The organism is Priestia sp. LL-8, assembly GCF_036227845.1.
GTDB lineage: Bacteria > Bacillota > Bacilli > Bacillales > Bacillaceae_H > Priestia > Priestia zanthoxyli.
The window spans coordinates 3,626,572-3,683,120 of record NZ_JAZAQH010000001.1 but is presented as its reverse complement, the minus strand read 5'-3'; the positions used below and the strand labels follow the sequence as shown (position 1 = coordinate 3,683,120).

Below are 56,549 nucleotides of genomic sequence, written 5' to 3'. Positions count from 1 at the left end.
GCCTTACGGTGTGCTAGTAAGCGTATTAAAGAACCACTGGGAGTTGCCGCCTCTTTCTTTATTTGTGACGTTCTTAACACAGTATCGTGTAAGCTCGCATATTACGATCGAAACGCAGGGAAAGGGAAGCTTTCGTCCGTTTGATCGGCCGCTGCGTAGCAGAGAACGAATTCAATCCTACCAGCAGCTTCTTCAAACATATTATACGTTTGCGTCACACCGTAAAAGGCGAGTGGATATGCTTTCGCAGCCTCTTCCAGTTGTTGAGCACGGCTGGGGGAGATTATCTTCTTTTTATGGAGGTAAACAGCTTTCTGTTATTATTCCGGTTTGCAACGAAGAACAAACACTCAAACAAGTGATTGCAGAAGCAAGAAAACTTGAACCGTTAGAAATTATTGTTGTGATTAACGGCTCTAAGGATCAGTCGGAGAAGTATGCCAAAGAACAGGGTGTTAAAACTATTGTTTACGATGAGCGGTTAGGGCATGATTGCGGAAGAGCTGCAGGAGCACTTGCAGCAACGGGAGATATTCTTCTCTTCATAGACGGGGACTTTGTTCTTTCAGCTCAGGAGTTGTATCCGTTTGCTGCAGCGGTAGCGAGCGGTGTCGATGTAGCTTTAAACATATGTGAAGATGAAGAAAAGCTCACGCATGTGGTCCAGGGGTGGAAGTACGTGTTGAACGAGACAATAGGAAGAAAAGATTTATTAATGAGCTCCATGACAGCTGTTCCTCATGCCATAAGCAGAGAGTGCCTCGAGAAAATTGAGCCCGAATCTCTTGCTGTACCGCCTTTTGCCCAAGTAAAAGCCATAGTAGGGGGTTTTCATGTGCAGGCCGTTCACCATGTTGATGTAAATAAATTTAACCGATTTCGATATTCTGAACACTTATCATTAAAGAGCCATTCTGCTACGGCAGAACTCATTATTCAGGATCATATTTTTGCATTTCTATCGTATCTTCAGCGTGACTGAGCAGGAAGCATGGTCTTATTTTAAAAAAAAATGTTTAAAATGAGGTAAAGAAATTTGCTGATATCTTGTTTTTCTGTTCTAACCTCTTGAATTTGTTCACAGTTGTAACTAAAATTGTTACATGTGCAGACAAAAGTAAAAAAGGAGGAAAAGAAATGAAAAGCTATCAGCTTGGAACGTTTTTACTTCGTCTTATGTTAGGACTAACGTTTTTTATTCATGGACTTGGCAAATTTCAAAGCGGTATTGATAATACGGTCGGTTTTTTCCACAGCATGGGGATTCCCGCGTTTTTCGCTTACGCGGTTGCTGTTATTGAATTCGTAGGAGGAGCTGCTATGATTCTTGGGTTTCAAACGCGCTTAATAGGTGTTCTGTTTGCGATCGTGATGATTGGCGCTATTTTTACAGCGAAAAGCGGTGCTGGTTTTACAGGCGGCTATGAGCTTGAGATTGCCCTTTTTGTCGTTTCGCTTCATATGATTCTAGCAGGAAGCGGCGCGTACGCGTTAGACAACCGATTACAAAAACCAGAAGAACATTATTCTTAAAAAGGTAGGCGCTATGCGCCTACCCTTTTTTGTAAAATATATCCTTCTATCGATTCATTTTTACTAAAATATACAGCTATCATTTTTAAGAAAATTCGTATATATGGTACTATTTGGTCATAGATGACTACATAGTCATTCTATTTGAACGATACGGGGAGGTTTTAACATGAAAACCGAAAGAGAAAACGGAATTGTCCGTCAAGTGAATACAATTCAATCAAAAGAAGAGCGCTTTAATCCTTTTTCATGGTATGAAGAGATGAGAAACAGCGCGCCTGTGCAATGGGACGAAGAAAGGCAGGTATGGGATGTTTTTCACTATGACGGGGTCAAAGAAGTGCTAGAACAAAAGAATATTTTTTCTTCTGATCGAAGACCTCCACAAAACCAAAGACAAACTGCTCTAGGAACGAGCCTAATTAATATTGATCCGCCTAAGCATGCTGAAATGAGAGCGCTTGTTAATAAAGCTTTTACGCCTAAAGCAATGAAAGCATGGGAGCCTAAAATTGCGCGTATTACACACGAATTATTACAAGAAGTTGAGCATCTTGAAGATATTGATATAGTCGAGCATCTTTCCTATCCGCTTCCGGTTATGGTAATTGCCGATATTTTAGGCGTGCCGATAGAAGATCAGCGTCAGTTTAAAGATTGGTCGGATATTATCGTAGCGGGTCCGTCGAATAATGAACGCGAAACGCTCGAAAAATTGCAGCAAGATAAAATGAAAGCAAATGATGAGCTCGAAACTTATTTTTATAAAATCATTGAAGAAAAACGCACGCATCCAGGGGCTGATATTATCTCCGTGCTTCTTCAGGCAAAAGAAGAAGGGAAGCAGCTAACGGATGAAGAAATCGTCGGGTTTTCCATTTTGCTGCTGATTGCAGGCAACGAAACAACCACGAACTTAATTTCAAATACGATTTATTGTTTAATGGAAGATAAAGCTTCTTTTGAACGACTCAAACGAGAAAAAGAACTTTTACCTTCTGCGATTGAAGAAGTTCTTCGCTATCGTTCACCCGTTCAGGCTCTTCACCGAATCGTAAAAGAAGATGTGGTTCTTGCAGGGAAGAAATTAAAAGCGGGCGAACACGTCGTTCCATGGATGGGATCCGCGCACCGAGATGCCCAGTACTTTGAAGACCCGGATGTATTTCAAATCGATCGAAAGCCAAATATCCATATGGCATTTGGAAGAGGGATTCATTTTTGCTTAGGAGCACCGCTTGCTCGAATAGAAGCAAAAGTTATGCTGGCTGAACTGATTGACCGCTATCCGCATATGGACTGGAGCCCGGCATTTGAGTTAAAGCCGATTGAAAGCACATTTGTGTATGGGTTAAAAGAATTATTGATTCGAAAACATGTATAAAAAAAGCACGCTTTGCGTGCTTTTTACTCTTTTTCTGCCTGAATTCTCGCTTCAGCAATTTTATCGGTATGATTATATCCCCATTGAAACATCAGCTCGATAATAGGGATGAGAGTTTCTCCAAAAGGCGTTAAATAATATTCTACTTTAGGCGGAACTTGTTTATAGACTTCGCGGTGGATAATTCCGTCGCGCTCGAGTTCGCGAAGCTGCAGCGTGAGCATTCGCTGCGTTACGCCAGGAATGAGTCTGCGCAGTTCATTAAAGCGCCGGCGTTCCTTGGATAATTGATATAAAATGACGCTTTTCCATTTGCCTCCGACTACATCAACGGCTGCTTCCACAGGGCAAGAATAGCCGTGAGGCTCCCATTTTGTTAAGTCGTATTTCATAGTGATTACTCCTTTTATCAGTGAGTTCAGCTGCATTTGTGCTGTTTATACTATAGCACGTCTTATTTGATAAAAACATGGAAATGATTCATGGGATTATTGACGGAAAATTAAAAAAGTAATGGAAATAATTATGAGTTTGTTGTATGATGAAACTATGAAAATAACTTTTCTATTAAAAAGCGAAATATTTTGAAAGCGCTTTATTTATAAAGGACGACAGGGGAAAGGGCGGAGGAACGATGAAAAGATTTATCAAAGTAGAAAAAAGAAATCATGTGGCGGTTATACGAATGAATCAGTCGATGCTTAATCGTTTGAACAGCGAAGTTATGTATGAGCTGCAAGAAACGATGAATGAGTTGCAGCACGATTCGTCGGTTGGATCTATTGTATTCATGGGAGAGTACTATAAAATGAACGGAGATCATAGAACAACCTCTTTCCTACGAGAAGAAACAGGAAGGCTTTATCAGCCGATTCATGCAGTAGCAGCTCGAGCGATTTTTCAGCGTATTTCATGCAGTGCCAAACAAACGATTGCGCTTCTTACAAACTTTACGTTTGGCGGAGGGTATGAGTTAGCTTTAGCATGCGACGTACGAATTGCGGAAGAACCTGTGCAGCTCAAGTTAACAAACGGTATGACTGTTAGTGCGCAAGAAGCATGCAACATGGGAAAAGTGCAGCACGTTGTGCAAAAAGGGAAAGGATTAGAATATTCACTTGCGCTCAATGCATTAGAAAAGGAAGCTTAAAAAGCGCTTTCACTTTATTTCCTATAAAGTGAAAGCGTTTTTATTTTATTTCATTGACAAAATGGTATTGAAAATTCTGAAAAAAGGAGTAGAATGATAACAAATCTACTTATTTTAAATAAGCAAAGGAGCTGGTATCAATGCCATTCATTTTTAAAGAAGCGGTAGTCGGATTGTTTACAGCGGCAGCAGCAGGTTTACTGGCGTTTCAAGGAGTAGAAGTGGTGACAGCCATCATTCATATGCTAACTTTTTGGAAACAGTAATAGCTAATAAGTAGAGGAACAACTTATAAAGATAAGGGGCTTGAGAGTTTCTCAGCCCTTTTTGTTGTGGAGCTCATTATTTTTCAGTATACTAACGGTGGAAATTAAGACATAATATGGTTACATAGCAGGGATTTACGAACTTAGTAGGGAAGTATGTAGACTCTGAAAAAATAAACAATGATCGCTTTTACCCGGTAACAAGTCTTGTTATCGGGTAACGTGTGTAAGGGGTGTGGATAAGTGAAAGATAAAAATTTAACAGAAGAACAGCAGCGAGTTGATTGGGTAGTAGAAGAAATCAGCCAAAAAGCTGAAAAGATAGGCAAAAGCGTAGGAAACGTAAAAGGTGAAATTGTCGATTTGCGAAGCACGTTTTGGGACGATGTTACGGTTAATATGGATGAGCCAGATGACGTAATCGAGACATTTACGAGCATTAAGCAGCAGGCAGAACTTTTAGCTGAACGTGAAATTACCCATAGACAAGCGTATGATCAATTAAAAACATTAAAAAAACTAACGCAATCCCCTTATTTTGGGCGTTTTGATTTTATAGAAAATGGTGAAAAAGAAGCGGAAGCTATTTATGTAGGCGTCGGCTCCTTAATGGATCAAAAAGATGAAGAGTTTTTAATTTATGATTGGCGTGCGCCGATTTCGAGTCTTTATTATGATTATTCACCAGGAAAGGCGCAGTACGAAACGCCAGGTGAAGCGATTAAAGGCGAGATGAAGCTAAAGCGTCAGTTTATTATTGAAAATAGCGTAATTAAAAGTATGTTTGATACAGGAATTACCATTCGAGACGAGCTGCTTCAAGAAGTGCTCGGGCACAATGCAAGTAGTCAAATGAAAAGTATTGTAGCGACTATTCAAAAAGAACAAAACCAAATTATTCGAAATGAAAAAAATAAAGTGCTGATTGTTCAAGGGGTAGCAGGGAGTGGTAAAACGTCGGCGGCTCTTCAGCGTGTGGCTTATCTTCTCTATCATCACCGAAAGCAGCTGACTGCAGAAAACATGATGCTGTTTTCACCAAATCCGCTTTTTAACAGCTACGTTTCAACCGTTCTTCCGGAGCTTGGAGAAGACAACATGAAACAAACAACGTTTCAGCAATATGCTGATGGACGGTTAGGAAACGAGTTTGAAGTGGAGGATTTGTTCGTTCAAATCGAATATTTGCTAACGGAGAAAGATGCCGCAACAAAAAAACAAAAAATGCAGGAAATCCGCTACAAAGCAAGCCGTGAATTTAAAAAGCAGGTAGATGCGTATATCGAAGAGCTGTCTACTAAAGACATCATTTTTAAAAACATTAAGTTTCGCGGCGAAATCGTGTTATCTGCTCGGCGTCTGCTGTCTTATTTCTACTCGCTTGATACGGGAATTTCCATCGCTAACAGAATGCAGCTTGTAGCCGAGTGGGCGCTTAAACTCATTAATCAGCTTGAAAAACTTGAGCGTAAAAAAGATTGGGTTCAAGAAGAAATTCAGCTTTTAGAAAAAGAAGATTATGTAGAGGCCTATCAGCACCTGCAGAAAAAGGAAGGCTATACGGAAAGCTCATTTGATGATTTCGATCGGGAACAAGCGTATTTAGCCAAAGCCGTTGTAGCTAAGAAAATAAAATTTATTAAGCAGGCCATCAAGCAGCTTAAATTTATCGACATTCGCCGTATCTATATGCAGCTGTTTGAAAGAAATCATCTTTTTTCACACGTAGAAGGGTGGGAAGACACTGCTAAAAACACGGTACAAAGAGTCATAAACATGAAGCTGTCTTATGAAGACGTAACGCCTTATTTATATATCCAAGATCAAATTGAAGGGCGCAAAGCTAACCCTGTCATTCGCTATTTGTTTATTGATGAAGCACAAGATTATTCACCGTTTCAGCTAGCATTTTTAAAAGAGCTGTTTCCGCATGCCAGGATGACGCTGCTTGGAGACTTGAATCAAGCGATCTATGCGCACGCCTTGAACGCACCGACCATTCTTTCAAGCGAGCTGTATGAAGAGAAAGAAGCAGAAACGCTGACTCTTACAAGAAGCTATCGCTCAACACGTCAAATTGTCGAGTTTTCAAGGGATATGGTCGCAAACGGCCATTTAATCGATCCGTTTAATCGAAACGGAGCGAAGCCGACCGTGACGGCTGCAGGTGACGTCAAAGAGCTGCATGAGGCAATCATAAACAAAATTAATGAATTGAAGCAGCGCAACTATAAAACGATTGCTATTATTGCTAAAACAGCTGAGGAAAGTCGTCAAGCATTCCAAGCTTTGCCTGAAGCGATGGCTGCAAGACTGCTGACAAAAGAAACAAGTTCATTTGAAAAAGGCATGCTTGTCCTGCCAGCTTACTTAGCAAAAGGAATTGAATTTGATGCTGTCATCATTTATAATGCGTCGAGTGAATGTTACCAAGATGAATATGAGCGGAATTTATTTTATACAGCATGCACAAGAGCGATGCATGAGCTCCACCTGTTCTCACTTGGTGAAATTAGCCCGTTTATATCAAATAAAGAAACTTATGAATACCACGGTAAATAAACAAAGAACGGTCAGTGTCTTGAGTGTCTGAAATAGTAGTACGAAAAATCGAGGGTGAAATCGCAAAGGTTTTACCCTCGATTTTTTATTTTTATGGATGGATTCAGTTTATTTACATTGCTTAAATAAAATTTGTTTGGTTAAAGTCCAACTACCCTAAAGCGAATCAGCAGGACAGTGAAAGGAGGAGTTTTATATCCAATATTTACGAATAAATGTATTACTCATCTTTATAATAAGTTTATTTTTCTCGGGTATTGTTCTTTTTTCTTATAAGTTATTTGCTGCGGGACTGTTGCCTATCATAGGCTTGCTTTTTATCTATGCTTTAACCTTTAAATATCGTTCAACGGTTTCTCTGTTTCTATTCTTTTTAGTAGGGACATATATGTTTCAAATAGGAAGCAATTATTTCATTGAGTGGGATCTATCTAAAAAGATGAAAATTATTGTAAACAGAGTTTTACTTCTGTTTATTATAGGTGGACTATTGCTTTCAGTTTTGTTGTCCAAGCAAAGAGTATTTCTTTTTGCATCATTGCCAGACTGGCAGAAACGTGTAGTGATGCCACAGCATTCAATTCAGCTAACGTACTTTTTAATGTTTGGTCTGATTGGTTCGGCTACGATTTTTGTACCTTTACTATTCGCTGAAGATATAAGCTATACAAAATCATTCGTCATATACGGTATAGTATTCTCAATTATAAATGCAATTTTAGAAGAGGTGCTTTGGAGAGGAATTATGTTATCTCATTTAAAAAGCAGTCTATCGACTTTTTACGCTGTTTTTATTACGAGTATTGGATTCGGTCTTTTGCACATATCAATAGGAATTCCTGTAATCATGAGTTTACTTTTTTCTTTTGGGGGATTTTTCTACGCATTTGTCGTTTTAAAGACGAAAAGCATATATCCAGCCGTAGTTTTTCATTTTATTATTAATTTAGGTATGGTCTTTAACGGATGGATATTTTAGCATCTTTCACAAAGAAGAGATTAAGACATGATGGAATCAATCCACTCCAAAGACAAACAAATAGAGTACATGAGCTGGACTGCTTGTTCCACCATCACAATAAAAAAATCCGAACAATTCATCGTCCGGATCTCCTTTACTTAAAATATGTTTGTCTCATTTTTTTTATGAGTTACTTCCTGTGTAATTACGATTATGTTACCTGAACTGCTTACAGTAGGCTGCCTTCTTTTTATTGACTTTCAAAATGCAGTAAGTACTTCACTAAATAAAGGCCTGAGTTTGTTTTTTCTTGAAGAGGAATGGTCAGGCATGTGACGTAATAATATCCTTTTGGAATGTCATAGCTTAAAGTTTCAGATAGGATGCTTTTGATTTCAATCCCATCGCTTTCGACGTGAAAAGGAAGGCGAGTGGTCTTTTCAGCCTTTGATGCGTCTGGAGTTTCGTTTACCCACACTTCAATAATGGCTTTTGTGTTCGACACGGCTTCAAATGAAATAGCTTTATCGTCTGCGACATATCCTTTTTGAATATCTTCATCACTCCAGTCGTGATGGGGCTTTGGCTGTCCTTTTTGAAATAGCGTAAACTGATGATATGACATTGTTAGCTCTTGTTCTTTCCATTTTGTTTTCATGATTTCACCTCTTCAAAGTAAAGCTTGTTCAGCTATTATTGCACGATAAATTGTACGCGTGTACCATCTGGGTACTGTTCTAACTGATTTCCAACCCATGAGCCGGCTCCGCGGTTATCAGAAGGTGAAATATAGCGAATATCAGCTCCTGCTCCGCCTTCTTCGCACATAGCCATTGGCCATTCATCACGGTCATAGCCTGTTTTTGTTGGGTATCCTTTTAGCGATTCTTCTCGGTTTGCTTCAGCACCATCGCGATCAATTGTGCAAACGGAAGAGTGACCAGCAGCAATTGCGTCGCGAATATGATCGCCGGTTTCAGGATATCGGTCCAGTGGAAAATAAAGCGTTGCATCATAGTTTGCTTCGGCTTCCGTTTTTTCAGGAGCTAAAAACGCCGCATGTCCTATAAACCCTAAAACGCATGCAATGATAATGAATAGACTTGCCATTAATTTTTTCCCGTATGTACTCATCTCAAACCTCCAGTGTAGTCGTTTTTACAGCTTAACTATACTCTCAGATTGCTAAGTTTAGATTACAGGACAATAAATACGGTGTAAACAAGTATTAACAATTATGTAAAAATGATCATTTTGTCTTATCTGTAAGATTCAAAAGGCCTCAGAATATTCTAGGAGTTATACTTTGCGGTGTGTACCTTACTTACGATTCAGATTAAATGGAGTGTGAAGTGTCTAATTGTATGTCTATGGGTCCTAGGTGAAAAAAAGAGTCAACTTCCTTTACTTGACATCATACCCTAATAGGTATAAAGTTGTGTATACATTTACTTCTTGCGTAAGCTTAAAAGCAACAAACGCAATCATGCATGAGCGGAGGTAGTAGTATGATGGAATATGATAAGCAAGTTAAAAATCGTTTGAAACGTATTGAAGGTCAGTTAAAAGGCGTCTTAAATATGATGGAACAAGGAAAAGACTGCCGTGACATTGTGACACAGCTCTCAGCAGCCAGAAGCGCAATTGATCGCACGATGGGTGTTATTGTCAGCACAAACCTTGAACAATGCGTAAGAGAAAGCATTGAAAAAGGCGAGAATACGGAAAATTTAGTAAAAGAAGCAGTAGAGTTGTTAGTAAAAAGCAGATGAGACATTCGTTTCATCTGCTTTTTGTTTTTTCTGTACGCTGCTTAAAAGGATAAAAAGCGCTGTTCCTAAACACAATACGGATAGGAACAGCGGTTTTTTAGGTTTATCTCGTTTTAAGAACAGGAAAGATATATGGAGAGAAAGGAGGAGGTCAAGGTGAATGATGACAAAAAGTCACCAACATATAATCATACGGAAATTCATCATAAAATTGAGGCTTCTCCAAAAGCGCCGGGAATCAAAGCTGCTTTTCGCTTTAACCACGCTTCTTCTCCGTGGGTAAGAGGAATCAGCTCAGGCTTGTCTTCAAGTTTGCCGATTTTAATAGGCATTTTGTTTGGTCATTTGCAGTACGGCCTCATTGCAAGCATTGGCGGGTTTACATATTTGTATACAAAAGATGAGCCTTACGCGCAGCGTGCCGTTAAGTTATTTTTAGCTTTGCTTGGCATTACGCTGTGCTTTACACTCGGCTCGTTATTTGCTGACGTGGAGTGGATGAAAACTATTTTATTTGGTGTGATTGGAGCCGTATCGGTTTATATCTTCGGAGCTTTAAAAATTCCGGGACCTTCAGCCATGTTTTTTGTTCTTTCATTTGCCGTGAGTACAAGCATTCCAGCTCCGAATTTACAGGCAGTTTTTTTGCATGCAGGCCTCGTTTTTTTAGGAGGAGCACTATCTTGGTGTATTAGCATGAGCGGCTGGCTTATTAATCCACGCGGGCCTGAAACTGCCGCTGTGGCGAAAGCTTATAGGCAGATAGCTTCATTTGTTGGATCACTTGGCACGGAATCGTTTCACGCTGAGCAGCACAAAACGGTTGTAGAGCTTCGGGCAGCGGAAACAGCGATGAAGCAAGCGAAAATTAATCGAAAAAAATCATCGTTTTCTCACCGGCTGTTTTTATTAAACCAAAAAGCTGAAGGGCTGTTTATTTTTGTGATGGCCGCTGCGAATGATTTTAATCCGGCTGTTTCGAAAAAAGCACAAGCGGTAATTGAAACGTTCGCATCCGAAATGGCCACGTTAAAAAAACATAAAAAAATTCGAGACGTGCGAGAAGAAATTGAAGAGCTGTCCATCAAAGAAGAGCTGCGAACATTATTACTAGATGTAAACGACGTTCTTCAAATGAAGGAATTGAAAGAAACGGAGTATATTCAATTTTCACAAGGCAGCGTAAAAGCACGGTTAAAAGCTGCTTTTCACAAACGTTCGTATGTACTTAAAAACGCTTTGCGCTACGGAATTATTATGATTATCGCCGCAGCTGTTGCCTACACGACAGACATTCCAAGGTCTTACTGGATTCCTCTCACGTGTGCAGGAGTGATGCTTGGGGCAACCGTTCGTGCAACGGTTCAGCGAGGTATTCAACGCTCTGTCGGAACCATTTTAGGTATTTTAATTGGAACCGGGATTCTCATGCTTGAACCAACGGGAATCGTCATTGCGCTCATTGTCTTTGTGCTTCAGTCAACGATTGAAATTGTGATTGTTAAAAACTACGCGCTCGGTACGCTTTTTATCACACCGAATGCTCTTTTAATTGCTGAAAGCGGTCATCCGGACAAAGCGATTAGCTACTTTACGTCCGCTCGAGTGATTGATATTGTTATTGGTTCTGTTATTGGAGTGGTCGGTACGGTATTAGTTTTTAAACGAGCTTCTTCGCTTCGTCTGCCGTATTTGCTTGGAGATGTCATTCGAAAAGAAGGACAATTTTTAGAAATGCTAAGCACCGAACAAGATGAAGAAAGAATTAAACAAGAAAGAAATAAGCTTCAAGGAGAACTTGTTAATCTTCGGGCGCTTTATGATAATGTGATTGGAGAATATTCTAAAACGGCCGTCAAACTTGAAGGACTGTGGCCGGCAGTTGTCGCTACGCAGCAGTTAGGTTATATGCTTCTTGCGTCGTATGAAGGATATGAGCTGTCAGAAACAGAAAAGCGAGAGCTTCAGGAAACATTTGCTCAGCTAGCCGCAGCAGCAGAGCAAAAGCGAGCGCCAAAGCTTTCAAGTGTTCCGACCTTGAAACGCTACCCCATTATTCAAGGGGAAATAACTGCTCTATATGAAAGTCTGCAGGTAGAAATATAAAAAGCACGGAACCAATGGGCTCCGTGCTTTTGTTTTTACATATCCACAACTTCACTTACTGTTTTATTTACATCGTCACGCGTCATTTTTTCTTTTCCTTTCATTAAGGCGTTTAACGTTCCATCGGCAAGCGCTAACGGAATTTTGCAGAAATGAAGAATCGGAAGCGATTTGACGTCTTCTAAATATTTCTTTCCTAGTGACAGATTGCGGCGAGCATAGGCAAACATATCTTCTCTGCTCCAGTTGTTAGGGAAGAAGCTGACTCCACGCTCTGAATCTTCCGAGGTATTGCGCAGAATATTTACAGACTGCAAGCCGCGTCCAAATGCAATGGCTAATTCTTTGTCTGTCTCCGTGCCGTCATACCATTTCCAAATGTCGTTAAGCATCACGCCTACTAGACCAGCTACGTAGAACGTATAGTCGTCTAAATCCGCTTCATTTTGAATATGCCAGTCTTTTTCTACCCAATCGGCCATCCCTTTGGCCATAATAGAAGTTGCATCTAATACTTGATCTGCAACTCCAGTCGGACAAAGCGCAATCCAATTGCCGAGCTGAAGCGTTACGTCAGGTAAATCAGCTTGATAAGGACCTACTAATGCCATGTACTCGTCTTCGTTAAAAGACTTTTTTAACAGGTCACTAATGGCGTAAAGCAAGCGGCTTTTTACACCCGCTTCTAGCTCAGGGTGATCTTCAATTTCATCAATTGCCCTCATACATAAGTAAGCAGATCCTACTGCATCTTGCAATTCTGCCGGCAAGTGGCTAATTGGAATAAAAAATGTTCGGCTTGTCTCTTTTAACATCACCATTGCGTTGTCGCGTAATTTGTTGGGTACACTCATTGATAACTAGCTCCTTTTTACATATCCACATGTCAAATTAGTTTAAGTTTTCATCTTATATACTATAGTAACAAAAAATGAGCATTTAATGGAGTTTAAAGATTACTTATTAACGATATTGTCATTATTTTGTAGTATTTAAACAGAGATACTTGTATCATGCACAAGTTTACACTACGATAATACTCGTTCATTCTTCGTTTTACAGACATAAAAAGATTATTTTTAAGAAAATTGCCGTCATGCTAATGGATGAGATGAACTTTTAAGAAAACCCTCAACAGTCGGGTATACATAATACATAGGAGAACACAGAGGTGAAGGTATGAAAATTTTAATTGTAGAAGACGATAGCAAAATATATGAATTGGTGAAACAAAAATTCGAACAGTGGTCATTTGAAGTGGCTGGAGTAGAAGATTTTCAAAAGGTAATGGAAGTATTTATTGCAGAAAGCCCAGAATTGGTCATTTTAGACGTGAATTTACCTGTATATGACGGGTTTTACTGGTGTCAGCAAATACGTACAGTTTCAAAAACTCCTATCGTATTTCTTTCGTCTCGTGAACATCCAATGGACATTGTTATGGCAATGAATGTTGGGGCGGATGACTATATCCAAAAGCCGTTTAACTTGGATGTTCTTATTGCTAAAGTGCAGGCACTTCTGCGCAGAACGTATTCGTATGGAGACACAATTTCAGACGTTATCGAGTGGAACGGAGCGGTGCTAGACTTAAAAAAAGGAAGTTTACATTATAACGATCAAGAAGTTCATTTAACGAAAAATGAATTTTTTATTTTACGGCTTCTTTTGGAAGAGCGAGGCAAGATAGTATCGCGAGAAGAGCTTATGCGAAGATTATGGGAAGATGAGAAATTTGTAAGCGACAATACGCTTTCAGTCAACATCACACGCATTCGTACCAAGCTGGAAGAAATCGGGCTGAATGATCAAATTGTGACCAAAAAAGGTCAAGGATATCTGGTGAATTAAAATGTGGAAAAATTTTTTAAGAGAAAGGCTAAGCTGGATTCTATTCGTTCTTCTATGGCTGAGTGTAATCGATGCTCTGCTGCTTCTCGAGTATGATATTGAGGTATCGTCTACTTCGTTTTGGTACTTAAATCTTTTAACGCTGTGTATGCTAATTCTGTTTCTTTTATGGAGAGGAGTAAAAGAAAGAAGATTTATAAAAAGATTAAGTTTAATGCTGCAGAATGACGCGTACGATTTACAAGAAATGCATTCATATGTTCGAACGAAAGCAGATGAAGACATGCTGAGTCTGCTGCAGCGTATAGATCGTGTCTATCGCAGACAAACTCACGCTCTTCACGTACAGCAGCGAGAACAGCAGGAATATATAACGACGTGGGTTCATGAAATCAAAACGCCGCTTACTGCTATGAAGCTGCTTATTAACGCTCGTCGTACAGAGCTTTATAAATGGCCTTGGCTGAAGGATATTGAAGATGAATGGATGAAAATTGATGGGTTAGTAGATCAGAATTTATATGCCGCACGCCTGCGTCACTTAGAAAAAGATTACCAGGTACAGACAGTGTCGCTAAGTGAACTTGTTTTTCCGAACGTTGCGTATTTCTCGAAATGGTGCATTGAGAAAAGACTGCAGATTGATGAAAAGAATCTAGATACGATAGTGCACACTGATCCAAAGTGGATGCAGTTTGTTGTGAGGCAAGTGTTATCCAATGCAATTAAATATAGCCCTCTAGAAGGAAAGCTTTCTTTTTTTAGTGAAGAAACCCCAAAGTATGTGAAGTTATTTATCGTCGACCAAGGGGAAGGTATTCCCTCACAAGACCTTCCACGCGTATTTAAAAAAGGATTTACAGGAAATGTCGGAAGAAAATCGAAAGGAGCTACGGGGCTAGGGCTGTATTTTTCAAAAAAAATTACAGATGCTCTTGGCCATCGAATAGAGGTACATTCACTTTTACACGAAGGAACTACGGTGATTTTAACTTTCTACAAACCGAATTCTTTTGATAACCTTTCAAAAATGTAAGGTTGCAAGCTGAGATTGTCATCTGCTTCAAACGAATCTTTCCTTGTTACAAAGTAAGATAGAGCTATACACAAGGAGGGAATGCATATGAAACGAAAGTGGATTAGCCTCTTAGCTCTGATTCTTATGGTAGGAGCATGTATAGGAGGAGTAAAGATTTATCAAAGCGCCGCAACGGAGCATCAATACGGGATGATACCAAAAGAAGCAAAAAAAGTGGATGACTATGGACGAGTTCAATATACCATTTCAGTGATAAATGAAAAAGGACAAACAACGTTTCAAACCTTTACAACGATTAAACAGTTAAAAGAAGGAACGGTTATTGACCTTTTTGTTCGAGGTAACGAAGTTCGGAAATATGACATTTTAACAAAAGATGAGCTGCCGCAGCGGGTCAAAAGCGTGTGGCCTATAAAAGAACGAAAGGAGGAAGAAAAGTGAGTATTGTTCTTGAAGGGAAAAATGTAACCAAAACGTTTGGATCAAGAGGAAACGTATACGAAGCGCTACAAGGAATTGATTTTACAATCGAAGAAGGAGAGTTTGTCGGTATTATGGGACCGTCTGGAGCTGGAAAAACGACGCTGATGAACATTCTTTCAACGATTGACCGTCCCACCGATGGCGAGGTATGGATTCAAGGAGAAAACGTAGCGCTCATGAAAGATAAGAAGCTGTCTGCTTTCAGGCGCAATCATTTAGGATTTATTTTTCAAGATTATAATTTACTGGATACGTTAACGGTAAAAGAAAATATTCTTCTGCCGCTTACGGTTACAAAAATGTCCAAGCAAGAGATGGAAGCGAAGCTGAAAGCTACCGCAACGCGACTAGGCATCTATGAGCTGGCAGATAAGTACCCGTATGAGATTTCTGGCGGACAAAAACAGCGCGTTGCAGCAGCGAGAGCAATGATTACGAACCCAGCCGTTATTTTTGCCGATGAACCTACCGGAGCTCTTGATTCAAAAGCTGCTTCAAGCCTGCTTGAAAAGATGTCGCAATTAAACCAAGAAGACCGTGCCACGATTATTATGGTGACGCATGATCCGCTGGCTTCAAGCTACTGCAGCCGCGTACTGTTTATTAAAGATGGACAAATTTACACGGAGCTGTTTAAAGGAGAACAAACGAGACAAGCATTTTTTAAACGAATTATGAACATCCAAGGCGCATTAGGCGGTGAAGGCTATGACCGTATTTGATCTTGTTAAAAAGAATATGCGTAAAAATATTAGCCGGTACAGCCTTTATTTCTTTTCAATGATCTTTAGTATTATTGTGTACTATGTGTTTGCTACGCTTCAGTATGATCAATCCATTTCAAAAGTTATTGGAGAAGAGATGAGGCTTCAGGGTATTTTTAATGCTTCAAATTATGTTCTGCTTACCTTTATTGTTGTCTTTATTTGGTACACAAACTCATTTTTTATCAGACAGCGTAAGAGAGAGCTTGGGCTGTATCATTTAGTCGGTATCGAAAAGCGTACGATTGGGAAAATGATTTTCTATGAGAATATGCTGCTTGGGATTTTTTCTTTAGTGGTCGGTATTCTATTAGGTACGGTGTTTTCAAGGCTGTTTGTGCTGTTTTTACTAAAGCTTATGGGACTGTCGCTTTCTATTACGCTCACATTTTCTCTTCAAGCGGTTTTAAAAACAGCCGTAGTGTTTTTAATTGTTACCATTTTTATATCGTTTCAAGGCTATTTTATTATGTACCGCTATACGCTATTAGATCTGTTTCAAGCAGAAAGCAAAAGTGAACGCGTAAATAAAATGAGTTCAAAGAAATCAATTGCAGTAGGAGGACTGGGTATCTTACTCGTTGGCTACGGGTACTACCTTTCGTCAGGGAACATTGTGACGCCTAAGTTTTTTCTAATTGTAGCAGTTGTGCTGTTCTCGGTTATTTTCGGTACATTTTTACTTTTTAAAGCCACAATTGAGTGGCTGATGGGACTTTACCGAGAGCATGCAAGCGGATATTATTCGTTTGCCAATATGCTAAGCGTTTCTACGATGAGGTATCGAATTAAAGCAAATGCACGAGTGTTAACATTAATTACGATCTTGTCGGCTACTACACTTGTAGCAGTTGGTGTGACGTATTCCTCGTACTATAACACAAAAGCCGACGCCAGAAGCATGCAGCCTTATGACTATACGCTGCACAGCAAAAACGCAGCGCAAGACTTTATAGATGTACTGGATGAGCTAGATATCCAATCAAATCAGTATGTGTATCATATCGTCAAGCACTCCGCTGATTTATCAGACTTTCGATTTATTACATCCGGTTATTACGGAGATGGTGAGCGAATCAGCTTTTTAGATGAAGAAGAAGTGCGGAAAAATGGCGTTTCGGTTCCTGAGTTAAGCGCAAATGAAACCGTTATTTTTGATTCGATGGCAAAAGGGAAAGTGTTTAAACCTAGTACAGGTAAAACCGCAGCTGTGCCGCTGAAGGAATCAGAACAGCTTGCTTTAAAAGTCATTAAATCAGAACCTTCGCTTATTCTTGATTCTGAGAGTGCCGGCTATCAGTTTGTAGTCAATCACGACACGTTTATCAAACTTTCAAAGTCTGGACAAAAGCAAGCGGTGTACGTATTTAATACAGGTGATGGAAACAAACAAAGTGAACTTACTAAGAACTATCATCAGATCGCAAAAAAAGCTGGGGAAAGCCGTACTTCATACTATGATGTGTTTCAGACAGGCTTAATGAGTAAAGGATTGTTTATTTTTATTGGAGGATTTTTAGGGCTCGTCTTTTTGATGGCAACGGGCAGTATTATTTACTTTAAACAAATCTCAGAAGCCGAACAAGAGCGCAAAAGATTTGAAGTACTGCGTAAGCTTGGGTTTTCAGTGTCTCAAATGATGAGCGCCGTTCGAAAACAGCAGCTGTTTACGTTTGGTTTGCCTTTAGTAATTGGCATATTGCATAGTCTATTTGCGCTGAAGGTTATTATGAATCTAACTGGTGAAAGTCTAATAGTCCCTGTTTTAATAGCGGATGCAGTATACGGGGTTATTTATTTCATTTTCTACTGGCTGACAATGAATTACTACCGAATGGTAATAAAGCGACTGTAAAAAAAAGACTGTTTCGATAAATGAAACAGTCTTTTTTTGTTTGGAAAATAAAAGGTATGGAGTAGCGAAAATCTGAATATAAAAAAGGGTATATAAAAACTAGAGAGTTGTATAGGAGGGGAAAAATGTGAAAGCAGATGCTGTGTTTGAAGGGGGAGGCGTTCGAGGAATTGCATTCACGGGTGCGATTGAAGCAATGGAAGAAAGCAATGTAGAATGGCAGCGTCTAGCAGGTACGTCGGCCGGAGCACTGATTGCGGCTCTTTTGGCAAGCGGCTATAAAAGTGGCGAAATTCGCAGGGAGCTTCAAAACATGGACTATGCTAAGTTTCGCGGAAAAACGATCATTAACCGAATTCCCCTGATTGGGAACTTAATAGAACTGATGGTTCATTTAGGTTTTTATAAAAATGATTATTTGGAAAAGTGGGTGTACGGTCTGCTGCGTGAAAAAGGAATCGAAACGTTTGCGGATTTGCCGGCAGATAAGCTGAAAATTATTGCCTCAGACATTTCCAACGGACAGATGCTTGTGCTGCCTGACGACTTGCCTCGCTACGGAATGCAGCCGAGCGATATGAAGATTTCACAAGCTGTGATGATGAGCGCGTCCATTCCTTTTTTCTTTCGTCCTGTCATTTGGAAATCCAAAGGTTTCAAGAGGTCATACATTGTCGATGGAGCGCTTTTAAGCAATTTTCCGATTTGGCTGTTTGATACGGAGCATCCGCGTTTCCCGACGTTTGGTTTTCGATTTGTAAAAGAAGAAATTGATACAGCTGCTATTATTCCGACGCCGGTCCATTTATTTAAAAGTATGTTTACAACGATGCTGCAAGCTCACGACTTGCGGTATTTGAACGCGGAGACAAAAGAACGAACGGTGCAAATTCCAACGGGTGTAATTACGGCAACGGATTTTGCCTTAAAGGAAGAAGAAATCGAGTTTTTATATGAATCTGGTTATATATCAGCAAAGCGCTTTTTAGAAAAGTGGGATTTTGAACAGCATAAAATGAATCGAACCGAACGTCCGCTCACGCGAAGAAAGCTCCCGTAACAGGAGCTTTTCTACGGCTGTTTTAAAATGTTGACTTCCACAGCCTCGCCTTTTGCCGGAACGGAATATTGAACGCTTTTGTCTTTTTTGAGCCATGCTTTAACGAGCTGTCCTTTTTTGTATGTTTGATTATCCGGAATTTTTACATAGATAGGCTGTACATCGCTAGAACCAAGTATTTCTTTTGTTGTATAGTCAAGCGCGGTATCTCGCGGAATGACGTTTGCAATAAGAATTTCATTCTGTTTCACTTCTAAAATGCGCCCTTGAACCAAATAGCCGGCCGGCTTTTTTGACTGCTCGGCGTTATCCGAACAGCCGCTTAAACAAATAAAAAAGAGAAGAAAAAGTGCAGTTGATTGAACGGTAAACTTCATAAAATCTCCTTTCCGTTTCAACATGACTACCATTATAGCGCGTTTGACCATTTCTTTTCCAGTTTTCGGAGAAAGTAAGAGGTAATCATTGACGTTATTTCAGCGCGCGTGATATGTTTTAACTCATAAACGCTATATTACTAGAAGCTATGCTTAGTACGGGAGGTCCTTGTATGGATGTTACCTTTTTAACCAATGTGATTCGACATATATTAGAACGAGATAATTTTGTCATAGATTTTGAAGAATCAGACGAACAAAATATTCATTTTTGGCATCGAGACGAGCCGTTTCGCCTTTTTATTTCAGAACAAAATGAGAACTATTTAGTATGGACCGTGTTTGAAAATGAAAAAGAACAGTGGAGCGGCAAGACATTTCTTCAAGAAGTGACGAATACGTGTAAAGACTGCAGTGAGCCAATCGCGCACTGGATTTATAAAGACGGAGGCAAAGAAGGGTATTGCGATCGTTGTCTTCAAACGTTTGGAAATGCGTATTTTACCAATGCTGATGATATCAAGCAAAACCTTCATTTAATTGACGGTTCCATTTGTTTTATTACCGATGAAACCGGGAGCGACTGGTGGATTGCATATGAAGGATTCAAACGAGTAATTGCAAGACTAGAAGAAAACCCCGATCAGAAAGTTGAAATGTACAAGCCTGAATATCCCGTCTTTAAATGGGAAATACATTTTCTAGAGGAAAACAATTCTGCTAGCTTTAAGTTCAAAGATGACTTTGCATCTGGAATTGTACCGAAGGGAAGAATACTCTAACATCCTTGTTATAAGGGTGTTTTTTCTTATAATGGGAAGTTTTTTTGAAAAAATTAATTAATTTAGGTTAAAAAGAAGGAATTAAAGGGTAAAGAGTAGAAGATATATCACTATAGGAAGAATGGGGGAAATAATTATGACAACTACAACAAATTTAACACTGGGGTACAAAATGTACACGATTGACTTTAGCCGTCCGACGCAGTCTAACGAGGCACTGCTTGATTTCTTTAAAGATGTGCAGCACAGACAGGGAAATAACGCAGAAAGCTTTTCTAAAACATTAAATGAAATTGAAGAAATCAAAACAAAATATGTAGATCATGAAATTGTCCTGCTGGCTAAATCGCTTGAACAGCAAATAAGCCGCTCAAATGCAGAAAAACTTGAGGTCTGATAATCACCAGAAATGGTCGATTTATCAGACCTTTTTTATTTCTATCGACGTAGCTCTATGCGGAAGTTGCCTTCCCTTGCGGGCTGCCAACTTCCGCATAGGTGAACCTTTTGGGGAGAATTCAAGAGGGCAGGGAATCTGGTAGTATAGGTTTTTGGTCGAGGATAAAGTTCTGTACGTGTCTCAGGACGTTTGATTTTATCAAAAGTTGTAAATGAATAGACTATCAAGTCGTTGGAGGCGTTATATGGTTGGAATTTGCAGCTGGAAGTGTGCAGTGAGTGGAATAAGTATTGCGAGTGTCTACAGTAAGCAGCCGTCGTGGCAGCGGGAGTGTTATTTGGTGACACCTGGTAAAGTTTATTATGAGTCGTGCTACCAAGGGTACGGAGAGTTTGCGGGAATGGATATTTTTTGTTTGATGAGAGAAAGCGGAGCGGAGAAAGAAGACAGTGAAGGGGTAGCGGCTTTTAAGCCTAAGATTGTGCTGGCGAAGTATTACAGCGGACAGCGTTATGAAGAACTGCCGGAATCAGAGTCGTGTCCGTACGGAGGCTATTTTTTTGAAGGGTGGAAGGAAGGGTAGCGAATATACATAAAAGCTGTAGAGATATCTCTACAGCTTGTTATTAACGTCTTGTTTCATCGACAGATTGTTCTAAGTCACTTACTTCTTGCGTAATTGTATTTAATTCTTCTTGCACCGCTTCAGCTTCAAGAACAGGATCTTGAACGATTTCTGTCGTTTCAAGCTCTTCTGCTGCAGCCGTTTCTGCAAGCGGCTCCTCTTTAGCAGTGCGCAGAGATTTCACTTTGTTGACAACTTGCGAAGACTGTTCGGAGACTTTTTGTGAAAGACGAGCCGTGCGCTGTTTGAGATCTTGGCCTTTTGCATATACCGTTTCTTTCACTTGACCTGTTTTAGCAAGTGCTTGATTCGCTCCGTCTTGAATAGAAGCACGCAGCTCTTTTCCTGACTTTGGCGCTACTAGTAAAGCTGTTGTTACACCCACTACGCTACCTACTAACGTGCCGACTAATAACTCTTTGCTTCCACCTTTTGTTTCTTTACCCACTGTTTCTTTTACGTTTTCTTTTGTCATGACATTTCCTCCTTTTATAATATGTAATATGAAGGGTTTACCATTTTGTTGAATACTTCCTGCAAAACGCAAATGATTCGCTAAAAAAATCTGCAAGTGCCGTCGGACGCTCGTACAGGCTGGTGAAATTTGATTGTATATAGTATTCAACCACCTGACAGAAAAACCTTCTTTTCTGCTATAAAAACAGAAAAAAACTTATCTATAAAATCCGACACAAGAAAACGACAACATTCGTTCTTTGGTAGCATTTTCACTTGAAATTTTATATCATAGAGGGCAAGGGGAATACGTTCTCTTTTTTTAAATGCTGGAGGGATTGAAGAAATGGCTGAATCGAAGTACAGAACGATTTTAGAAGCAAAATCTGGAGAGTTAGAAGCATTAAAAGACAAAGCAATCAAAGACAGCTGGCAGCCGATTTATCATATTCATCCACAGTACGGGCTGATGAATGATCCAAACGGATTGATTCAATTAAACGGTGAATATCACGTGTTTTATCAGTGGTATCCGTACGGTGCGATGCATGGAATGAAGCACTGGGCTCATGTGAAATCTACGGATTTAGTAACGTGGGAACGTCTTCCGGTTGCGTTAACGCCAACGGAAGAATATGAATCGCACGGCGCATACTCAGGCGGCGCGATCGAAAAAGATGGTCAAGGGCTGCTGTTTTATACGGGGAATGTAAAATACGAAGACGGCTCACGTTCTGCTAATCAGTGTATCGCGATGCTAAACAGGGATGGAAGTGTAGAGAAATACACGCATAATCCAGCGGTACGAGGCGTTCCTGATGGGTATACAGGACATGTGCGCGATCCGAAAGTATGGAAAGAAAATGATACATATTATATGCTGCTAGGCGCTCAGCGTGAAAACGAAACGGGCGCATTAATTGTGTATGAATCAAGCGATGCGCTTCAGTGGTCATTTAAAGGCGAAGTTAAAACATCGCTTCCTGACTTTGGCTATATGTGGGAGTGCCCGGATTACTTTAAACTGGACGGAAAAGATGTGTTTGTCTTTTCACCGCAAGGAATCAAAGCGGAGGGCCACGATTTTCATAATATTTATAATGTGATTTACGCGGTGGGAACATTTGATGTGGAAAGTTTAACGTTTGAAATGGAGTATTACCGTGAAATTGATAAAGGGTTTGACTTTTATGCACCGCAAACGTTCCAAGATGAAAGTGGACGTCGCTTGCTGTTTGCATGGATTGGAAATCCGGACGTGGACTATCCGTCAGACGAATACGGATGGGCTCATGCCTTAACGCTTCCTCGTGAGCTTTCGCTTGAAGGAAATGAACTCGTTCAAAAGCCTGTAGAGGAGTTAAATAAGCTTCGAGATCAAGCGGTTCATTTTAGAGGAACGCTAAAAAATGAAGAAGTGATCATTGATGAAGCAACAAACAATGCATATGAAATCAATATGACGTTCCGCGAGATAGGAGCCAAACAGTTTGGTTTAGAGCTGTTTAATAGTAAAGAAGAAGAGCTTCGCCTCGTGTTTGATACAGAAAAGAAAGAAGTGCGACTCGACCGCTCTTCATTCCACCATCAATATGCAACGGAATACGGTGTGGTTCGCTCTGAAAAATGGACAGCGTCAAATGAAGTCGATGTTCGCGTATTTGTAGACAAAAGCATCGTCGAAATTTATATAAACGGCGGCAAAATTGTCTTCACTTCCCGCGTTTTCCCGAAAAAAGATTCCAAATCAGCTGTAAATGTATTTGCAGAAGGATCTGTGGACTACCGCATTGATTATTACGGTATGTCGCGTGGCATTTCGTAATTGAGAAAAGAAGCTGGGACAAAAGTGTTTTAGCCCAAGTGAAAAACGAACTACTAATTAACATGTTTGATTAGTGGTTCGTTTTTTTTATGATGGTGAATATAGTTTTATCTGTTTCGTTCCTTCTAGCAGTTGATTGGAGGGCAAGGCGAAGACTCCTGCGGGACAAGCGGAAGAGGTGAGACCCCGCAGGAGCCAAGCGACGAGGAGGCTCAGCAGCCGCCCGCGGAAAGCGAAGCCTTGTACGGAAATCAACTGCGGTGTAACAAGCGGTTCAGCTCATGTATCTCATTTGTTCGTCTTTAGGTTAGGGTCATTTCGTTATGTTTTAACCTTTTTTTGAGCTCTATAAAAATAAAATACAAATACATGAAGCAACTAAATGAGGAATAGCTGCAATAATAAAACGTTTCATCCATTCTGTATCCTCTCGCTGCCGGACCGGGGTAAAGTAAGGTCCTCTCGTTTCAAATCGAAATGCGTCCAGTAAGGTTACGAGTGCAATTGCCGTAAGTAATATGCCAAGAGGGCCTGAAATATAGTAAATATACTGCCAGTTGCCTGCTGTAATAGAAATGATAATCACAATAATTAAAGATATAATGCCAGATATTAATCCTGTTTTCAAACTCAAAATCTCCTTACATCCAGTTTTTGCTTATCTATTTTACCATAACCGAATGAAGGTTTGTATATACGGCTCGGGGCGGATATTTACTTCTTAATTAACCTTCTATGTAAGTATCTTCTCGTATAAAATGAGTTTCCTAGCAAAAGCAGTGTCCCTAGAATCCAGCCGGCTGCAGGGGAATAAGGAAAGATATTTTTTATGCGTCAATCTGAGCGTTTCTTTCCTGTTTATCACGCAGTTGCATCACCATACTCACAAATCCAACGCTTACGATGATGATTGCCGCCGTTAAAAAAGTCGTCTGAGCACCTGCAAGCTTTACGACCATGCCTCCAAGAAGAGGAGCAGTAAGTAAAACGGCACTCGTTAAGGTGTTAATGAATCCGTACACTTTTCCGAGGTGTTCCTTGTCGCTATATGCTTGAACGATATAGTTAAACAGCAGTAAATTAAGCCCAACTCCGGCCCCTCCAATAGGTGCAGCAATCAAAATAAAATAGCGTGACATAACGGCTGGGTTAAAGCAGCTAATGAAAAATAAAGCCCCTCCAAATAGAAGCAGTCCAAGTGATAAAAGCCTAAATGGATGATGAATGTGTTTTTTTCGATTAAGATACACTCCTGTTGCTAGCGCTCCTATCCCGATTCCAGAAAGCAGCCAGCCGAGCATTTCCGGGTTATGAGGGAGCACATCTCGAAGAAAGATGCTAATTTGAGCGTCAACAAGCATGACGACAAAGTATGAAACGTGAAACAAAACAACGACACGTAAAAGAATCGGGTGCTGAAAAACGAGTTTCCAGCCGTTTGAGTACGATTCTTTCGCTTGATGGGAAGAACGAGCAGCTTGCCCTTGAATATTTTCACCTGCTTTTTTAAGTGAAAACATCACGCCGATAGAAATCATACAAGCTGCGGCGTTAACTAAAATACATACTTTAGGCGTTGTAAACGTCAGCGCGGCGGCTCCGAGAAACGGTCCCACAACTTTGGCAATTTGAAACATAATGTTTTGTAAAGTAGAGGCCTGCAGCAGCTGGTCTTCTTTGACCACTTCTCGAACGTAAGCGAGCTGTGCGGGCACTTTCATAACAGAACTCATCGAGCGCAGCGTCAGCACCCCTAGTGCCAAAAGCGGTTCATTTGTGAAAAATAACAGACATGTGAACAGAAGACGGACTAGTTCAGACAGAAACATCAGCTGTACTTTATCGTAGCGGTCTGCTAAATTTCCTGCTGCTTGACTTAGCAGGATGCTAGGCAAAGCGTACGCAACAGGAATAAGCGTAACCCATAGGGAATTTGCGTGCCACACGTATGTAAAAAGCGTCATCACCGCAAACATATCAAATAAATCTCCGAAGCTTGCCGCAGTGCTTGAAATAAATAATTTTTTATAAGAAGAATTAGCAAACAGCTTTTCTTTTTTCAATACCTTCATTCCTTTATGTGTTGTTCGTAAAAAATAATCGCCTCTTCAATAAATTGAAGGACTTCGCTGTCAATAGGATAGAGATTAAGTGAACTGGATGCCTCAGGAGATTTGCGAACATCCCAAAAGGCTTTCTCTAAATCGGTATGAGGGCCAAATAGCTCACTTGATAAAAGCAGTATATCCGCCGCAATTAGCTGGCCATCTTCAGACTGAGGTGAACGCTGATGCTTTAAGCACAGCTGAATTCGTTTAATGATGCTAATCCATTTATCAGCACTCTCATTCTCCAGTTTAGGCATATCACGCTGCAGAATCTCACTTTCTTCTATTGAAAGCGAAAGCAGATCAGTCCAGCTGCTTTGTGTAGTAGGCTGATTGTGAACTAAAGGAAGGAGCTGCTTCCAGTTTAATTCACCTTCTATTTTTATACTGTTGCGAAGAGTGTAGGTGTGTTCTAAAGCTCGCTGAATCTCTGAAGCTTTTTGCTGAAGTTTTTGCTGATGAATCGCTAGAAGTTCATCAATACTCACTTGATGAAGAATAAGTTCAATATCTCGCAAAGGAACGGCTAAGTTTTTTAAAAGAGTAATTTTCTCTAGTGTGACTAGGTCTGTTTCTGAGTAGGACCGCTTTCCATTTTCGGCTTTTGACGATGGATGAAGCAAGCCGATTTGATCGTAGTAACGAAGCGTACGCACCGTAAGCCCTAATTTTTTAGCGGCTTGCCCCGTAGAAAAATAAATCATGTATAATCCCTCCAAAAAAATGCTTGCAGGTAACGTTACGTCACCTTTTACACTGAATATATGTAAAAGGGAGGTGAAGTAAATTGAAACAAAAAAATCAAGGATTATGGACAATAAAATCATTTGTAATTATGCTGGTCGTCACGTTTGTTGGTGTGCCTATCTTAATTGAAGGCATATTGCAGGATGCTTTACATTCCCTGTTTAAAAATGATCTTTATGCTGGAACAGCTACTGGGTTTGTTATGACAGCTGTGTTTTTATCAGCTCTGTATGGGCTGATGGTTCAGGCTGGTGATAGAAAAATTGGTTTTCAATCGTTTTCAAAACGGCACTGGCCGCCCATTCTTTTTTGGCTTTTTGTGCTGATCTTAGGAAGTGTGGCAATTGTTGTGCTGATGGAATGGTTTGGTATGACGTATGAAAATAAAAAAACAGCCAGTTTACAGCATGACCTTTCGCTGTTTTCATTTATACTTGCTTTTGTTTCAGCTGCTGTAATCTCCCCTTTTTATGAAGAGATTATCTACCGAGGATTTTTTTATACATGGCTGAAACGTAAAGGAGGAATTGTGTTTGGATTAGTGGGAAGTTCGTTTATCTTTATGCTAGTGCATATTCCAACGTACAATACCTTGCCCGTTAACTTTTTATCAGGTCTCGTGTTTGCATGGGTGTACGAAAAAACAAAGTCGCTGCTTCCGAGTATGATCATTCATGCTTGTTTTAATGGAATCGCCGTTATTTTAACAGCGGCAGCTTAATGTAGTTTCGATAACGAGTAAGCTATGATTTATCTTACCATATTATGTCTACTGAAGAAGCGAATTACAAAAAATAAGCAGAAAATGAACCAAAAAACGGCTAGAAGCACTGCCTGTTCCTAGCCGTTTTTTGTATATGCACGCACACTTGAGGCTTGTCTTAAAGTGGACGTTAAGGTGTATGATAATAGTGATTATAAACAGCAATAAAAAGGAGAGGGTATCGATGCAATATCGAAAGCTTGGAGAAACAGGTCTGGAAGTATCAAATTTATGTCTAGGTACTATGGCGTTTGGACGATGGATTGACGAAAAAGCGTCGGCAGCTATTTTACATAGCGCCATTGACAACGGAATTAACTTCATTGATACAGCCAACTATTACGGAAAAGGGCAGGATGAAGAGTTTAGATATGGCACAGGGGAATCTGAAGACATAATTGGACGTGCGTTAAAAGGAAAAAGAGATGATGTGGTGCTTGCGACAAAAGTCGGAATTGCCGTAGGAAAAGGCAAAAACGATGAAGGTCTTTCGCGCAGTCATATTATGAGAGAAGTGGATAATCAGCTGCGACGACTGCAGACGGACTACATTGATCTTTATCAAGTTCATCTTTTTGATCCGAATACACCTATGGAAGAAACGCTTCGCACGCTAGATGATTTAGTTCGGCAAGGAAAGGTCCGTTATATTGGCTGTTCCAATTATGCCGCATGGCAAATTGCAAAGTCTCATCATATTAGTGACAACATGAACCTTGAAAAATTTATTTCTGTTCAGCCTCAGTACAATCTTCTCTCTCGTGAAATTGAACAAGAGCTCCTGCCGTTTAGTCAATCTGAAGGTGTAGGCGTCATGGTATACAGTCCGTTAGCGCGCGGCATGCTTTCAGGAAAATATAAAACACCAAATGACGTGCCGCCAGAAAGCCGCGCTGCGCATGGTGAAAAGCTGTTGCGAAACTACTTTACCGACCGAAACTTTCAGCTGGTGGAGCAGTATCGCAAGTTAGCAGAACAAAATGAAGTAAGCTTGTCTCAGTTTGCTCTTGCGTGGGTGCTAAATCAGCCCGCTGTAACATCAAGCATTATCGGAGCTAGTAAATTGCATCACGTAACAGATGCGGTTGAAATCAGCGATTGGACCTGGTCAGAAGAGCTGTTGAATACCGTAAATTCACTGTATTAATAAAAAGTCCGCAGGTGCACCTGCGGATTTTTGTGTTTAAATTTTAATTTCTTTTTGCATTATTTTTGCTTCCAGCGAGTCGTACAAAGCGAGCTTATAGTTAATTTGTTCAAGGTATTTAAACGTTTTGGCCATTTCTTCTTCTACCGCCTCTTTATGATGAAGCATCATGTTTTTTCGTTCTTTAATCGTACTTTCGCCTTGTTTATAGAGCTCTACATAGCGCTTGATTTCTGCAAGCGGCATGCCCGTTGAGCGAAGAGCTAAGATAAAACGGATCCATTCAACATTTGTATCATTATAGAGGCGCTTTCCGTTTTCATCACGTTCTATAAAAGGTAGGATTCCTTCTTTTTCATAGTAGCGTAAAGTTGGTGCGGAAAGCCCGGTTTTTTTATTCATTTCTTTCATGCTATAAGACAAGATTGTTCACTCCCACTTGTGAATCGTAAAGCTTACTTTAAGATATATGATAATCGATAGTTGAACGTCTTATCAAATTCTTTTTCGGTTGTTAAAAAATATGGAACTTTTATACAGTTTGTCCGTAATAACAAGTAGACAATAAGAAACTTACTGTAATAGGTTAAGTAAAGGGGATAGAGTAATGAAAAAAGTAAAATGGATTAGTTTTATACTGCTGCTAATTTCAAGCGGAGTGTTTTTTATCAATCATCAGTACGCCATTTTACTAGCGGCTTGGACCGTTTACGGAATGGCTTTATCAATCCTGGTTTATTTCTTTTCATACGGCATGAGTGATTCAAATCAGGAATAAAAACCGTATACGCGTTTCTTATTGTCTTCAAAATAAAAGCAGAAAATGAAAGGATGGAAGAAATGGGAGAACTTTTTTGGATGATTTTGTTCGGAGCGTGTATTTGGGTACCAATAATTTGGAATAAAATTGCGATTGGCAAGCGCATCGCACACGAAGAAAAGAAAGCCGGACGTGATTTAACAGGGGAAATCAATCCGTTTACCGGAGGAAGAATGTAAATAGGCGTAAAAAAGAGGCTGTGACAAAAGTATTTTCGTTGAATGAAGATCCGAATGATGAATCGAGATTCTTAATGCAGAATCAACGTCGTTCGGTTTTTTTATTAGTATGGTGAACGTAGGTGTCATGTATCATGTATATAGTAGCTTCTAGCTGTTGATTGGAGGGCAAGGCGAAGACTCCTGCGGGAAAAGCGGAACAGGTGAGACCCCGCAGGAGCGTAAGCAACGAGGAGGCTCACCGACCGCCCGCGGAAAGCGAAGCCTTGCACGGAAATCAACAGCGGTGTAACAAGCAGTCCAGCTTATTTATCCCATTTGTTCATCTTTAGGTTAGAGTAATTTTGTTATGTCTCAGCCTCTTTAATTAATAAAGAAAACAATAGTTTAATTTTGTAATCAATAGTATAATTAACCATATTTATTTTAGACAGAAAGGCTGATGAAAAAGTGTCAACATTCTTTTTAGCCGGCATGGTACTTGTGCTGGTGATGATTATTTTTTCGCGTACGCTGTGGGTGCCCAGGGGAATGGTAGAACGTCTCAGCAAGAAAAAGTGGTTTCAAAACCACTGGCTGAGCGGAGGCTATTTGTTTGGCATTAATGCTTTATATTTTGGTACTACGATATTTTTACTCTATCTTCTTATGTTTACAGATATCCCTTATTTACATCTTGTTCTTATGTTTTTAGCGACGATTGTAAGTATTTTCACGTGGAGCGCTTTTAGTACAGCATGGACAGGGTCATTTAAAAACCGTCTTAAAATGGCTTTAACAGGAAGCAGCTTTTATTTAATATTGGCATTGATTATGGTGATCCAGTGGCTAAGCGTTAAGCCTCTGTATCCCAATGAAGATACGTTTATGCGAGCTTTAGGATGGATGCTTGGCTTTTTCGTTTCAGCCGTTGCTTTTAGTATATGTTTTATCTTCACTGCGTTTCTTGGAAAACGTTCAGCACGTGTGTAAGGATATCATCCGTTTATTAACGTTCTTTTCTAGTTAACTACTATTGACGAAAGCAGGGGTAAACGTGATTCGAGAAATTTTAGCTTCCGATGCAGCCGCTTTTTTAGCGTTAAATAAAGAGCTTGATCGAGAAACAGCGTATATGCTGTACGAGGAAAATGAGCGTGCGACTACGCTTGAACAGCAGAAAAAAATGATTACAGCTTTTTTAAAGATGCCGAACTCGACCATTTTAGTGGCGGAACAAGACGGCCAGCTTGTCGGACATTTATCTGTGATTGGCGGAAGTGTTAACAGAAAAAAACACAGCGCATACTTAGCTATTGGCGTGCTTCAATCTTATGGAAACCGGGGCATCGGCACTTCGTTGTTTAAGAAAATGGAGAGATGGGCAGAGCAGAGCGGCATTAAACGAGTAGAGCTAACGGTTATCACACACAATGAACCGGCCATTTCGCTGTATAAAAAGATGGGTTTTGAAATAGAAGGGAAAAAAGTATGTTCACTCGTTGTAGATGAAAAATCAGTCGATGAATATTATATGGGGAAGGTTTTTGAAAAAACGTGCTTAAAGGAGAAATGAAAATGGAAACGACGGTTGTTCAGTTAAATGAATGGGTGGTAAAGCTTCCTAAAAAGCTTGAAGTATTATCTGAAGCAGCGGCGTCAAACCGTCCCGCGCCTAAGAAGTGGTCACCAAAAGAAATTGTGGGGCACTTATGTGACTCAGCCATTCACAATTTACAGCGCTTTATCAACGTGCAGCATGAAAAAAAACCCTTTGTCCTGACGCCTTACAAACAAGATGAATGGGTAGAGCTGCAGCATTATCAAGCTACGCCTATGGAAGAAATAGTTGCCCTATGGCGCAGTTTAAATAAGCAAATTGCTTCCGTTCTTTCGCATATACCAACAGAAAAGCATATGTATCAATTCGAATTAAAAGATGGAAAGTTCGTTTCGCTTGAATGGTTGGCTAAAGATTATATCGCTCATTTAGAGCATCATATCAAGCAAATCGATGCTCAAATGCCGCTAGGAGGCAAAGAGGATGAAAAAAGAACATAAAAAAGAAGAATCTCAGGTGAAAGTCGATTTGAGAGCAGGCCGCGCCTATGGTGATCATGAATACATAGGATCTTCGAAAAAGGGCGTGCTTCTTGCTTTGTTACCAGTTCTGATCATTGCCGGAGGTATACTGTTTCTGATGGTAAAATGATAAAAGCCGCATTATAGCGGCTTTTTTTCATAGAGGTGCTGGGTTTTGCTTTCTTCGGGATTGTTGCGGCTTTCTAGAGTGGAAAAGCCTGCGTGTTCTGCGACTATTTTAGCTGCGGAAGGAAGCGTTTCGACTCTTTCCCAAGATTCTGGATTCCACAGCTTTGATCGCTTGAATGCTTTGCTGCAGTGGAGAAAGCATTCTTGTACTTCGACGCCGATAGCGAGCAGCGGAGCTTTATTGTGAACCGCCATTGTTTCAAGAAGCGCTTTTTCTTTTACAATGCAAGCTTTGCCATTAATCCGCAGCGTTTCTTCTATGCCTGGAATCAAAAAAAGCAGTCCTATTTGAGGATTAGATAAAATATTTTCCAATGAATCTACTTTTTGATTGCCGCGCCTCTCTGGAATCAACAGCCTTTTCTCATCGACGACTTGTACAAAACCAGGGTGATCACCCCGCGGAGAGCTGTCGCAAATTCCTTTATAATCAGCTGTAGCAATGATAACAAAAGGGGAATGTTTAATAAATTCCCGGCAGTGTCGATCTAAATAAGGAATTATTTTTTGATGCGCCAATTTGTTAGGCGTGCCGACTATACGGCGAAGCTCTTCTTTCGTTTTTACTTGTTCTTTAAAGTGACTGTTTTTCATTCCTCTTTTCACTCCTACTGTATGCGTATACTGAAAATACCATTTTTATATATGAAATACTATATTTTTATATTAAAAAACAGAAAAATCAGTATATTCAAATGAAGTAGAAGTGTTATAACGCTAGCTTCGGTCTTTTTTTAAATTTTTGATTGCGTTATCAAATATGTCATTAACCGTTCTCATATGTTCGCTGACAAGATGATTCGAGTCTTTTTCTCGCTGGCGCATGTCTTTTAACAAATCATCCATATCATCTAGCAAACTTTGAAAATACTCATCTTTTTGTTCTTCTTTCATTGTGGAATCGTCCATTTCATCAAGCTTATCGAGCTTATCTTCAATTTTTTTGAAGTATTCATCTCTCAAGAGTCTCACCTCATTTATAAAGTAGCTTTCTGCTTATTGTATGCAAAATGTTTGTTTGCATGAGTAAGAAGTAGAAAGGGTATAAAGAAAAAAGAGTCTAAAAAGCTCATTTGCATCTTAGTAGGTTACTTTTTAGTTCCCATATTACTTTAAAGTGCGTACTTTTTTTTCGTGTTTGTATGCTTCATAATAAATTTTGTCAGGGAATAATAAGACATTTAATAAATTGATTATACGAATCAAATTCTAAAATAGAGGTATAAAAATTTCAGGAGGTTTTATGAATATGAGAGAGATACTGCAAGGAAAACTAGGTTTTGGAACGGCACCACTGGGCAATATGTATCGTAATATTCCAGAAGAAGAGGCCATCGCGACGGTCGATGCTGCTTGGGAAAGCGGCATCCGTTACTTTGACGCAGCTCCTCTTTACGGAGCTGGCTTAGCCGAGATGCGCCTTGGTGAAGCCCTGTCAAAAAGAAAGCGCGATGAGTATGTGCTAAGTACGAAAGTAGGTCGCGTTATTTCAGATGAACTAGAAGACACATCTTCACGTGATATGGGAGAAAAAGGCGGGCTTTTTGAATTTGGCCGTAAAAATAAAATTATCAATGACTACAGCGCAGATGCAACTCTTCGTTCGATCGAGCAAAGTTTAAACCGTTTGAAAACAGATCGCTTGGACTTTGTGTATATTCATGATGTCGCGCAAGATTTTTATGGAGATGAGTGGGTAGGACAATTTGAGTCTGCTCGAACGGGCGCATTTCGTGTGCTTACACGCTTGCGTGAAGAAGGAGTTATTAAAGGATGGGGACTTGGAGTAAACCGAGTAGAACCAATTGAAATCATGCTGGAGCTGGAAGAAGCAAAGCCGGATGTCTCGTTGCTAGCTGGCCGTTACACGCTGTTAGATCATGAACGTGCGCTGCAGCGAGTGATGCCCGAAGCCGTAAAGCATAATATGGACATTGTTGTCGGCGGACCGTACAGCTCAGGCGTTCTTGCTGGAGGTACACACTTTGAATATCAAAAAGCATCTCCAGACATTATGGCAAAAGTAGAAAAAATCAAAGCAATTGCAGATCGTCATCAGATCAGCATTAAGGCTGCTGCTGTCCAGTTTTCACTGGCTAATCCAGCGGTTGCTGCTGTTATTCCCGGCGCTAGTCGTCCGGAGCGTATTGCAGAAGACAAAGCTGCATTAAACACCGTCATTCCGGCAGCCTTCTGGGAAGAAATGCGTGAACAGAAGCTTGTAGCGGCTCACGCACCGCTGCCAATAAACATTAAATGAAGGTAGAACGGTAAATAGTAAGTAGAAAAAGAGGCTGAGGCAAAAGTATTTTAGACGAAGTGAAAAACGAACCATTGATCAAAATTTTTGATTAGTGGTTCGTTTTTTTTGTTAGGGTGAACGTAGGTTTCACCTGTTTAGATCCTTCTAGCAGGTGATTGGAGGGCAAGACGAAGACTCCTGCGGGAAAAGCGGAACAGGTGAGACCCGGGAGGAGCGGAGGTGACGAGGATTCTCATCGGCCGCCTGTGGAAAGCGAAGTCTTGCACGGAAATCAACTGTGGTGTCACAAGCGGTTCAGCTCATGTATGCCATTTGTGCGTCTTTAGATTGGATTCATCTCGTTATGTCTCAGCCTCTTTTTTTGTTTTGAGATAGGGGTTTGTAATATATTTAGTAAGAAATGGTTAAATACGAACAATTTATATGAATAATATTAAAATATTCGCTTTTTGTATTGAATAAACATTTTGTATTTGATACATTTAGAAAGTGAAAAATATTGCTCGTATATGCTTGGAAATATGGTCTAAGTGTCTCTACCTAGTTCCCATTCAAAGAACTGGACTACGAGTTAAAGTATAAAAATGTTCGGTTTATCCAGACACAAGCTTTATTTCATGCTTAATTTTTTATACTTTGACTCTAAAAAACGTAGACGTTCTAACATGCTCTAGTTTTTTTCTTTTGTCCGATTATCGAGTGTATGAAACAGCAAAATGAAATGGAGTGAAAGTATTAATCTATGAAAAACAAGATGTTAAAAACAGGGGCTTTATTTACTATTGGTATGGTTTTACTGCTATCTATACTTGCCGGGTGTAATTCAGCTTCAAAAAAAGAAGCAGGAGATAAACAGAAGCAGAAGCCTATTATTGTTCAAGGGCCGATGCCGATAGAAGCGCAGAAATTCGCTAAAAAATTAGAAAATGTAAAAGAAGAAAAGTCAGGGAATTTTGTTTTTTACAAAGGAACTGTCGATAATTATCCAGTCATCGTGGTTAAAACGGGAAAAGGAATGGAAAACACGGCAGCTGCTACAGCGATAGCTATAGAAAAATACCATCCTAGAGCAATTATCAATCAAGGAACATCAGGTGGACATGATGAAAACCTGAACGTGTTTGATATTGTATTAGGGAAGCGAACAACGAACATAGGCTCCTTAAAAACAGGCGATAAAAAAGAAGGCGAAGGAATGGATCCTGCTGCGTGGAAGCCGATGGATTTGATGGCTTCTGAAGGAAGCGCTGGAGAAGATCCTGATGCTGAAAAAGCTCGTTATTATGAAGGAGACAAAAAGTTACTTGCGGCTGCAAATGCAGTAAAAGATACATATAAAAAAGGTAAAGTGGTCGAAGGAACGATAGGATCAGCGGACACGTGGAATAACGAAGTGGATCGGATTAAGTGGTTTCATACTAAGTACGGGACGTCTGTAGAAGAAATGGAAGGCGCAGCGGCAGCACAAATTGCAGGAAGCTATGACGTTCCATTCTTAGGTATCAGAGTGCTGTCTAACAATAAAGTAAACGGTGGAAAATATAATCCAAACACAGCAGCTGCTTGCCAAGACTATGTTTATGAAGTAATTAAACATTATATCAGCACAAACGCTAAGTAAATCTTTCTTTAAAAAAGCATCAAAGCTTTTGTTTCTCTAACAAAAGGCTTTGATGCTTTTTTCGTCATGTCTATAGGGATTTACTGTATTTACGCTATCAAAATTTTTAAAATAAATGGATTGGTAAATTTAAAGTTTATATAACTCTTCATACTTTTGCGTCAAATAATTAATTAACGGCTGAGCATCAATTCTATCTATAGAAAGATCAGTTAATATCTCTTTTGGCGTCTTTAGTTTTCCATGCTGGTGGATATGATGTTTTTGCCAGTCTGCTATAAGGGATAGATTTTGACTCGAAATGATTTCATCAAAGTCAGGATGGTCTTTAATTACGGCTTCTCTTAGCTGAGCTGCATAAATAAATCCTAGATTGTAGGAAGGGAAGTAGCCAAACGCTCCTCCGTACCAGTGGCCGTCCTGCAATACTCCGTCACGGTCTGTTTTTGGTTTGATTCCTAAGTATGCTTCATATTTTGCATTCCATGCGGAAGGAAGATCCGAGACGCGAAGCTTGTCAGCGAATAAATCTCTTTCTAGCTCGTAGCGGATGATAATATGCAGCAGATAAGTAAGGTCATCTGCTTGCAAACGAATGAGAGAAGGTGTGACTTCATTTAAGGCAAAGTAAAGAGTTTCAAATGAAATATTACCGTAGATCGCAGGTTCTAACTCTTTGAATAAGTGAGCGTGATTTCTCCAAAACCCTTCATGTTTTCCAATGATGCGTTCCCAAAAAAGAGATTGAGATTCATGCAGTCCCATAGACGTGTATGCGCCTAACCCTGTGTCAAGCAAGTCAGGGCTAATTTGCTGATTATAAATAGAATGTCCGCCTTCATGTAAAAACATAAAAGCTGCCAGTTTTACATTGTGTTCGTCGTATCTCACTGCAAGCCGTGCGTCTTGAGGATGAATGCCTGCACTGAACGGGTGGGTCGTGGTGCCAATTTGGCCGGACTTAAAGTTATAGCCAATCGCAGTTAGCAGGTGTCTTCCGAGCTTCTGCTGATTTTCGATCGAAAACGGCTCGTTGAGAAATGATGTATCATGTGTAACCGAGGAGCGTTTGATTTTTGTCAGCAAAGGAAGAATAGCATCTTTAATTTGTTGAAAAAGCGAGTCAATGATTTCACTAGAAACGTCGGGTTCATATTCTTCTAAAAGCTGTTCGTAAGGAGCAAGGTGAGGATTACGGTAATTGGCAAGCCTTTTTTGCACATGAATCAGCTGCTGCAGGTTGTCTTCGACGAGCTTAAAGTTATTTTGCTCTCTAGCCTGTGCCCAAAGAGCATGAGTAGAAGCTTTTAGAACGGAAAATTGATAATAGTCTTCCAGTGGTACAGTGGAAAGCTTTTGATAGATGTTCCAGTAGTGCTGTACTTGTTTTTGCTGTAGTTGACTTAGGTTTTGTTCTTGAAGCTGCTGCAACTCTTTTGCGAAGGCTGGATCTGTTTGGAGCAGGTAAAGCTCTTTGGAAAGCGTGCCTTGAATGGTTGCGTGCTGCTTTTGACTGTTAGGGGGAGCAGATGTTTTTGCGTCCCAGGATAGGAGAGATAAAGCTTGTTTGTAGTGTTCGATCGTTGCAATATGTTCTTTAGTATGAAGACGGATGGCAGAGTTCATAATATCCTCCTTTAGATAAAACACTTTACTTATAAACATACTAAGAATTAAGAATTGAAACAAGACAAATTGAATCAGTAATCGTAAAGAAATAGTTTAATTTTGCTAATTTCACAAACAAATGGAAAGGTGATAGGATGGTTTATATTCCTACTAACCTTACAAAAATAGTGGGTTTTTAAAAAGCGATTTTAAACATTGGGGGAATGACGTTGAAACAGGTTAAGGTGAAATGGTTATTATTTATTGTGATTGCTTTATTTGTTGCCGGATGCAGCAATAATCAAGTAAGCTCAGGAAATAAAAGCACCAGCGCGGCCCAAAAAGACGGAGGTACGCTAAACATTGCGTTTCAAAGCGAGCCAACGACTTTAGATCCTCAGATTACGGGAAATTCTTCGGTGAAAGACGCGGCACGAAACATTTATGAAGGACTCGTTATTTTTGATAGCAAAGGCAATGTAGAACCTGATTTAGCAGAAAAAATTGATATAAGCGATGATAAAAAAGTCTACACGTTTCAGCTGCGAAAAGGAGTAAAGTTTCATAACGGAAAGGAAATGACGGCGGATGATGCAGAAGCTTCGATTAACCGCTGGATTAAGCTTTCTTCACTCGGCAAAACAAACTTTGTTGGGGCACAAGTCAAAAAAACGGGAGACTATACGGTTGAGCTTCATTTGAAAACACCAAACGTGAATACGCTGGCACTACTAGCAGATCCGATTCCGGCAGCCGCTATTTTTCCAAAAGAAATTATCGAAAAAGCACCTGCTGAAGGAGCTACTGAGTTCGTTGGCACTGGTCCATTTAAAGTGAAAGAATGGAAAAAGAATCAATATATCACGCTAGAGAGATTTAAAGATTATTCTTCGAAAGGACGAAAAATCAAAAAGACTCCTCACGTAGATGAAATCAAAATTAGTTTTTTAAGCGATGAATCTACTAGAATTTCAGGCATTACAGCCGGACAGTTTGACATTGCATTAGGTGTTTCAAGCGACAATGCTTCTCAAATTGAAAGTACGCAAAACGTTAAGAACAAGCTGGCTCCAGGCGGATTCATTGGTTTATTTTATAATACGCAAGAAGGATTCTTTAGCGATTTAAATGCTAGAAAAGCCGTAAATGCCACGATTAATGCAAAAGATATTTTATCAAGTTCATACGGCGATTCCGATTATTATGAACTGACTTCATCGATTGTGAATAAAAAGTTTCCTAACTATTACAGTGAAGCAGGAAAAGAAGAGTACAATCAGCATGATGAAAAGAAAGCAAAAAGCTATTTAAAAAGAGCTGGATACCGCGGGCAGGAACTGCGTCTTTTAACTTCACGTGATTATCAGGATCAGTACAATACGGCTGTTATCGTGCAGCAAGAGCTTGAAAAAATTGGTGTGAAAGTAAAGCTAGAAGTGTATGACTGGGCAACGTTTACAGATAAAGTAAATGACCCTAAAGCATGGGATATTTACCCCGTAGACTGGGCGGCGCGTTCAACCATTTTCCAAGGATTTTGGACGTCGGGAGGAGCTCCGGTTGAAAAATCAACAAAATACTTAGATAAAATCAAAGCGGCTGCTTCTGTAAAAGATGCACGGCCAGCTATTGATGCTACACAAAAATACGTATGGGATGAGCTTCCGTTTACGTTAATTGGTCATAAAGTCAATATTAACGCCGTATCTACACATGTAAAAGGCTATGATTTCAATTTAGGTCCTGTATTTTATAACGTGAGCGTGAATAAATAACATATATTAAAGAAAGTTACGAAAGACCCTTTGCCGGAAAGCAAAGGGTCTTTCGTTTATCTATTCTTCACGCCGCTCATCAGTAAAAACAAAGGAATACGCATTCGACGCTCGTAAGTTTCAGCGCTGTCGAAATGTTCTTTTTGAGGACATGCTTCTTTTAAATTTGTAACGGTGAATCCGCTTTGCTGCATCAAAGAAAAGTACTCTTCAAGCGTGCGATGATACTTTTGAACGTATCCGCCCATCCAGTGCTGCTGACGGAATCCCGTTGAAAAGTAGTTATCGACCGTCCAGTTTGTGCGCAGAGCGGAAGGCTGCAAAGTGGAAGTAATGATTGGGTGTTCCACAGAAAAAATAAATCTTCCTTCAGGTTTGAGTGCTTGATTTACTTTAGTGAAAACGGAGGCTAAGTCTTCCATATAGTGGAGAGACAGTCTTGCGGTAACTAAGTCGTAGGTGTCACGAGGTGGAGTATAGTGCTCCATCGATTTATGAATAACTTTTGCATTTGGATAGTTTGAAAGCTGTTGCTGAGCTGCGTTTATCATATTGATCGAGCCGTCTACTCCGGTATAAGAGAAACATCCCTGTTCAAGAAGCTCCACGCCAAATCCAGCGTTTCCGCACCCTAAGTCTAAAACGTCTGCATCTGTAACATCACCTAGAAGCTGTGAAATGACCGGTTTTTCAATCGTATCGTTGGCATTTTCTTTTTGCTGCCGGCGTTTTGTATAGGCCAAAAACGTCTCGTCATTATCGTAAAATTCAGCTCCTGTTGAGATCTTCAACTAAATCAGCCTCCTTTATGCAAAGTACCTTATTATAATCATATATTCAAATTATTTACAATGATTTAAATAGATATGGAAATGGTGTTTTATTTTGGAGATAGTGCTATCATGTGGAGTAACCGGCTTGTACACGTTTATGGAAGATAAGTCTAAAAGCTAAGAGTTGAGTATAGAAAAGGTCAGTCTATGCGTAACTCTTAGCTTTTGCTTTGAAGTCGTAAGGAACCATTTGTTTTTGGCGTCGGTCTTATTTCGGTAACTTTTCAACAATTGCTGCGTCTATTTGCTGAGATAATGCGCTGCTAATCTCTTTTTCATGCTCTACTTTTTCTAAAATGAGCTGCTTATTACCTGTCTTGATTTTTAACATCGTACCTGAGTGGATGGAGAAATCATCTCGCAGCTTTTTAGGAATGGTAAGTCGAAAACGTTCATCAATTTTTCGAGATTGAGCCGTAAATATTAAAGTCGTTTTTTCACCGAAATTCATTTCGTATTTTTGAATCACAATGTTATTTTCTTTGTTAATAAAAAATTGAACCTCCATGTTTGCATCCAATTCGACTGACGTTAAAAGTTCAGAAGTGAGCTGAATCTGCCGTCCGGTTAATGTTGCATAATAAGGAGGAGGCGCCCCAGGTTTTTGTGAAAGCGCTATCGTTTTTTCGTCTCTTTTTTTCATAACAATTTGCTGTTCTACTACGTATAGTTCTACATAATCAAATGGCTTAAGTTCATAGTCATCTCGCAGGGATCTTGGAATGACTATTCTACCCATATGGTCAATTGTTCGAATGAAGATATGAGAAGGAACGGGGACATTTTCATCATGATGATCAATAATAATCCAATCATCACAGCTCCGTAAAAGAACTTTGTCGTTCGTCTCGAGTTTCGTTAGTTGCATAAACAAAGAAGGAAGGGATACTCTTCCCATTTCGTCAATTATACACTCTTCTTTTTTTGTACGCATCTTGCTACTTAATCCTTTCTAAAAACATTTTAGATGGGGTATGTTACTTAAATTACACAGCATTTATTTCTTTGTCAAATGAAGCAAATGAGTATTTATTCATCGTACAGATTGCGAAATACAGGAAGTTTAACCGGGTTCAGTAGATGCACATGTGTCTCGTGTAAAGAATAATAATCTGAAGAAAACAGCTAATCTATTAATTAAAAAAAACATAGAAATAGAAGTGTTTTTCTTTCTTTTGGTTTTATTGTAGGAAAAAAAACCTTAAAAAGAGGTAGTATCTTTTTTAAAAAGAGTAGATAGAGGTTTTTAAACAAAAAAATACAGCGGAATTCAGTCTGAATAATGAATAGATTTATGCATATTAAGCCAAGAAAAAAATTTCACGCAACGCTTTTTTTACGCCTTTTGGGCTCAAGTCATAGTTAAAGGATAAAGAAAAAAGCTCAAACTAATGAGCTTTGAGCTGGTTTTATCGTTTTTCAACCAGCAGTAAGATGAAGGTAGCAAGCGGTCCTAAAGCAAGAGATAATAAGAACCAGTTCAGACCGGTTCGATTTTTACCTTGCGCTAATCCGGCATTAATTAGAGCCAGCGTTCCCCATCCTACAACGTATTGATTATCCATATGACACCCCGCTAATATTATTTCTTTATATGATTAACAAATTTTATATTAGCATAAATATCCATATTTTTGATTGGAATTCCTGAATTAGGTGGAAAAGCGGTGAATTTCTTCATGAAACAAAATTCCTGTTTTCCTCCACTCAGTGAAGGTAGTAGTGAATAAGAGAAGGGTGCACGTAGTACACGTGAACGTACTGAGGGCGATGATAGTGAAGCTGATGCATATATTGATTCATAAGCCTTTGAATGGCGTCGTACACATTGGGCGGATAGCCGTAATAGCCGTGATGAATCCCAACTCGAAGCAAGGAAACGGGAGGCGTGTTATTGTTTTTGTACATTGTTCGGTACTCTTCTGCGCGTTTAACCTTGCGCAGCTGCTCCGCCCGCCGCCGGCGCAGCTTTTCGCTGTCCTAGTTCTTGATCGAGTATAAAAATAGCTGCAGGGTTATTTTGAGCAATTTTTAAGCGGTCTACAATTGTCTGAGCCTGAGCTTCTTCGTCGACTTGTTCTCGTAAAAAGTCCTGCACGATGACTAAAGTTTGAGGGTCATTCGCTTGGCTGATAAATTGAAACGCTTGACGATAAGAATTTGTGACGAACTTTTCATGCTCCAATACTTTTTGAAACGTTTCTAACGGTGTTCCAAACTCACTTGGCTGAGCAGGTAAAGAACTTAATTCAACCGTTCCGCCGCGGTCAACTAAATAGTCAATAAGCTTTAGCATATGAGTGCGTTCTTCTTCAGACTGCAGACGCAGCCAGCTGCCCATTCCTTTATAGTTTAATCGATTCATATAATTAGACATAGCTAGGTACAAAGTCGAAGAGACGTGTTCAAGTTGAATTAAGTTATTGAGCAGCTTTTGAATTTGTTCGTTCATATTTGTTATTCCTCCTTAGGGAAAGGGTTTCTTTCGTATACTCCCTGCAACCATCACGTTTTTTACGGTGAAAGAAATCTACAGTGATACTATATGTCACTTCTTTGAGTAGGTAACTTGCCCATCCTTTATTGGTGCTTCTTACTTACATATAAGGTTTGTATAATATAGGAATAAAAGTAGTTTTAAAGACTCTTTTTTTAGGTGGTTAAAATTACTATGTTCTATTTAACCAATTTAGTGATAAAATTGTCACTCTGTGCAATTTTAATTGGTGTGAAGGAGTCAGAAAAATGAATATGCAACACGTATTAATACCTGGATTTGAAAAGCTTGCGAGCTTTGTTTTCTGGTATCCATTTATTATGTCTTTATTTTGGATTGCAGGTACGCTTATTTACATACGCTATCGGGACCGGGATCCTAAAGTTGATTTTTCAACAATTGACTGGCCGTTAGTGAGCTTTTTAGTGCCTTGCTATAATGAAGAAGAGACGATTGAAGAAACGCTCAAGCACCTTTTGGCGTTAGATTATCCGTCTAAAGAAATCATCCTTATTAACGATGGAAGTACGGATGGAACGGCTGATATTTTAAAGAAAATTAGCAGAAATCATCCTGAAGTTCGTGTGATTCAACTTTATGAAAATAAAGGGAAAGCCAATGCGTTACATTTAGGTGCGCACGCGTCTAAAGCTGAGTTTTTAATCTGCTTAGATTCCGACGCTATTTTAGATCAAAACGCTCCGTATTATCTAATCCATCATTTTCTTCATAAAGGGGAACGGCTTGGAGCCGTCACCGGAAATCCGCGCATTCGAAACCGTAATACGCTACTGAGTCGCATTCAGCTAGTTGAGTATTCTTCTATTATCGGTTCTATTAAACGAACACAGCGAATTTTAGGAAAAGTAATGACGGTCTCAGGCGTAGTAGTGGCTTTTCGAAAGAAAGCACTTGTGGACGTCGGACTGTGGGATCGTGACATGATTACGGAAGATATCGCCGTGAGCTGGAAGCTGCAGCAGCGCTTTTGGGATATCCGCTATGAACCGCGGGCATTGTGCTGGATGCTTGTGCCCGAAACCTTAAAAGGAATTTGGAAGCAGCGAGTACGCTGGGCTCAAGGCGGGCAAGAGGTAATGCTTCGCCACTGGAAAGTGTTATTGAAATGGAAGCAGCGCAGAATTTGGCTTGTATACCTAGAGCAGTGGATTAGTACCTTTTGGTCATTCGCATGGCTGTTTGTGACTATCATGCTGCTTGTTACGGCGAGCAGCCCTCAAGACATGCTGTTTTGGTTTACGTTTACTTCATTTTCCCTTGTGTTTATGAGCTTAATTCAGCTGTTTATTGCGCTGAAAATTGATTCGAAATACGACAACGTGAAGCGGTATTACGTATGGGCTGCATGGTACCCAGCGCTTTACTGGATTGTGAATACGATTGTGGTAGTGGGCGCATTTCCTCGTGCTATTAGATCTAGAGTGAAAGGAGGCTATGCTACATGGAGCAGTCCAGACCGCGGCTTAACGAAGAGCAAATCTTGATTCAAGCCAAACAGCCTCTTGCTCGCTTAGTAATAAGCATCATTGTTTCATCTGTTTTTTGGGTGTATTGTGCCGTTGTTCTTTGGTTTTTCCTTTCAGCTGTTATTGGCGTAAATGATCGTTACAGCGGGGTATTAAAAATTGCGTTCAAAACGACGAACGGCGAGATTCGAACGTTTTTAGTAATTGGACTTATCATTTTTTTCTTCTTTTTTCTAGCTCTGTTTTTATGGAGATTCTACAACAAAAAGAGATTTGGAAGCTTGAACCGACGAAAAGAGCCGGCGTATACGAGTATTAAAGATTTAGAGCGTCTTGAGCTCTTATCCAAGGATCAAATTCAAGAGCTTCAGCGTGCACAGTACATCGAGTTTGATGTTAATCCGTTGAAACATACTGAGGAGAGGAAGCACGCATGAAGAAATATGTATTCTTTCTTTTGATTGCGGCAGCGGTAGTTGGCTTTATCTTCTTTAAAGTAGTGAACTGGGAAGACAAGGCGAAAGCAACAACGACCGTGGAGCCAGCGCTTGAGACGAACGGATGCTTAGGCTTAAATTATCATCGCGTGCGTAAGCATAATTGGTTTAATCGAGTTGTCAGCTCAGTTACAAAGTCTGACGAACTGACGGAGTACAGCGTCTACAGCAATGATTTTGAACATCAGTTAAAAAAGCTGAGGGAACTTGACGCTACGTTTGTTACGCCAAAAGATATTGAAACGTATAAGCAAAAAGGCACGTTTCCAAAACGCTGCGTTTGGATTTCATTTGATGATATTGACCGTACCGTGTATCAAAACGCGTTTCCAATTTTGAAAAAGGAAAACATTCCGTTTACGCTATATGTAATCGCAGGACAAGTGGGAGTAGAGGACTTTCAAAATTTAAATATGGCTTCGTGGAGTCAGCTAAAAGAAATGAAAGACAGCGGCCTTGCGACAATCGGTTCGCATACATATGATATGCACCGTTTAGAAGAAGACAAGCCTTTATTTCTGACGCCTGCTAAATACAGCGCGTTTGCTGAAGATTTACGAAAAAGCAAAGAAACGATTAAGCAACATTTAGGAGTAGACCCCGTTTACTTTGCTTATCCATACGGTAATACGAATGATGACGTAGCTAAAATTGTGAAAGATGCTGGTTTTCACCAAGCAGCTATCCTAGCGCCGCACCTTATTACAAAAGATAACGATCCGTATTACCTTAATCGAATTGTTGTATACAATAAAACCTTTCAAGACCTTATTCTTCCGTGGTTGACACGTACAAGCTCGTAAGAAGAAAGTGAAAAAGCCTCTGTCTAAAGCAGAGGCTTTTTTCTTTTCACCATCAAAAGGTATGTCAATTGCGTGAAGAAAGGACACTTTCATTTCTATAAAAATCATTTTAATGGTACCATAGAAAAGTTGTGATAAAAGATATGGATAAACGAAACTATCTATCAATCCTTTTACAAACTGCGTGTAAGAAGTTTGTAAAGGTGTAAAGAGGAAAAGCGGCAATTGTACGCTTACTATTTTACGAATGTAAGGCAATCGGACAAACTAATTCGCTGTCCATTGCTGATTAAATTGTATTCATTATTCACGATTCCTCTCTATCATTTCGTCATGGGTTTTGTTTTATCGTTAAAATTTTGATAAAGGTGTATAGGATATGGAAAACAGGCATTTTGAATATAAATTTAAAGAAACGCTGAAAAAACTAAATGATATTGAACTTGCGTTAAATGAATCATCGATCGTAGCGATTACGGATAGTCGTGGATTCATCAATCACGTGAACGATAAATTCTGTGAAATTTCTAAGTATGAAAGACATGAGCTTCTCGGTCAGGACCATCGTATTATTAATTCGAAACATCATTCAAGCTTGTTTTTTAAAGAGTTATGGAGTACGATCAGATCCGGTAAGGTATGGCACGGAGAAATAAAAAACAAAGCAAAAGACGGCTCGTACTACTGGGTGGATACAACCATTGTTCCTTTTTTAGATGAGCGGGGTAAGCCGTATCAGTACGTATCGATTCGTAATGATATTACAAAACGAAAAGCATATGAAGAAAAAATTAAGCAAATGGCTTATTATGATCCGTTAACCAATTTACCTAACCGCTACTGGTTAAACAAACAGCTGAAAAAACTGTTTTTAGATGAAGAATCTCCAGAACTGCTGGCTATTTTATTTTTAGATTTAGACCGCTTTAAATCAATAAATGATACGCTTGGCCATCATCACGGCGATGTGCTGCTGAGGAGCGTAGCAGAAAGATTAAAAAAATGTATTCCGTCCTCTGATTTTATCTCGCGGCACGGGGGCGATGAGTTTATTTTAGTGCTGCATACACTAAAAACTGTTGAGGAAATTGAAGAAATGACCGAGCAGATCGTAAAGGAAATGTCGCTTCCTTTTTATATAGATGGTGATAAAGTGCTAACCTCTACAAGCGTTGGCATCAGCTTGTTTTCAAAAGAATGTCAGCAGCATATTGTCCCAAAAGACGCAGATGAACTAATTGACAGGTTAATTAAGCAAGCAGATATTGCAATGTATGTAGCAAAACGAAATGGACGAAACACATATGAAATGAGCTCATCTTCATCAAATGAACAAATAATTAAAACAATCAGCATGGAGAATGAGTTAAAGTATGCGTTAGAAAGAAATGAGTTTCAGCTCGTTTATCAGCCGTTAATCGATTTGAAAACGTCTGAAGTCATAGGAGCAGAAGCGCTCATTCGCTGGAACAGTGAAAAATTTGGTACCGTGTATCCAAATGAATTTTTGCCCATTTTAGAAGAAGTGGGTCTGATTGTGCCCGTTGGCAAGTGGGTATTAGAAGAAGCGTGTAAGCAGATGAAAGCATGGACGGAGCTGAATTCAAAAGTGAGCAAAATAGGAGTGAACGTATCACCTATTCAGCTGAAGTCCTCACGATTCGTAGCGGAGATTGAACAAATCTTGCAAAAAACGGGCCTTGAGCCGCACTTTCTGGAACTTGAAATCACTGAAAGCGTCATTCAAAACAGTCAAGAATCGAAAAAAGTGCTAAACCGCCTGCGGAGTCTAGGGATAAAAGTGGCGATGGATGATTTCGGAACGTGCTATTCATCCCTTAGCTATTTGAAACACTTGCCGATTAATACGTTAAAAATTGATAAATCATTTATTGACGACTTAGACGAAGTTGGAAAAGTGCTGGTGGAAACGATTATTCAAATGGGAAAAAAACTTAATTTTGATCTAACTGCAGAAGGAATCGAAAACAAAGAACAGCTGCAGTTTGTGACGGAACAAGGCTGTCATATCGGTCAAGGTTATCTATTCGACAAGCCGCTTTCTCCTGAAGAAATGAGCCGATTGTTGAATTGAAGGAGAATGATGTATACGGAAAGAAGCTCTTTAATAGAGCTTCTTTTTTGATTTTTAATATGATATAAGGGGTGATAAAGTCGTGAAAGAGTACGTTGGAATCTGCACAGTATGTCAAAAGAACGTGTACTGTTTAGAGGGATTTTTAAACGGTGTGGTTGTTGAAGGGAAGCTTGTGTGCTTTTCGTGTGAAGAAGAGGAGAAACGTGACTCTCATAAAAACAAAAACTAGCTACCTGGGGTAGCTAGTTTTTGTTTACTGCGCATTCACTTTTTCAGCTTGCCAGTAATACTCGCTGAACACATCAGAAAAAGCTTTGACGGTGTTTGTGAGTTCTTCCATATTGTTATCGACGCCGCCTACTTCAATTAAAATGGAGCGGTCGGATAAGTCCTGATTATATAACCCGTTATTGCCGCTTGTTTTCTTTTTGCTTAATACTCCGCGGCTAAGGCCTGGATATTTTTCCTCTAACTTTTCATGAATCGCTTTGGCCATTTTCACGTTTTCATCAAATTTCGGGTTCGCTTCACCTAATACAATCATCATTTTAGCGTATGATTTGCCGTTGATAGCAGCCGTTGTTTTTTCTTGGCGCAGTGAATCTCGATGAATATCAATTAAATAATCGACGTCTTTGTTTTGCTGAAGAGCCGTTTCCACCACGCTGCGAGACATCATATAGGCTCGTCCTGTACCCCAGCCTTTTTCATTCAGCTTTTGTGTCATATTAGTTGTATCTACTTCCGAACCGATTCCGTCTGCTTTTAATTCCATTCCTAGCATTTGACCAACGAGCGTGATGTTGGTTTTGTTATCAACTGCTTTATTTTCGTTCGCTTCACCTTGCATACCAAGTAAAGGAAAATAAGATTCCCAGCTGTGCGTATGGTAGATGTATACAACTTTTTTATCGCCTGTGCTTTGCTTGGCCTGTGTTTGAGACTGTTTTTTACTTTCTTCGTACGTTTTGCTTTCAGCAGGATCTAAATCACGTTCTCCTGAAATGCTTTCGAGCGGAGGAGCTGATTCATGAGGAATCGTGGTATAATCTGTTCCTTCACCGGCTAATAGAATATGAGAATCAAAAATAGAAAAGCCGGGCAGTTCTGATCCAAATAGACTTCTTGTATCCGCCACGCGAATATTGGTCGCCAGCTGCAGAGCGACAGAAGAGAGAGGAGGCGGAGAGAAGTCTTCTTCAAAGGCATGAGAGAAATGATGGTTTTCCGTATGCATGAAGTAGAACAAGCTTTGGGCTTTATAATTTGATAACGCTTGATAGACAACGTTCGAGCGCAGCGTATGCTGAAGAGTTGAATACGTGACGGTAAAAATAGCGGCAGATGTTAACAGAACAAATAGTATAGCGATAATTAATGATTTATAAGAAAGAATCCAAAAAAGCTTTTTAGGCTTTTCAGTGAACTTGTTTTTCATAGAGTAAACCTCCTCTAATAAAATTTTGAAATCAGCGGATGAAAACTCTAAGAGGAGAATGTTATGTATCTACTATTTACTCTATTAAAAAGAAATAGAAATATGATAGAAACCACGATATTTAACACAACATAAAAAAGTTTATATTAGGGCATACTGTAAAAAAACGGTGCGTATTGGAGCTGGTTAGATGAACGACTCATGGATTTATCATCATTTTATTAATACACTTTTATTTCCTTTAGCAATGTTTGGCGTGGCATTTTGTTTGCTGGGGCTGTTGCTGTACATGCTGTGGAAAGAAAAGCAAAAAGAAGGACCAAAAGAAAACAAGAGCTCTTAAATAAGAGCTCTTGTTTTGTCGAACATTCAGTTAGAAAAAGGGAAATTCACTTTCTCTAAGAACTCTATTCGGTTGTCAAAAGGATCAGCCACGTAAATTCTTTCGACGCCGGGAATGTTTTGGTCTTCTATAAAAGAAATACCGAAGCTAGTCAGATGATCTTTGAACGCAGGTAGATTTTTAACGTGAAAGCCTGGATGCGCTTTTTTTGTAGGTGAAAAGGCAGTTTCCACACCAATATGCAGCTGATAAGAACCAAATTCAAACCAAACGCCGCCGCGCTTTTTTAGACTTTCCGGCTTTTCGACTTCTGTTAATCCAAGAACAGTTCCGAAAAAGTGTCGTGCTTCGCTTTCTGAGTTCGGTGGTGCTGCTAGCTGAATATGATCAATATGCGTCAGTGTAAAAGTCATAAACATTCCTCCTTAAATAGTAGAGTACTAGTTAAGTTTACGTGATGTATATGTGTAAATAAATGATAAAAAGTTGATGTGTTTCATAAGAAAAACTTATTATTTTATATACATATAACACCAAATGAGGTATATTTTATTTTGTTGTTATTTAAGAGAATTGGAGATTAATATGGAATATCACTATACGTTAACCAAAGATGATTACGTAGCTTTTAACATGCATCACGCTCAACATTCGGAAAGAGTACAAAAAGTGCTGAGAGTTCAGCGATGGATGTCGCTTATTTTTCTTTTTATTCCTTTGCTTGTTTCGTGGATTGAAGGAGAGTTTTTAGTTGGCATGTTCGCAGCGTTTGCGCTGCTTGCGGTGCTGTGGTTTTTATTTTATCCGAAGTATTTTTACGGCAGTATTAAAAAGAACATTATAAAGGTGATGAATGAAGAAGGTAACAGCAGTCTGACGGGTGAGCATACTATAATGGTTACGGAAGATGGCTTGGTAGAGAAAAGCTCAAAAGGAGAAGTGAAGACTCCTTGGTCAAGCATCACTCAAATTAGAGAAACCGATGAACATATCTTTATTCTTGTTAGCGCAATGAGCGGATATGTTATTCCTATAAACACATTTGTAGATGTAAAAGCGCTACAGCAGTTTAAAGAAACGCTGAATGCTGCAAGAGACAAAAAAACAGGCTGAGTAGTAAATAATAATGTGAAAAAACGCCCTCCTAGATACTTTTCTAAGAGGGCGTTTTTTTAACAGCAGTCCCAGTTATACAAAACATCTTTAAAGTTACGGTTGCGAAGGTCTTTTTCTTTAATAAAGAAATTGGCCACTCCTGCATCGCCAAACATAATTTCCGCTTCGTCGTCCATGGCAAATTGAAGAAGCAAAACATTGTATGCTCGCAGCGCTTCATCGTAGTCTCTTGGATCAGTTTGAGTGAAAAAAGCGTATCCGCCCATTTTATGATACTCGCCCGTCACTTCATCCCAGTAGATTTCTTCCGTTTCTTCATCGTCAAAAAAACCTGGTTCTACAGCGTTATAGCGATAGTCAGTAGGGGAAACGGGTTCGCTTCTTATTTCAAACTGTAAGCCCACTTCTTGAGGAATAGGAAACATATCTCGGTCAATGTCTTCAAGATACGAAAAGTCGGTTGTTAACTTTTTTTCGTCAGTTATTACGTCTTCATAAAAAACGACGCGAAAGTCTTTTTGAGCCGTAGGGTGGTCGAAATCAAGACCGTACACATCGCCGGCATTTTTGTTATCAGCTCCGCAAATAAAAAATTGAAGCATGCCTTGAGAGGGCATATTTTCATAGGAAGGCACGTCAGAAAAATTGAGTTGTGCCATCAGGAGCATAGGCTTGCCCTGAGAATCAAGAGGATGATTTGCTTCTAGAGGAAGGTAAGGGTTGCCGCCAAACTTGCTTTCATATAATTTTGGACTGTTCATAACCGTATGGATGTGGATGTAAGGCTTACATGTTTTTTCGATTTCTTTTCGGTAAGGTTCTAGCTTAGGAGGCAGTTCTAATTTTGATAGAGGATTCATGTGTATTCTCCTTTTTGTTTATAATGAAAAGAACATTTGTTCGTATTTATATTTTATCGCAATACATACTGAAAGGGAAGAGAAATCGTATAAAAAATCCCTTTGCAGAAGCATCCGCAAAGGGTACAAAGAAATGATAGCGTTTTCATTATGGTACTTACTGAATAGATTGCTTATTTAGAAAAGAATCCTTTTAAAGCAAATGCGACGTTTTGCGGTCTTTCGGCTAAGCGGCGCATAAAGTAGCCAAACCAGTCGTTGCCAAATGGAACGTATACGCGCATTGTATAGCCTTCTTTTGCAAGGCTAAGCTGCATATCTGTTCGGAATCCGTACAGCATTTGAAACTCAAACTGCGTGCGCGGGATGTTATTTTTGTGAGCGAACTCTTTTACTTTTGCAATAATATTGTGGTCGTGAGATGCAATAGCCGTGTATGTTCCGCTAAGCAGATGCTCTTCGATAATTCGCATATAGTTCTCATCAATTTGGGCTTTGTCTTGAAACGCCACGGTTGGTGATTCTTGATACGCGCCTTTTACCAATCGAAGAGGAACTCCTTTTAGCTCTTTTACGTCTTGTTCAGCGCGGAACAGGTAAGCTTGAATAACTGTTCCGACATTATCATAGGTCTCGCGAAGCTCTCGTAAAATATCTAGCGTCATTTGACAGTGAGCGTAGTCTTCCATGTCGATTCGGACAAAGTTATCGTATTTTTTCGCCGTTTCAACAATACGGCGCATGTTCTCAACGCAAAAACTGCGGTCAATATCTAAACCAAGCTGCGTCATTTTTACGGATAAGTTACATGTTACACCGGCTTGGCCCATAGCTTCCAGCGTTCTGACGTTATATTGAGTTGCTTCGATAGCTTCTTCTCTGCTTGAAACAAATTCCCCTAAATGATCAAGCGTACAGACAAGTCCTTTTTTATTCAGTTCTTGCACTTTTTTAATCGCATGTTCAATTGTGTCGCCAGCTACCACTTGAGCTGCACCAAAGCGAAGACCCCATTTTTTCGCCGCTTTGTTTAGCGCTTTATTTTGGGAAGCGTGAAGAAACACATTTTTAGATACCTCTGCTAACATAAATATCTCCCCCTATAGAAAAAATCCCTTGTTGTTTTAAGATAGAGCAGCCTAGGGCTGCTCTACTGAGTATTAAAGCGTTGTGCTTGTTGTTTTTGCTTGTAAGTGCAGAATTAAGTAATCAGGACCGCCAGCTTTTGAATCTGTTCCTGACATGTTAAATCCGCCAAACGGCTGGTACCCAACGATGGCACCTGTACAACCGCGGTTGAAGTAAAGGTTTCCAACGTGGAACTCTTCTTTCGCACGCTCAATGTGCTCAGGCGTATTTGAAAGAAGGGCACCTGTTAAACCGTAGTCAGTATTGTTCGCAATTTCCATCATATGATCAAAGTCGCGCGCTTTGCAGAATGCTACGACTGGGCCGAAGATTTCTTCTTGCATTAAACGTGCTTTTTCATCTACATCTGCAATGATCGTAGGCTGGATGAAGTAGCCTTTTGAATCATCTGCTTCTCCGCCCGTCATTAAACGGCCTTCTTCTTTACCGATTTCAATGTACTTTGTAATTTTGTTGAAAGAAGCCTGATCAATAACAGGTCCCATATACGTGTTCACATCTTCAGGGCTGCCCATTGTTAATGTTTTTGTGAGCGCAACTGCTTTTTCAAGAACGATATCGTATACGTCTTGGTGAACAACCGCACGAGAACCTGCTGAACACTTTTGTCCAGAGAAGCCAAATGCTGAATACACAATAGAAGAAGCAGCTAAATCTAAATCAGCATCTTTATCTACAACGACCGTGTCTTTACCACCCATTTCAGCAATAACGCGCTTTAGCCAAATTTGACCAGGCTGTACTTTTGCTGCGCGTTCATAGATGCGGCAGCCTACTTCACGCGAGCCTGTAAATGAAACAAAGCGTGTTTTTGGATGATCTACTAAATAGTCGCCAATTTCGCTTCCGCTTCCCGGCACGTAGTTCAGTACGCCGTCTGGAAGGCCGGCTTCTTTCATTACTTCTACAAATTTTGCTGCGATAACCGGCGTGTTGTTTGCTGGTTTTAATAGAACTGTATTTCCTGCTACAATCGCTGCAGCAGCTGTTCCAGCCATGATCGCTAGCGGGAAGTTAAACGGTGAAATAATAACGCCGACACCAAGCGGAATGTAATTAAATTTATTTTCTTCACCTTCGCGGCTCTCAACAGGCGCGCCGTCTTTTAGCTGCACCATTTGGCGAGCGTAGTATTCAAGGAAGTCAATTGCTTCTGCTGTATCAGCATCTGCTTCTTTCCACGGCTTTCCTGCTTCTTTTACAAGATAAGCGGAAAATTCATGCTTGCGGCGGCGAATAATGTCCGCTGCGCGGAAAAGAATATCTGCTCGTGCTTCAGGTGCTTCTTTTTTCCACGTATTAAAGGTAGAAAGTGCAGCTTGCATTGCTTTTTCAGCCAAGTCTTGATCTGCTTTTGACACGCGTCCGATAACTTCTGCTTTATTTGCTGGGTTAATAGACTGGATTTGATCTTCTGTTGTAATTAATTCTCCGCCAATTACAAGAGGATAGTCCTTTCCAATCTCTGATTGTACAAGTTCTAATGCAGATTCAAACGCATCTTTGTTTTCAGCAACCGTAAAGTCCGTGAAAGGCTCGTGTTTGTATTGTTTGATTTCGTTAATATTCATTGTGTTCATTTTCATTACCCCTTTTTTAGAAAATTTACAACATAATTAATATTCCAACACCCTATACCTGTATTATAATCACCTTATTCTCGTTTTGTACATAGTTTTTTAACAAAAATGTTCAAATTTTTTTAAAATAAACACTTTTGTTTAAAAAGCCAATAAATCGATGTTTTTCATAGTGATTTTGAACAAACAGAAAAGAAAGAGACATAAGCAAGTAATTGAAAAGATGTTTTGAAGTAAAGAATTACGATAAAGGAAAGAGTTTATCGGTAGTAAGTTAAAATACTTTTCAGATCAAAAAACAATAGACAAAGTTGTTCAAAATAAATTATCATATAATTCGAAAAGTAATTTTTGTCGAATGAAGCTAGCTTTTGCTTCGAGTGAAGGCTTCATTTGAATGCGCAGATAGAGGGAGGGTAGGAAAACAGCAGTTATTTGTCCATTATATTGTAAGGGCTTACATATTTAACGCGCGATGCGAAGAACGTGTAATTCTTTAAATGACGGTTTCTATGAGGAGGATTTTAACATGAGTCATCAACCGCCTGAGTTAAAAAAAGAATTAAAAATTCGACACATAACCATGATTTCTTTAGGAGGAATCATTGGTGCCGGTTTGTTCATTGGAAGCGGATCGCTCATTAACGCAGCGGGTCCTGGTTCCATTTTTTCGTACGCGTTTGCCGGTTTGCTGGTGATTTTAGTTATGCGAATGCTGGGGGAAATGTCTACGGCTAATCCTTCAAGCGGCTCGTTCGCCACATATGCTAGAGAAGCGCTTGGACCGTGGGCTGGCTACACAATCGGCTGGCTGTACTGGTTTTTCTGGGTAATTGTTATTGCAGTTGAAGCGATTGCGGGTTCAACGATTATTCAATATTGGTTTCCGTCTTTACCGTCTTGGGGCGTGAGTCTGATCCTGACGTTTTTACTAACTTTAACGAACTTATACTCTGTTAAATCATTTGGTGAATTTGAATACTGGTTTTCGCTTATTAAAGTAGTTAGTTTAGTACTGTTTTTACTTTTAGGAGGAGCGATCATCCTCGGTTTAATACCGGGAGTAGAGTCTCCGGGGGCATCGAACCTTCTTCATAGAGGAGGATTCCTTCCAAACGGAATCAGCTCCGTCTTTTTAGGAGTGGCGATTGTGATGTTTTCTTTTATGGGAACCGAAATTGTCGCAACAGCGGCTGGAGAATCGGCTCAGCCTGAGCGAGCGATCACCATCGCAACAAATACCGTTATTTATCGTATTTTAATTTTTTATCTTGGGTCGATTTTAATTTTAGTGACCATTCTTCCGTGGGATTCTTCAAGCTTGATGAAAAGTCCGTTTGTTTCGATATTAGAGTTGGTAAACGTTCCGGCAGCGGCTCAAATCATGAACTTTATCGTACTGACTGCCGTTTTGTCTTGCTTAAATTCAGGTCTATACACGAGTTCTCGTATGCTGTACTCAATGGCGCAAAAAGGAGACGCGCCGCGCATGTTTTTAAAAGTGAATAAAAAAGGCATTCCGTTTAATGCCATTGTAGGCTGTACCGTGATTTCTTACATCAGCGTTGGTTTTAACTATCTTTCACCTGATAAAATCTTTTTATTTTTAGTAAACGCATCGGGAGGCGTAGCGCTTCTTGTGTACCTTGTTATTGCTTTTTCACAGCTTCGCATGAGAAAGAAATACGAAAAAGAAAAGCCGGAAGCCTTAAAAATCAGAATGTGGCTGTTTCCTTATTTAACGTATGGAACGATTGCGGCAATCACAAGCATCTTTATTGCGATGGCATTTATTGATTCACTTCGCACTCAGTTTTATCTCACGCTGCTGATTGCTGTATTTGTGGTATGTTCGTACTTCTTTATGAAAAAGAAAAAAGATGATAGTTCCCTATCAGGACAGGGGAATAAAAGAATTTCTTAATAGAAGAGAAAATCATCACGAGGGGCTAGGGGGAAGTAAATTGGCAAACAAAGAGTTAAAAAGAGGGCTTGAATCTCGTCATATCCAAATGATTGCTCTTGGAGGAACGATTGGGGTAGGGTTATTCATGGGTTCAGCAAGCACCATTAAATGGACGGGGCCATCCGTCCTGCTTGCGTATGCTATTTGCGGCGTTTTTATTTTCTTTATTATGCGTGCAATGGGGGAGATGCTTTATTTAGAGCCAAGTACGGGTTCGTTTGCGACATTTGGTCATAAATATATTCATCCGTTAGCTGGTTATATCACGGCTTGGAGCAACTGGTTTCAATGGGTGATTGTCGGCATGGCAGAGATTATTGCAGTCGGAGCTTATATGCAGTACTGGTTCCCGCATTTACCGGCGTGGGTTCCGGGAATTGTCGCCATGGTCATTCTCGGTGGGGCCAATTTAATTTCGGTGAAATCGTTTGGAGAGTTTGAATTTTGGTTTGCAATGATTAAAATTGTTACGATTGTTCTCATGATTATTGCTGGTCTTGGCCTTATTTTCTTCGGTCTTGGAAACGGCGGCGAAGCGCTTGGCCTGTCGAATTTGTGGGCAAACGGCGGTTTCTTTACAGGCGGATGGTCAGGCTTTTTCTTTGCCTTGTCGCTTGTTATTGCTGCCTATCAAGGAGTAGAGCTTATTGGAATTACAGCAGGAGAAGCAAAAGATCCTAAAAAAACGTTAACAAGTGCAATTCAAAGCTTAATTTGGCGTATTTTAATTTTTTATATCGGCGCCATCTTTGTGATTGTAACGGTGTATCCGTGGAACGAGCTGGATTCGCTTGGCAGTCCGTTTGTTTCTACGTTTGCGAAAGTAGGAATTACGGCAGCCGCGGGCATTATTAACTTTGTGGTCATCACAGCGGCTATGTCTGGATGTAACAGCGGGATTTTCAGCGCAGGACGCATGCTTTATACATTAGGCGTAAACGGACAGGCGCCAGCGTTTTTTACAAAGGTTTCTCGAAACGGTGTACCTATTTATAGTACCGTTGCAGTGATGATTGGGTTAGCTGCGGGCGTTGTCTTAAACTATATTGCTCCGCCAAACGTTTTTGTGTACGTGTACAGTGCGAGCGTGCTTCCAGGTATGATTCCGTGGTTTGTAATTCTTATCAGTCAAATTCGTTTTCGAAAAGCAAAAGGAGCGGCGATGGACCAACATCCATTTAAAATGCCTTTTGCTCCTGTGACGAACTACGTAACCATCGCGTTTTTATTTATGGTGCTTGTAGGCATGTGGTTTAATGATGAAACGCGCATATCGCTGATTGTCGGCATTATCTTTTTAGCTATTGTCGTGCTGAGCTACTATGTACTAGGTATCGGTAAGCGCACGGA

The 56,549-nt window shown here is 39.9% G+C and carries 62 protein-coding genes and 1 riboswitch (2 of these 63 only partly in view); of the genes, 39 read left to right on the top strand and 23 right to left on the bottom strand.

From position 1 onward, the window contains the following. The 3 genes from U9R83_RS19325 to U9R83_RS19315 form a co-directional block, all read left to right on the top strand. A protein-coding gene (locus tag U9R83_RS19325) for a glycosyltransferase family 2 protein (RefSeq protein WP_328575397.1) crosses the window boundary here: on the top strand, positions 1–982 show its 3' portion. The gene continues 440 nt to the left of window position 1, outside the view; only the last 982 of its 1,422 coding nucleotides appear in the window; its start codon lies off the left edge, out of view; it ends in the stop codon at positions 980–982. 155 nt (positions 983–1,137) lie between these two features. Continuing rightward, positions 1,138–1,533, top strand: coding sequence for a DoxX family protein (locus tag U9R83_RS19320; RefSeq protein WP_042991961.1), 396 nt, complete (start codon positions 1,138–1,140; stop codon positions 1,531–1,533). Between the two features lie 169 nt (positions 1,534–1,702). Next, positions 1,703–2,917 carry a cytochrome P450 gene (locus U9R83_RS19315; RefSeq protein WP_014458687.1) on the top strand — a complete coding sequence of 405 codons (1,215 nt, stop codon included), beginning with the start codon at positions 1,703–1,705 and terminating at the stop codon, positions 2,915–2,917. A 23-nt stretch (positions 2,918–2,940) separates the two neighbouring features. Here U9R83_RS19315 and U9R83_RS19310 read toward each other — a convergent pair whose 3' ends face one another. Further along, positions 2,941–3,309, bottom strand: a complete 369-nt coding sequence (locus U9R83_RS19310) for a winged helix-turn-helix transcriptional regulator (RefSeq protein WP_014458688.1) — start codon at positions 3,307–3,309, stop codon at positions 2,941–2,943. Between the two features lie 242 nt (positions 3,310–3,551). On the opposite strand from U9R83_RS19310, the gene U9R83_RS19305 reads away from it, so the two are divergent. The 4 genes from U9R83_RS19305 to U9R83_RS19290 all read left to right on the top strand — a co-directional run bounded on the left by U9R83_RS19305 (position 3,552) and on the right by U9R83_RS19290 (position 7,874). Beyond that, complete coding sequence (locus U9R83_RS19305; RefSeq protein WP_116739305.1) at positions 3,552–4,067, top strand: enoyl-CoA hydratase/isomerase family protein; 516 nt, start codon at positions 3,552–3,554, stop codon at positions 4,065–4,067. A 140-nt stretch (positions 4,068–4,207) separates the two neighbouring features. Further along, positions 4,208–4,333: a hypothetical protein gene (locus tag U9R83_RS19300; RefSeq protein ID WP_014458690.1), complete on the top strand. Its 126-nt coding sequence runs from the start codon at positions 4,208–4,210 to the stop codon at positions 4,331–4,333. 243 nt (positions 4,334–4,576) lie between these two features. Further along, entirely contained in the window at positions 4,577–6,895 is a 2,319-nt protein-coding gene (gene helD / locus U9R83_RS19295) for an RNA polymerase recycling motor HelD (RefSeq protein ID WP_328575396.1), read from the top strand. Between the two features lie 388 nt (positions 6,896–7,283). Continuing rightward, the gene (locus U9R83_RS19290) at positions 7,284–7,874 is read left to right on the top strand and encodes a CPBP family intramembrane glutamic endopeptidase (protein ID WP_014458692.1); all 591 of its coding nucleotides are present in this window, start codon (positions 7,284–7,286) and stop codon (positions 7,872–7,874) included. 232 nt (positions 7,875–8,106) lie between these two features. On the opposite strand, the gene comJ is transcribed toward U9R83_RS19290, so the two are convergent. Next, a complete protein-coding gene (comJ, locus tag U9R83_RS19285; protein WP_328575395.1) occupies positions 8,107–8,514 on the bottom strand; it encodes a competence protein ComJ in 408 nt (135 codons plus the stop codon). Positions 8,515–8,549: 35 nt separating this feature from the next. Then, complete coding sequence (locus tag U9R83_RS19280) at positions 8,550–8,990, bottom strand: NucA/NucB deoxyribonuclease domain-containing protein (RefSeq protein WP_014458694.1); 441 nt, start codon at positions 8,988–8,990, stop codon at positions 8,550–8,552. A 377-nt stretch (positions 8,991–9,367) separates the two neighbouring features. On the opposite strand from U9R83_RS19280, the gene U9R83_RS19275 reads away from it, so the two are divergent. Both U9R83_RS19275 and U9R83_RS19270 read left to right on the top strand, forming a co-directional pair. After that, positions 9,368–9,628, top strand: coding sequence for a metal-sensitive transcriptional regulator (locus U9R83_RS19275; RefSeq protein WP_013058561.1), 261 nt, complete (start codon positions 9,368–9,370; stop codon positions 9,626–9,628). A 156-nt stretch (positions 9,629–9,784) separates the two neighbouring features. Next, complete coding sequence (locus U9R83_RS19270; protein WP_328575394.1) at positions 9,785–11,734, top strand: FUSC family protein; 1,950 nt, start codon at positions 9,785–9,787, stop codon at positions 11,732–11,734. A gap of 35 nt (positions 11,735–11,769) precedes the next feature. Here U9R83_RS19270 and U9R83_RS19265 read toward each other — a convergent pair whose 3' ends face one another. Next, positions 11,770–12,588, bottom strand: a complete 819-nt coding sequence (locus tag U9R83_RS19265; protein WP_014458697.1) for a squalene/phytoene synthase family protein — start codon at positions 12,586–12,588, stop codon at positions 11,770–11,772. Between the two features lie 325 nt (positions 12,589–12,913). Here U9R83_RS19265 and U9R83_RS19260 point away from each other — a divergent pair, with 325 nt between their 5' ends. The 6 genes from U9R83_RS19260 (at position 12,914) to U9R83_RS19235 (ending at position 18,786) form a co-directional block, all read left to right on the top strand. Next, positions 12,914–13,585 carry a response regulator transcription factor gene (locus U9R83_RS19260; RefSeq protein ID WP_014458698.1) on the top strand — a complete coding sequence of 224 codons (672 nt, stop codon included), beginning with the start codon at positions 12,914–12,916 and terminating at the stop codon, positions 13,583–13,585. 1 nt (position 13,586) lies between these two features. Then, positions 13,587–14,621, top strand: a complete 1,035-nt coding sequence (locus tag U9R83_RS19255; protein WP_209367599.1) for a sensor histidine kinase — start codon at positions 13,587–13,589, stop codon at positions 14,619–14,621. 87 nt (positions 14,622–14,708) lie between these two features. Beyond that, positions 14,709–15,065 carry a DUF1093 domain-containing protein gene (locus tag U9R83_RS19250; protein WP_208732975.1) on the top strand — a complete coding sequence of 119 codons (357 nt, stop codon included), beginning with the start codon at positions 14,709–14,711 and terminating at the stop codon, positions 15,063–15,065. Beyond that, positions 15,062–15,829, top strand: a complete 768-nt coding sequence (locus U9R83_RS19245; RefSeq protein ID WP_115654716.1) for an ABC transporter ATP-binding protein — start codon at positions 15,062–15,064, stop codon at positions 15,827–15,829. The genes U9R83_RS19250 and U9R83_RS19245 overlap by 4 nt, the downstream gene beginning before the upstream one ends. Beyond that, positions 15,816–17,726 carry an ABC transporter permease gene (locus U9R83_RS19240; RefSeq protein WP_328575393.1) on the top strand — a complete coding sequence of 637 codons (1,911 nt, stop codon included), beginning with the start codon at positions 15,816–15,818 and terminating at the stop codon, positions 17,724–17,726. Before U9R83_RS19245 ends, U9R83_RS19240 begins: the two co-directional genes overlap by 14 nt. A 127-nt stretch (positions 17,727–17,853) precedes the next feature. After that, on the top strand, positions 17,854–18,786 hold the full coding sequence (locus tag U9R83_RS19235; protein ID WP_014458703.1) for a patatin-like phospholipase family protein: 933 nt from the start codon (positions 17,854–17,856) through the stop codon (positions 18,784–18,786). An 11-nt stretch (positions 18,787–18,797) separates the two neighbouring features. Here U9R83_RS19235 and U9R83_RS19230 read toward each other — a convergent pair whose 3' ends face one another. Continuing rightward, a complete protein-coding gene (locus U9R83_RS19230; RefSeq protein ID WP_209367593.1) occupies positions 18,798–19,163 on the bottom strand; it encodes a DUF3221 domain-containing protein in 366 nt (121 codons plus the stop codon). A gap of 173 nt (positions 19,164–19,336) precedes the next feature. Between U9R83_RS19230 and U9R83_RS19225 the strand changes: the two genes are divergently transcribed. From U9R83_RS19225 to U9R83_RS19215, 3 genes are all read left to right on the top strand, one after another. Then, positions 19,337–19,945 (top strand): hypothetical protein, encoded by a 609-nt coding sequence (locus U9R83_RS19225; RefSeq protein WP_014458705.1) that lies wholly within the window; start codon positions 19,337–19,339, stop codon positions 19,943–19,945. Between the two features lie 136 nt (positions 19,946–20,081). After that, the gene (locus tag U9R83_RS19220) at positions 20,082–20,342 is read left to right on the top strand and encodes a hypothetical protein (protein WP_014458706.1); all 261 of its coding nucleotides are present in this window, start codon (positions 20,082–20,084) and stop codon (positions 20,340–20,342) included. A gap of 247 nt (positions 20,343–20,589) precedes the next feature. Then, positions 20,590–20,928: a hypothetical protein gene (locus U9R83_RS19215; RefSeq protein WP_208732978.1), complete on the top strand. Its 339-nt coding sequence runs from the start codon at positions 20,590–20,592 to the stop codon at positions 20,926–20,928. A 43-nt stretch (positions 20,929–20,971) separates the two neighbouring features. Here the strand turns inward: U9R83_RS19215 and U9R83_RS19210 are convergent, their stop codons facing one another. Continuing rightward, positions 20,972–21,445 carry a YtxH domain-containing protein gene (locus U9R83_RS19210; RefSeq protein ID WP_050689925.1) on the bottom strand — a complete coding sequence of 158 codons (474 nt, stop codon included), beginning with the start codon at positions 21,443–21,445 and terminating at the stop codon, positions 20,972–20,974. Between the two features lie 327 nt (positions 21,446–21,772). Here U9R83_RS19210 and U9R83_RS19205 point away from each other — a divergent pair, with 327 nt between their 5' ends. Next, a complete protein-coding gene (locus tag U9R83_RS19205; protein ID WP_328575392.1) occupies positions 21,773–23,251 on the top strand; it encodes a glycoside hydrolase family 32 protein in 1,479 nt (492 codons plus the stop codon). Between the two features lie 346 nt (positions 23,252–23,597). Here U9R83_RS19205 and U9R83_RS19200 read toward each other — a convergent pair whose 3' ends face one another. From U9R83_RS19200 to U9R83_RS19190, 3 genes are all read right to left on the bottom strand, one after another. After that, the gene (locus tag U9R83_RS19200) at positions 23,598–23,879 is read right to left on the bottom strand and encodes a hypothetical protein (protein ID WP_014458710.1); all 282 of its coding nucleotides are present in this window, start codon (positions 23,877–23,879) and stop codon (positions 23,598–23,600) included. Between the two features lie 199 nt (positions 23,880–24,078). After that, complete coding sequence (locus U9R83_RS19195; protein WP_328575391.1) at positions 24,079–25,323, bottom strand: MFS transporter; 1,245 nt, start codon at positions 25,321–25,323, stop codon at positions 24,079–24,081. Next, positions 25,320–26,063: a MerR family transcriptional regulator gene (locus U9R83_RS19190; RefSeq protein ID WP_328575390.1), complete on the bottom strand. Its 744-nt coding sequence runs from the start codon at positions 26,061–26,063 to the stop codon at positions 25,320–25,322. The genes U9R83_RS19195 and U9R83_RS19190 overlap by 4 nt, the downstream gene beginning before the upstream one ends. Positions 26,064–26,146: 83 nt before the next feature. Here U9R83_RS19190 and U9R83_RS19185 point away from each other — a divergent pair, with 83 nt between their 5' ends. Both U9R83_RS19185 and U9R83_RS19180 read left to right on the top strand, forming a co-directional pair. Continuing rightward, positions 26,147–26,827: a CPBP family intramembrane glutamic endopeptidase gene (locus U9R83_RS19185; RefSeq protein WP_328575389.1), complete on the top strand. Its 681-nt coding sequence runs from the start codon at positions 26,147–26,149 to the stop codon at positions 26,825–26,827. A 226-nt stretch (positions 26,828–27,053) separates the two neighbouring features. Further along, positions 27,054–28,016, top strand: a complete 963-nt coding sequence (locus U9R83_RS19180; protein WP_328575388.1) for an aldo/keto reductase — start codon at positions 27,054–27,056, stop codon at positions 28,014–28,016. 36 nt (positions 28,017–28,052) lie between these two features. On the opposite strand, the gene U9R83_RS19175 is transcribed toward U9R83_RS19180, so the two are convergent. Continuing rightward, the gene (locus tag U9R83_RS19175; RefSeq protein WP_013058539.1) at positions 28,053–28,439 is read right to left on the bottom strand and encodes a MerR family transcriptional regulator; all 387 of its coding nucleotides are present in this window, start codon (positions 28,437–28,439) and stop codon (positions 28,053–28,055) included. A gap of 184 nt (positions 28,440–28,623) precedes the next feature. On the opposite strand from U9R83_RS19175, the gene U9R83_RS19170 reads away from it, so the two are divergent. From U9R83_RS19170 to U9R83_RS19140, 7 genes are all read left to right on the top strand, one after another. Then, complete coding sequence (locus U9R83_RS19170) at positions 28,624–28,794, top strand: hypothetical protein (RefSeq protein WP_176551730.1); 171 nt, start codon at positions 28,624–28,626, stop codon at positions 28,792–28,794. A gap of 62 nt (positions 28,795–28,856) precedes the next feature. After that, positions 28,857–29,015, top strand: a complete 159-nt coding sequence (locus U9R83_RS19165) for a hypothetical protein (RefSeq protein ID WP_181170510.1) — start codon at positions 28,857–28,859, stop codon at positions 29,013–29,015. A 157-nt stretch (positions 29,016–29,172) separates the two neighbouring features. Beyond that, entirely contained in the window at positions 29,173–29,307 is a 135-nt protein-coding gene (locus U9R83_RS19160) for a hypothetical protein (RefSeq protein ID WP_014458717.1), read from the top strand. Positions 29,308–29,465: 158 nt separating this feature from the next. Further along, positions 29,466–29,987, top strand: a complete 522-nt coding sequence (locus U9R83_RS19155; RefSeq protein ID WP_014458718.1) for a hypothetical protein — start codon at positions 29,466–29,468, stop codon at positions 29,985–29,987. Positions 29,988–30,051: 64 nt separating this feature from the next. Continuing rightward, positions 30,052–30,570: a GNAT family N-acetyltransferase gene (locus U9R83_RS19150; protein ID WP_328575387.1), complete on the top strand. Its 519-nt coding sequence runs from the start codon at positions 30,052–30,054 to the stop codon at positions 30,568–30,570. 2 nt (positions 30,571–30,572) lie between these two features. Beyond that, the gene (locus U9R83_RS19145) at positions 30,573–31,055 is read left to right on the top strand and encodes a DinB family protein (protein WP_014458720.1); all 483 of its coding nucleotides are present in this window, start codon (positions 30,573–30,575) and stop codon (positions 31,053–31,055) included. Beyond that, a complete protein-coding gene (locus tag U9R83_RS19140; RefSeq protein ID WP_014458721.1) occupies positions 31,039–31,206 on the top strand; it encodes a hypothetical protein in 168 nt (55 codons plus the stop codon). The genes U9R83_RS19145 and U9R83_RS19140 overlap by 17 nt, the downstream gene beginning before the upstream one ends. An 11-nt stretch (positions 31,207–31,217) precedes the next feature. Here the strand turns inward: U9R83_RS19140 and U9R83_RS19135 are convergent, their stop codons facing one another. Together U9R83_RS19135 and U9R83_RS19130 are read right to left on the bottom strand one after the other, a co-directional pair. Then, positions 31,218–31,859: a pyridoxamine 5'-phosphate oxidase family protein gene (locus tag U9R83_RS19135; RefSeq protein WP_014458722.1), complete on the bottom strand. Its 642-nt coding sequence runs from the start codon at positions 31,857–31,859 to the stop codon at positions 31,218–31,220. A 123-nt stretch (positions 31,860–31,982) separates the two neighbouring features. Further along, entirely contained in the window at positions 31,983–32,237 is a 255-nt protein-coding gene (locus U9R83_RS19130) for a hypothetical protein (protein ID WP_223546214.1), read from the bottom strand. Between the two features lie 277 nt (positions 32,238–32,514). Here U9R83_RS19130 and U9R83_RS19125 point away from each other — a divergent pair, with 277 nt between their 5' ends. Both U9R83_RS19125 and U9R83_RS19120 read left to right on the top strand, forming a co-directional pair. Then, positions 32,515–33,525: an aldo/keto reductase gene (locus U9R83_RS19125; protein ID WP_115654705.1), complete on the top strand. Its 1,011-nt coding sequence runs from the start codon at positions 32,515–32,517 to the stop codon at positions 33,523–33,525. 486 nt (positions 33,526–34,011) lie between these two features. Continuing rightward, positions 34,012–34,115: riboswitch (purine riboswitch) on the top strand. Positions 34,116–34,270: 155 nt separating this feature from the next. Then, complete coding sequence (locus tag U9R83_RS19120; RefSeq protein WP_115654704.1) at positions 34,271–35,149, top strand: 5'-methylthioadenosine/S-adenosylhomocysteine nucleosidase; 879 nt, start codon at positions 34,271–34,273, stop codon at positions 35,147–35,149. Between the two features lie 129 nt (positions 35,150–35,278). Here U9R83_RS19120 and U9R83_RS19115 read toward each other — a convergent pair whose 3' ends face one another. Then, positions 35,279–36,775 carry a carboxypeptidase M32 gene (locus U9R83_RS19115; RefSeq protein ID WP_226555001.1) on the bottom strand — a complete coding sequence of 499 codons (1,497 nt, stop codon included), beginning with the start codon at positions 36,773–36,775 and terminating at the stop codon, positions 35,279–35,281. Positions 36,776–36,981: 206 nt separating this feature from the next. On the opposite strand from U9R83_RS19115, the gene U9R83_RS19110 reads away from it, so the two are divergent. Next, positions 36,982–38,532: an ABC transporter substrate-binding protein gene (locus U9R83_RS19110; RefSeq protein ID WP_140451090.1), complete on the top strand. Its 1,551-nt coding sequence runs from the start codon at positions 36,982–36,984 to the stop codon at positions 38,530–38,532. Positions 38,533–38,588: 56 nt separating this feature from the next. Here the strand turns inward: U9R83_RS19110 and U9R83_RS19105 are convergent, their stop codons facing one another. The 5 genes from U9R83_RS19105 to U9R83_RS19085 form a co-directional block, all read right to left on the bottom strand. Beyond that, complete coding sequence (locus tag U9R83_RS19105; RefSeq protein WP_115654701.1) at positions 38,589–39,323, bottom strand: class I SAM-dependent DNA methyltransferase; 735 nt, start codon at positions 39,321–39,323, stop codon at positions 38,589–38,591. Positions 39,324–39,573: 250 nt separating this feature from the next. Beyond that, positions 39,574–40,299, bottom strand: a complete 726-nt coding sequence (locus tag U9R83_RS19100; protein WP_014458730.1) for an AbrB/MazE/SpoVT family DNA-binding domain-containing protein — start codon at positions 40,297–40,299, stop codon at positions 39,574–39,576. A gap of 475 nt (positions 40,300–40,774) precedes the next feature. Continuing rightward, complete coding sequence (locus tag U9R83_RS19095; protein ID WP_014458731.1) at positions 40,775–40,930, bottom strand: hypothetical protein; 156 nt, start codon at positions 40,928–40,930, stop codon at positions 40,775–40,777. 142 nt (positions 40,931–41,072) lie between these two features. After that, positions 41,073–41,273, bottom strand: a complete 201-nt coding sequence (locus U9R83_RS19090) for a hypothetical protein (protein ID WP_014458732.1) — start codon at positions 41,271–41,273, stop codon at positions 41,073–41,075. A 22-nt stretch (positions 41,274–41,295) separates the two neighbouring features. Further along, positions 41,296–41,817 carry a ferritin gene (locus U9R83_RS19085; RefSeq protein WP_014458733.1) on the bottom strand — a complete coding sequence of 174 codons (522 nt, stop codon included), beginning with the start codon at positions 41,815–41,817 and terminating at the stop codon, positions 41,296–41,298. Between the two features lie 293 nt (positions 41,818–42,110). Here U9R83_RS19085 and pgaC point away from each other — a divergent pair, with 293 nt between their 5' ends. From pgaC to U9R83_RS19065, 4 genes are all read left to right on the top strand, one after another. Further along, complete coding sequence (gene pgaC, locus U9R83_RS19080; RefSeq protein ID WP_014458734.1) at positions 42,111–43,367, top strand: poly-beta-1,6-N-acetyl-D-glucosamine synthase; 1,257 nt, start codon at positions 42,111–42,113, stop codon at positions 43,365–43,367. Continuing rightward, a complete protein-coding gene (gene pgaD / locus U9R83_RS19075) occupies positions 43,325–43,786 on the top strand; it encodes a poly-beta-1,6-N-acetyl-D-glucosamine biosynthesis protein PgaD (protein WP_014458735.1) in 462 nt (153 codons plus the stop codon). The genes pgaC and pgaD overlap by 43 nt, the downstream gene beginning before the upstream one ends. After that, positions 43,783–44,649 (top strand): intercellular adhesin biosynthesis polysaccharide N-deacetylase, encoded by an 867-nt coding sequence (gene icaB / locus U9R83_RS19070; protein ID WP_226701571.1) that lies wholly within the window; start codon positions 43,783–43,785, stop codon positions 44,647–44,649. Before pgaD ends, icaB begins: the two co-directional genes overlap by 4 nt. 379 nt (positions 44,650–45,028) lie before the next feature. Continuing rightward, positions 45,029–46,744, top strand: a complete 1,716-nt coding sequence (locus U9R83_RS19065) for a putative bifunctional diguanylate cyclase/phosphodiesterase (RefSeq protein WP_014458737.1) — start codon at positions 45,029–45,031, stop codon at positions 46,742–46,744. A gap of 256 nt (positions 46,745–47,000) precedes the next feature. Here the strand turns inward: U9R83_RS19065 and spoIIP are convergent, their stop codons facing one another. Then, complete coding sequence (gene spoIIP, locus U9R83_RS19060) at positions 47,001–48,185, bottom strand: stage II sporulation protein P (RefSeq protein ID WP_209367568.1); 1,185 nt, start codon at positions 48,183–48,185, stop codon at positions 47,001–47,003. 190 nt (positions 48,186–48,375) lie between these two features. On the opposite strand from spoIIP, the gene U9R83_RS19055 reads away from it, so the two are divergent. After that, entirely contained in the window at positions 48,376–48,528 is a 153-nt protein-coding gene (locus U9R83_RS19055) for a hypothetical protein (protein ID WP_328575386.1), read from the top strand. A 26-nt stretch (positions 48,529–48,554) separates the two neighbouring features. Here U9R83_RS19055 and U9R83_RS19050 read toward each other — a convergent pair whose 3' ends face one another. Further along, positions 48,555–48,941, bottom strand: coding sequence for a glyoxalase (locus U9R83_RS19050; RefSeq protein WP_328575385.1), 387 nt, complete (start codon positions 48,939–48,941; stop codon positions 48,555–48,557). 172 nt (positions 48,942–49,113) lie between these two features. Here U9R83_RS19050 and U9R83_RS19045 point away from each other — a divergent pair, with 172 nt between their 5' ends. Then, a complete protein-coding gene (locus tag U9R83_RS19045) occupies positions 49,114–49,641 on the top strand; it encodes a YcxB family protein (RefSeq protein WP_328575384.1) in 528 nt (175 codons plus the stop codon). Positions 49,642–49,700: 59 nt separating this feature from the next. On the opposite strand, the gene U9R83_RS19040 is transcribed toward U9R83_RS19045, so the two are convergent. The 3 genes from U9R83_RS19040 to pruA all read right to left on the bottom strand — a co-directional run bounded on the left by U9R83_RS19040 (position 49,701) and on the right by pruA (position 53,233). Beyond that, positions 49,701–50,504 carry a YwqG family protein gene (locus U9R83_RS19040; RefSeq protein ID WP_243549808.1) on the bottom strand — a complete coding sequence of 268 codons (804 nt, stop codon included), beginning with the start codon at positions 50,502–50,504 and terminating at the stop codon, positions 49,701–49,703. Between the two features lie 173 nt (positions 50,505–50,677). Further along, positions 50,678–51,592: a proline dehydrogenase gene (locus tag U9R83_RS19035; RefSeq protein ID WP_328575383.1), complete on the bottom strand. Its 915-nt coding sequence runs from the start codon at positions 51,590–51,592 to the stop codon at positions 50,678–50,680. Between the two features lie 72 nt (positions 51,593–51,664). After that, positions 51,665–53,233 carry an L-glutamate gamma-semialdehyde dehydrogenase gene (gene pruA, locus U9R83_RS19030; protein WP_328575382.1) on the bottom strand — a complete coding sequence of 523 codons (1,569 nt, stop codon included), beginning with the start codon at positions 53,231–53,233 and terminating at the stop codon, positions 51,665–51,667. A 529-nt stretch (positions 53,234–53,762) separates the two neighbouring features. On the opposite strand from pruA, the gene U9R83_RS19025 reads away from it, so the two are divergent. Beyond that, a complete protein-coding gene (locus tag U9R83_RS19025) occupies positions 53,763–55,157 on the top strand; it encodes an amino acid permease (RefSeq protein WP_013058507.1) in 1,395 nt (464 codons plus the stop codon). Positions 55,158–55,197: 40 nt separating this feature from the next. Next, positions 55,198–56,549 carry the 5' portion of an amino acid permease gene (locus U9R83_RS19020; protein WP_042991972.1) on the top strand. Its footprint extends 37 nt past the window's final position, so only the first 1,352 of its 1,389 coding nucleotides appear in the window; it begins with the start codon at positions 55,198–55,200; the stop codon falls past the right edge of the window.

Coding starts and splice junctions, on each gene's coding strand:
- U9R83_RS19110 (WP_140451090.1), top strand. CDS start 36,982: ATGACGTTGAAACAGGTTAAGGTGAAATGGTTATTATTTATTGTGATT.
- U9R83_RS19310 (WP_014458688.1), bottom strand. CDS start 3,309: ATGAAATACGACTTAACAAAATGGGAGCCTCACGGCTATTCTTGCCCT.
- U9R83_RS19050 (WP_328575385.1), bottom strand. CDS start 48,941: ATGACTTTTACACTGACGCATATTGATCATATTCAGCTAGCAGCACCA.
- U9R83_RS19170 (WP_176551730.1), top strand. CDS start 28,624: ATGAAAAAAGTAAAATGGATTAGTTTTATACTGCTGCTAATTTCAAGC.
- U9R83_RS19210 (WP_050689925.1), bottom strand. CDS start 21,445: ATGACAAAAGAAAACGTAAAAGAAACAGTGGGTAAAGAAACAAAAGGT.
- U9R83_RS19255 (WP_209367599.1), top strand. CDS start 13,587: ATGTGGAAAAATTTTTTAAGAGAAAGGCTAAGCTGGATTCTATTCGTT.
- icaB (WP_226701571.1), top strand. CDS start 43,783: ATGAAGAAATATGTATTCTTTCTTTTGATTGCGGCAGCGGTAGTTGGC.
- U9R83_RS19045 (WP_328575384.1), top strand. CDS start 49,114: ATGGAATATCACTATACGTTAACCAAAGATGATTACGTAGCTTTTAAC.
- U9R83_RS19140 (WP_014458721.1), top strand. CDS start 31,039: ATGAAAAAAGAACATAAAAAAGAAGAATCTCAGGTGAAAGTCGATTTG.
- pgaC (WP_014458734.1), top strand. CDS start 42,111: ATGAATATGCAACACGTATTAATACCTGGATTTGAAAAGCTTGCGAGC.
- comJ (WP_328575395.1), bottom strand. CDS start 8,514: ATGAAAACAAAATGGAAAGAACAAGAGCTAACAATGTCATATCATCAG.
- U9R83_RS19260 (WP_014458698.1), top strand. CDS start 12,914: ATGAAAATTTTAATTGTAGAAGACGATAGCAAAATATATGAATTGGTG.
- U9R83_RS19180 (WP_328575388.1), top strand. CDS start 27,054: ATGCAATATCGAAAGCTTGGAGAAACAGGTCTGGAAGTATCAAATTTA.
- spoIIP (WP_209367568.1), bottom strand. CDS start 48,185: ATGAAAAACAAGTTCACTGAAAAGCCTAAAAAGCTTTTTTGGATTCTT.
- U9R83_RS19195 (WP_328575391.1), bottom strand. CDS start 25,323: ATGAAGGTATTGAAAAAAGAAAAGCTGTTTGCTAATTCTTCTTATAAA.
- U9R83_RS19055 (WP_328575386.1), top strand. CDS start 48,376: ATGAACGACTCATGGATTTATCATCATTTTATTAATACACTTTTATTT.
- U9R83_RS19120 (WP_115654704.1), top strand. CDS start 34,271: ATGAAAAACAAGATGTTAAAAACAGGGGCTTTATTTACTATTGGTATG.
- U9R83_RS19205 (WP_328575392.1), top strand. CDS start 21,773: ATGGCTGAATCGAAGTACAGAACGATTTTAGAAGCAAAATCTGGAGAG.
- U9R83_RS19305 (WP_116739305.1), top strand. CDS start 3,552: ATGAAAAGATTTATCAAAGTAGAAAAAAGAAATCATGTGGCGGTTATA.
- U9R83_RS19230 (WP_209367593.1), bottom strand. CDS start 19,163: ATGAAGTTTACCGTTCAATCAACTGCACTTTTTCTTCTCTTTTTTATT.
- U9R83_RS19100 (WP_014458730.1), bottom strand. CDS start 40,299: ATGCGTACAAAAAAAGAAGAGTGTATAATTGACGAAATGGGAAGAGTA.
- U9R83_RS19145 (WP_014458720.1), top strand. CDS start 30,573: ATGGAAACGACGGTTGTTCAGTTAAATGAATGGGTGGTAAAGCTTCCT.
- U9R83_RS19250 (WP_208732975.1), top strand. CDS start 14,709: ATGAAACGAAAGTGGATTAGCCTCTTAGCTCTGATTCTTATGGTAGGA.
- pgaD (WP_014458735.1), top strand. CDS start 43,325: ATGGAGCAGTCCAGACCGCGGCTTAACGAAGAGCAAATCTTGATTCAA.
- U9R83_RS19040 (WP_243549808.1), bottom strand. CDS start 50,504: ATGAATCCTCTATCAAAATTAGAACTGCCTCCTAAGCTAGAACCTTAC.
- U9R83_RS19315 (WP_014458687.1), top strand. CDS start 1,703: ATGAAAACCGAAAGAGAAAACGGAATTGTCCGTCAAGTGAATACAATT.
- U9R83_RS19320 (WP_042991961.1), top strand. CDS start 1,138: ATGAAAAGCTATCAGCTTGGAACGTTTTTACTTCGTCTTATGTTAGGA.
- pruA (WP_328575382.1), bottom strand. CDS start 53,233: ATGAACACAATGAATATTAACGAAATCAAACAATACAAACACGAGCCT.
- U9R83_RS19085 (WP_014458733.1), bottom strand. CDS start 41,817: ATGAACGAACAAATTCAAAAGCTGCTCAATAACTTAATTCAACTTGAA.
- U9R83_RS19220 (WP_014458706.1), top strand. CDS start 20,082: ATGACAACTACAACAAATTTAACACTGGGGTACAAAATGTACACGATT.
- U9R83_RS19190 (WP_328575390.1), bottom strand. CDS start 26,063: ATGATTTATTTTTCTACGGGGCAAGCCGCTAAAAAATTAGGGCTTACG.
- U9R83_RS19240 (WP_328575393.1), top strand. CDS start 15,816: ATGACCGTATTTGATCTTGTTAAAAAGAATATGCGTAAAAATATTAGC.
- U9R83_RS19265 (WP_014458697.1), bottom strand. CDS start 12,588: ATGAGTGTACCCAACAAATTACGCGACAACGCAATGGTGATGTTAAAA.
- U9R83_RS19275 (WP_013058561.1), top strand. CDS start 9,368: ATGGAATATGATAAGCAAGTTAAAAATCGTTTGAAACGTATTGAAGGT.
- U9R83_RS19225 (WP_014458705.1), top strand. CDS start 19,337: ATGGATGTTACCTTTTTAACCAATGTGATTCGACATATATTAGAACGA.
- U9R83_RS19115 (WP_226555001.1), bottom strand. CDS start 36,775: ATGAACTCTGCCATCCGTCTTCATACTAAAGAACATATTGCAACGATC.
- U9R83_RS19280 (WP_014458694.1), bottom strand. CDS start 8,990: ATGAGTACATACGGGAAAAAATTAATGGCAAGTCTATTCATTATCATT.
- U9R83_RS19125 (WP_115654705.1), top strand. CDS start 32,515: ATGAGAGAGATACTGCAAGGAAAACTAGGTTTTGGAACGGCACCACTG.
- U9R83_RS19095 (WP_014458731.1), bottom strand. CDS start 40,930: ATGGATAATCAATACGTTGTAGGATGGGGAACGCTGGCTCTAATTAAT.
- U9R83_RS19035 (WP_328575383.1), bottom strand. CDS start 51,592: ATGTTAGCAGAGGTATCTAAAAATGTGTTTCTTCACGCTTCCCAAAAT.
- U9R83_RS19215 (WP_208732978.1), top strand. CDS start 20,590: ATGGTTGGAATTTGCAGCTGGAAGTGTGCAGTGAGTGGAATAAGTATT.
- U9R83_RS19165 (WP_181170510.1), top strand. CDS start 28,857: ATGGGAGAACTTTTTTGGATGATTTTGTTCGGAGCGTGTATTTGGGTA.
- U9R83_RS19135 (WP_014458722.1), bottom strand. CDS start 31,859: ATGAAAAACAGTCACTTTAAAGAACAAGTAAAAACGAAAGAAGAGCTT.
- U9R83_RS19065 (WP_014458737.1), top strand. CDS start 45,029: ATGGAAAACAGGCATTTTGAATATAAATTTAAAGAAACGCTGAAAAAA.
- U9R83_RS19300 (WP_014458690.1), top strand. CDS start 4,208: ATGCCATTCATTTTTAAAGAAGCGGTAGTCGGATTGTTTACAGCGGCA.
- U9R83_RS19290 (WP_014458692.1), top strand. CDS start 7,284: ATGTTTCAAATAGGAAGCAATTATTTCATTGAGTGGGATCTATCTAAA.
- U9R83_RS19090 (WP_014458732.1), bottom strand. CDS start 41,273: ATGTACAAAAACAATAACACGCCTCCCGTTTCCTTGCTTCGAGTTGGG.
- U9R83_RS19025 (WP_013058507.1), top strand. CDS start 53,763: ATGAGTCATCAACCGCCTGAGTTAAAAAAAGAATTAAAAATTCGACAC.